This is a genomic window from Altibacter sp. (assembly GCF_019913785.1).
GTDB lineage: Bacteria > Bacteroidota > Bacteroidia > Flavobacteriales > Flavobacteriaceae > Altibacter.
Window position 1 is genome coordinate 1 of sequence record NZ_JAIOHK010000021.1, and the last position, 57671, is coordinate 57671.

General features: G+C 39.5%; 52 protein-coding genes and 1 other RNA gene (1 of these 53 running past the window's edge). 22 read left to right on the top strand and 31 right to left on the bottom strand.

The genetic code is table 11. From position 1 onward, the window contains the following. Window positions 1-16: 16 nt before the first annotated feature. The 6 genes from K8F54_RS13925 (at window position 17) to K8F54_RS02600 (ending at window position 5139) form a co-directional block, all read left to right on the top strand. On the top strand, window positions 17-127 hold the full coding sequence (locus tag K8F54_RS13925; RefSeq protein WP_363299139.1) for a T9SS type A sorting domain-containing protein: 111 nt from the start codon (window positions 17-19) through the stop codon (window positions 125-127). 71 nt (window positions 128-198) lie between these two features. Continuing rightward, on the top strand, window positions 199-1200 hold the full coding sequence (locus K8F54_RS02580) for a glycosyltransferase (protein WP_290786596.1): 1002 nt from the start codon (window positions 199-201) through the stop codon (window positions 1198-1200). A 21-nt stretch (window positions 1201-1221) separates the two neighbouring features. After that, the gene (locus K8F54_RS02585) at window positions 1222-2166 is read left to right on the top strand and encodes a YbbR-like domain-containing protein (protein WP_290786598.1); all 945 of its coding nucleotides are present in this window, start codon (window positions 1222-1224) and stop codon (window positions 2164-2166) included. Between the two features lie 26 nt (window positions 2167-2192). Further along, a complete protein-coding gene (gene coaE / locus K8F54_RS02590) occupies window positions 2193-2780 on the top strand; it encodes a dephospho-CoA kinase (protein ID WP_290786600.1) in 588 nt (195 codons plus the stop codon). 73 nt (window positions 2781-2853) lie between these two features. Continuing rightward, window positions 2854-4419 (top strand): HAMP domain-containing sensor histidine kinase, encoded by a 1566-nt coding sequence (locus K8F54_RS02595; protein WP_290786602.1) that lies wholly within the window; start codon window positions 2854-2856, stop codon window positions 4417-4419. A gap of 3 nt (window positions 4420-4422) precedes the next feature. Then, on the top strand, window positions 4423-5139 hold the full coding sequence (locus tag K8F54_RS02600; protein WP_290786604.1) for a response regulator transcription factor: 717 nt from the start codon (window positions 4423-4425) through the stop codon (window positions 5137-5139). 30 nt (window positions 5140-5169) lie between these two features. On the opposite strand, the gene miaA is transcribed toward K8F54_RS02600, so the two are convergent. The 7 genes from miaA to K8F54_RS02635 form a co-directional block, all read right to left on the bottom strand. Next, the gene (gene miaA / locus K8F54_RS02605; RefSeq protein ID WP_290786606.1) at window positions 5170-6084 is read right to left on the bottom strand and encodes a tRNA (adenosine(37)-N6)-dimethylallyltransferase MiaA; all 915 of its coding nucleotides are present in this window, start codon (window positions 6082-6084) and stop codon (window positions 5170-5172) included. Between the two features lie 5 nt (window positions 6085-6089). Next, entirely contained in the window at window positions 6090-6914 is an 825-nt protein-coding gene (locus K8F54_RS02610; protein WP_290786720.1) for an ion transporter, read from the bottom strand. Window positions 6915-7031: 117 nt separating this feature from the next. Continuing rightward, entirely contained in the window at window positions 7032-8426 is a 1395-nt protein-coding gene (locus K8F54_RS02615) for an exonuclease domain-containing protein (RefSeq protein ID WP_290786723.1), read from the bottom strand. 76 nt (window positions 8427-8502) lie between these two features. Beyond that, entirely contained in the window at window positions 8503-9156 is a 654-nt protein-coding gene (locus K8F54_RS02620; protein ID WP_290786607.1) for a YggS family pyridoxal phosphate-dependent enzyme, read from the bottom strand. Window position 9157: 1 nt separating this feature from the next. Next, window positions 9158-10396 carry a DUF1015 domain-containing protein gene (locus tag K8F54_RS02625; protein ID WP_290786609.1) on the bottom strand — a complete coding sequence of 413 codons (1239 nt, stop codon included), beginning with the start codon at window positions 10394-10396 and terminating at the stop codon, window positions 9158-9160. 24 nt (window positions 10397-10420) lie between these two features. Next, window positions 10421-11308: a 3-hydroxybutyryl-CoA dehydrogenase gene (locus K8F54_RS02630; protein ID WP_290786611.1), complete on the bottom strand. Its 888-nt coding sequence runs from the start codon at window positions 11306-11308 to the stop codon at window positions 10421-10423. A gap of 22 nt (window positions 11309-11330) precedes the next feature. Then, window positions 11331-12299 carry a Gfo/Idh/MocA family oxidoreductase gene (locus tag K8F54_RS02635; RefSeq protein ID WP_290786613.1) on the bottom strand — a complete coding sequence of 323 codons (969 nt, stop codon included), beginning with the start codon at window positions 12297-12299 and terminating at the stop codon, window positions 11331-11333. 129 nt (window positions 12300-12428) lie between these two features. On the opposite strand from K8F54_RS02635, the gene K8F54_RS02640 reads away from it, so the two are divergent. After that, window positions 12429-13070, top strand: coding sequence for a protein-L-isoaspartate(D-aspartate) O-methyltransferase (locus tag K8F54_RS02640; protein ID WP_290786616.1), 642 nt, complete (start codon window positions 12429-12431; stop codon window positions 13068-13070). On the opposite strand, the gene K8F54_RS02645 is transcribed toward K8F54_RS02640, so the two are convergent. The 10 genes from K8F54_RS02645 to K8F54_RS02690 form a co-directional block, all read right to left on the bottom strand. Continuing rightward, on the bottom strand, window positions 13071-13334 hold the full coding sequence (locus tag K8F54_RS02645) for a zinc ribbon domain-containing protein (protein ID WP_290786618.1): 264 nt from the start codon (window positions 13332-13334) through the stop codon (window positions 13071-13073). A gap of 112 nt (window positions 13335-13446) precedes the next feature. Further along, complete coding sequence (locus tag K8F54_RS02650; protein WP_290786620.1) at window positions 13447-13956, bottom strand: DinB family protein; 510 nt, start codon at window positions 13954-13956, stop codon at window positions 13447-13449. Further along, window positions 13953-14648 carry a hypothetical protein gene (locus tag K8F54_RS02655; RefSeq protein ID WP_290786622.1) on the bottom strand — a complete coding sequence of 232 codons (696 nt, stop codon included), beginning with the start codon at window positions 14646-14648 and terminating at the stop codon, window positions 13953-13955. The genes K8F54_RS02650 and K8F54_RS02655 overlap by 4 nt, the downstream gene beginning before the upstream one ends. Before the next feature lie 99 nt (window positions 14649-14747). Continuing rightward, a complete protein-coding gene (locus K8F54_RS02660; RefSeq protein ID WP_290786624.1) occupies window positions 14748-15431 on the bottom strand; it encodes a DUF4919 domain-containing protein in 684 nt (227 codons plus the stop codon). Between the two features lie 69 nt (window positions 15432-15500). Next, the gene (locus K8F54_RS02665) at window positions 15501-16076 is read right to left on the bottom strand and encodes a sulfotransferase domain-containing protein (protein ID WP_290786626.1); all 576 of its coding nucleotides are present in this window, start codon (window positions 16074-16076) and stop codon (window positions 15501-15503) included. Window positions 16077-16148: 72 nt separating this feature from the next. Beyond that, window positions 16149-18626, bottom strand: coding sequence for a DUF5686 and carboxypeptidase regulatory-like domain-containing protein (locus tag K8F54_RS02670; RefSeq protein WP_290786629.1), 2478 nt, complete (start codon window positions 18624-18626; stop codon window positions 16149-16151). 95 nt (window positions 18627-18721) lie between these two features. After that, a complete protein-coding gene (gene smpB / locus K8F54_RS02675) occupies window positions 18722-19189 on the bottom strand; it encodes an SsrA-binding protein SmpB (protein WP_290786631.1) in 468 nt (155 codons plus the stop codon). Between the two features lie 22 nt (window positions 19190-19211). Continuing rightward, window positions 19212-20177 carry a peptidoglycan DD-metalloendopeptidase family protein gene (locus K8F54_RS02680; protein ID WP_290786633.1) on the bottom strand — a complete coding sequence of 322 codons (966 nt, stop codon included), beginning with the start codon at window positions 20175-20177 and terminating at the stop codon, window positions 19212-19214. A 110-nt stretch (window positions 20178-20287) separates the two neighbouring features. Further along, window positions 20288-20821, bottom strand: coding sequence for a histidine phosphatase family protein (locus K8F54_RS02685; RefSeq protein ID WP_290786634.1), 534 nt, complete (start codon window positions 20819-20821; stop codon window positions 20288-20290). A gap of 378 nt (window positions 20822-21199) precedes the next feature. Further along, window positions 21200-22867 (bottom strand): redoxin domain-containing protein, encoded by a 1668-nt coding sequence (locus K8F54_RS02690; protein ID WP_290786636.1) that lies wholly within the window; start codon window positions 22865-22867, stop codon window positions 21200-21202. A gap of 178 nt (window positions 22868-23045) precedes the next feature. Between K8F54_RS02690 and K8F54_RS02695 the strand changes: the two genes are divergently transcribed. After that, window positions 23046-24344 carry a T9SS type A sorting domain-containing protein gene (locus tag K8F54_RS02695; RefSeq protein ID WP_290786638.1) on the top strand — a complete coding sequence of 433 codons (1299 nt, stop codon included), beginning with the start codon at window positions 23046-23048 and terminating at the stop codon, window positions 24342-24344. A gap of 95 nt (window positions 24345-24439) precedes the next feature. Here the strand turns inward: K8F54_RS02695 and clpB are convergent, their stop codons facing one another. Both clpB and K8F54_RS02705 read right to left on the bottom strand, forming a co-directional pair. Then, the gene (gene clpB / locus K8F54_RS02700; RefSeq protein ID WP_290786640.1) at window positions 24440-27043 is read right to left on the bottom strand and encodes an ATP-dependent chaperone ClpB; all 2604 of its coding nucleotides are present in this window, start codon (window positions 27041-27043) and stop codon (window positions 24440-24442) included. A 98-nt stretch (window positions 27044-27141) separates the two neighbouring features. Next, on the bottom strand, window positions 27142-29700 hold the full coding sequence (locus tag K8F54_RS02705; protein WP_290786642.1) for an ATP-binding protein: 2559 nt from the start codon (window positions 29698-29700) through the stop codon (window positions 27142-27144). A gap of 142 nt (window positions 29701-29842) precedes the next feature. On the opposite strand from K8F54_RS02705, the gene K8F54_RS02710 reads away from it, so the two are divergent. Next, window positions 29843-31897, top strand: coding sequence for a tail fiber domain-containing protein (locus K8F54_RS02710; RefSeq protein ID WP_290786644.1), 2055 nt, complete (start codon window positions 29843-29845; stop codon window positions 31895-31897). 110 nt (window positions 31898-32007) lie between these two features. Then, complete coding sequence (gene ytxJ / locus K8F54_RS02715) at window positions 32008-32400, top strand: bacillithiol system redox-active protein YtxJ (protein ID WP_290786647.1); 393 nt, start codon at window positions 32008-32010, stop codon at window positions 32398-32400. Window positions 32401-32428: 28 nt separating this feature from the next. On the opposite strand, the gene K8F54_RS02720 is transcribed toward ytxJ, so the two are convergent. Together K8F54_RS02720 and fahA are read right to left on the bottom strand one after the other, a co-directional pair. Next, window positions 32429-33613, bottom strand: coding sequence for a hypothetical protein (locus K8F54_RS02720; RefSeq protein ID WP_290786649.1), 1185 nt, complete (start codon window positions 33611-33613; stop codon window positions 32429-32431). Window positions 33614-33663: 50 nt separating this feature from the next. Next, on the bottom strand, window positions 33664-34944 hold the full coding sequence (gene fahA, locus K8F54_RS02725) for a fumarylacetoacetase (RefSeq protein ID WP_290786651.1): 1281 nt from the start codon (window positions 34942-34944) through the stop codon (window positions 33664-33666). 107 nt (window positions 34945-35051) lie between these two features. Between fahA and glyA the strand changes: the two genes are divergently transcribed. The 5 genes from glyA to K8F54_RS02750 all read left to right on the top strand — a co-directional run bounded on the left by glyA (window position 35052) and on the right by K8F54_RS02750 (window position 39450). Continuing rightward, window positions 35052-36326, top strand: coding sequence for a serine hydroxymethyltransferase (gene glyA, locus K8F54_RS02730; protein ID WP_290786653.1), 1275 nt, complete (start codon window positions 35052-35054; stop codon window positions 36324-36326). 3 nt (window positions 36327-36329) lie between these two features. Continuing rightward, a complete protein-coding gene (locus tag K8F54_RS02735; protein ID WP_290786655.1) occupies window positions 36330-36839 on the top strand; it encodes a GNAT family N-acetyltransferase in 510 nt (169 codons plus the stop codon). 59 nt (window positions 36840-36898) lie between these two features. After that, window positions 36899-38629, top strand: coding sequence for an FG-GAP-like repeat-containing protein (locus K8F54_RS02740; protein ID WP_290786658.1), 1731 nt, complete (start codon window positions 36899-36901; stop codon window positions 38627-38629). Window positions 38630-38660: 31 nt separating this feature from the next. After that, on the top strand, window positions 38661-39197 hold the full coding sequence (locus K8F54_RS02745; protein ID WP_290786660.1) for a nuclear transport factor 2 family protein: 537 nt from the start codon (window positions 38661-38663) through the stop codon (window positions 39195-39197). A gap of 61 nt (window positions 39198-39258) precedes the next feature. Next, window positions 39259-39450 carry a cold-shock protein gene (locus K8F54_RS02750; protein WP_100804256.1) on the top strand — a complete coding sequence of 64 codons (192 nt, stop codon included), beginning with the start codon at window positions 39259-39261 and terminating at the stop codon, window positions 39448-39450. A gap of 72 nt (window positions 39451-39522) precedes the next feature. Here the strand turns inward: K8F54_RS02750 and K8F54_RS02755 are convergent, their stop codons facing one another. The 3 genes from K8F54_RS02755 to K8F54_RS02765 all read right to left on the bottom strand — a co-directional run bounded on the left by K8F54_RS02755 (window position 39523) and on the right by K8F54_RS02765 (window position 43039). After that, window positions 39523-40074, bottom strand: a complete 552-nt coding sequence (locus tag K8F54_RS02755; RefSeq protein ID WP_290786664.1) for a hypothetical protein — start codon at window positions 40072-40074, stop codon at window positions 39523-39525. Window positions 40075-40307: 233 nt separating this feature from the next. Beyond that, window positions 40308-41846: a hypothetical protein gene (locus tag K8F54_RS02760; RefSeq protein ID WP_290786666.1), complete on the bottom strand. Its 1539-nt coding sequence runs from the start codon at window positions 41844-41846 to the stop codon at window positions 40308-40310. Window positions 41847-41983: 137 nt separating this feature from the next. Next, complete coding sequence (locus tag K8F54_RS02765; RefSeq protein WP_290786669.1) at window positions 41984-43039, bottom strand: glutaminyl-peptide cyclotransferase; 1056 nt, start codon at window positions 43037-43039, stop codon at window positions 41984-41986. An 88-nt stretch (window positions 43040-43127) separates the two neighbouring features. On the opposite strand from K8F54_RS02765, the gene ffs reads away from it, so the two are divergent. The 3 genes from ffs to fsa all read left to right on the top strand — a co-directional run bounded on the left by ffs (window position 43128) and on the right by fsa (window position 44904). After that, an RNA gene (gene ffs, locus K8F54_RS02770) (signal recognition particle sRNA small type) lies at window positions 43128-43226 on the top strand. Between the two features lie 95 nt (window positions 43227-43321). Continuing rightward, a complete protein-coding gene (locus K8F54_RS02775) occupies window positions 43322-44131 on the top strand; it encodes an SDR family oxidoreductase (RefSeq protein WP_290786671.1) in 810 nt (269 codons plus the stop codon). Between the two features lie 119 nt (window positions 44132-44250). Further along, the gene (fsa, locus tag K8F54_RS02780; RefSeq protein WP_290786673.1) at window positions 44251-44904 is read left to right on the top strand and encodes a fructose-6-phosphate aldolase; all 654 of its coding nucleotides are present in this window, start codon (window positions 44251-44253) and stop codon (window positions 44902-44904) included. 45 nt (window positions 44905-44949) lie between these two features. Here fsa and K8F54_RS02785 read toward each other — a convergent pair whose 3' ends face one another. Then, the gene (locus K8F54_RS02785; RefSeq protein WP_290786675.1) at window positions 44950-46356 is read right to left on the bottom strand and encodes a thioredoxin-like domain-containing protein; all 1407 of its coding nucleotides are present in this window, start codon (window positions 46354-46356) and stop codon (window positions 44950-44952) included. A gap of 152 nt (window positions 46357-46508) precedes the next feature. Between K8F54_RS02785 and K8F54_RS02790 the strand changes: the two genes are divergently transcribed. Then, window positions 46509-48134: an ATP-binding cassette domain-containing protein gene (locus tag K8F54_RS02790; protein WP_290786677.1), complete on the top strand. Its 1626-nt coding sequence runs from the start codon at window positions 46509-46511 to the stop codon at window positions 48132-48134. On the opposite strand, the gene K8F54_RS02795 is transcribed toward K8F54_RS02790, so the two are convergent. Then, complete coding sequence (locus K8F54_RS02795; RefSeq protein ID WP_290786679.1) at window positions 48135-48860, bottom strand: hypothetical protein; 726 nt, start codon at window positions 48858-48860, stop codon at window positions 48135-48137. Window positions 48861-49003: 143 nt separating this feature from the next. On the opposite strand from K8F54_RS02795, the gene K8F54_RS02800 reads away from it, so the two are divergent. Further along, window positions 49004-49573, top strand: coding sequence for a fasciclin domain-containing protein (locus tag K8F54_RS02800; protein ID WP_290786682.1), 570 nt, complete (start codon window positions 49004-49006; stop codon window positions 49571-49573). A 15-nt stretch (window positions 49574-49588) separates the two neighbouring features. On the opposite strand, the gene pheT is transcribed toward K8F54_RS02800, so the two are convergent. After that, the gene (gene pheT, locus K8F54_RS02805) at window positions 49589-52015 is read right to left on the bottom strand and encodes a phenylalanine--tRNA ligase subunit beta (RefSeq protein WP_290786683.1); all 2427 of its coding nucleotides are present in this window, start codon (window positions 52013-52015) and stop codon (window positions 49589-49591) included. A 215-nt stretch (window positions 52016-52230) separates the two neighbouring features. Here pheT and K8F54_RS02810 point away from each other — a divergent pair, with 215 nt between their 5' ends. Beyond that, the gene (locus K8F54_RS02810; protein ID WP_290786685.1) at window positions 52231-53454 is read left to right on the top strand and encodes a TlpA disulfide reductase family protein; all 1224 of its coding nucleotides are present in this window, start codon (window positions 52231-52233) and stop codon (window positions 53452-53454) included. Between the two features lie 9 nt (window positions 53455-53463). Here the strand turns inward: K8F54_RS02810 and K8F54_RS02815 are convergent, their stop codons facing one another. The 4 genes from K8F54_RS02815 to recG all read right to left on the bottom strand — a co-directional run bounded on the left by K8F54_RS02815 (window position 53464) and on the right by recG (window position 57525). Beyond that, the gene (locus K8F54_RS02815; protein WP_290786687.1) at window positions 53464-54123 is read right to left on the bottom strand and encodes an intradiol ring-cleavage dioxygenase; all 660 of its coding nucleotides are present in this window, start codon (window positions 54121-54123) and stop codon (window positions 53464-53466) included. Continuing rightward, window positions 54107-54580, bottom strand: coding sequence for a GNAT family N-acetyltransferase (locus K8F54_RS02820; RefSeq protein ID WP_290786689.1), 474 nt, complete (start codon window positions 54578-54580; stop codon window positions 54107-54109). The genes K8F54_RS02815 and K8F54_RS02820 overlap by 17 nt, the downstream gene beginning before the upstream one ends. A 160-nt stretch (window positions 54581-54740) precedes the next feature. Further along, window positions 54741-55319 carry a phosphatase PAP2 family protein gene (locus K8F54_RS02825; RefSeq protein ID WP_290786691.1) on the bottom strand — a complete coding sequence of 193 codons (579 nt, stop codon included), beginning with the start codon at window positions 55317-55319 and terminating at the stop codon, window positions 54741-54743. Window positions 55320-55419: 100 nt separating this feature from the next. Continuing rightward, window positions 55420-57525: an ATP-dependent DNA helicase RecG gene (gene recG / locus K8F54_RS02830; RefSeq protein ID WP_290786694.1), complete on the bottom strand. Its 2106-nt coding sequence runs from the start codon at window positions 57523-57525 to the stop codon at window positions 55420-55422. A gap of 131 nt (window positions 57526-57656) precedes the next feature. Here recG and K8F54_RS02835 point away from each other — a divergent pair, with 131 nt between their 5' ends. Next, window positions 57657-57671 carry the start of a peptide-N-glycosidase F-related protein gene (locus tag K8F54_RS02835; RefSeq protein ID WP_290786696.1) on the top strand. The gene runs 1374 nt beyond the window's last position, so only the first 15 of its 1389 coding nucleotides appear in the window; the start codon lies at window positions 57657-57659; its stop codon lies beyond the right edge, outside the window.

A 57671-nucleotide genomic window follows, 5' to 3' on the forward strand; every position in this document is an offset into this window, starting at 1 on the left:
AGTAGCAGACCAAACTATTGAAGCTACAAATTCTCAAGTAAATATTTCTCATCTTGCTACAGGAACTTACGTAATGAAAGTTGCTGTTAACGGTCAAGTTGGAACGTATAAACTTGTGAAAGAGTAATTTTTTTCAATCTAATTTTAAAGCCATCCGTCGTTGACGGGTGGCTTTTTTTTTGATTAACTTTGCCCTTTATGAAGCTATACTTTTCTTTTATTATACCGGTCTATGACCGTCCCGAAGAAGTAAAGGAACTACTTGATAGTTTCAGTGCCTTAAATTTTAAACAGCAATTTGAAATCGTTATTGTTGAAGACGGCTCTAACATATCCTCCGCCGATGTTGTTCAAACTTTTGCCAATGAGCTCGAAATTTCATACTATGTGAAAGAGAATACGGGGCCCGGTGATTCCAGAAACTATGGAATGTCCAAGGCGAAGGGAAACTATTTTATTATTCTGGATTCGGACTGTATACTGCCATCGCATTATCTTACAACGGTTCACGATTTTTTAGAGCAGCAGTACTACCATTGCTTTGGTGGGGCAGATGCGGCTCACGAAAGTTTTACAAACCTTCAAAAGGCGATTAACTATGTAATGACTTCTTTTTTGACCACAGGAGGTATACGTGGCAGCGAAAAAAGCATCAGTCGTTTTGAGCCCAGAAGTTTTAATATGGGGATTTCAAAGGAAGCTTTTTTAAAGACTGGTGGTTTTGCTAAAATACATCCTGGAGAAGACCCCGATCTCTCGCAGAGAATGTTAAAGGCAGGGTTTAAAACAACGTTTTTGCCAAATGCATTTGTATATCACAAACGCCGAATTTCTTGGAAGAAGTTCTATACTCAGGTGAGAAAATTTGGTCTTGTGCGACCCATTTTAAATTCTTGGCACCCGGAAGCTTCAAAAATTACTTTTTGGCTGCCCTCGATTTTTGTATGTTTTATTGGTTTCACGATCATTGCTAGCTCTTTATGGCATCCTTTGGCCTTACTTCCTTTATCAATATATCTGCTTCTCATATTTTGTGATGCGAGTGTAAAAAATAAAAGTTTGATAATTGGAGGACTTTCAGTATTTGCAGTATTCGTTCAATTCTTCGGCTATGGCTTGGCTTTTCTTCAATCAAATTTTTACATTAATTTCTTAAAAAGAGACCCCAAAAAGCAATTTCCTAAATTGTTTTTTAAGTAATTTTAACGATATACTCTCTACATGAAAAATAAAAGAAGCAATAAAAACTCCAAGATTAAATCGTTTCTTTTCTTTTTGTTGTTGGCTATCGTTTTTTGGGGACTTACAAAGTTGTCCAGACAATACACTTCAGCAGCAATGGCCAAAATTGAATACGTTCACATTCCTGATGGAATCGAGGTAGATGATAATAATCCTAAGGTAATTTCTTTTGAAATGACGGCCAATGGTTTTGCGTTTTTGATGTATAAACTTACAGAACCTAGCTTGAAAATAGATATTGGTTCTTTTTATACTGAAGGAGATGAAAAAATAACTATTAGAGAGGAACAACTCATATTACTACTTACTGCTGGAATGAAGAAGAATCTTTCAATATCTGCACTTTCGAAAAATGAACTATCCATAACACTTAGTAAAATTGTTTCGAGAACGGTTCCTATAATCGGAAATACAAATTTTACCTTTAAAGAAGGATACGGAACTCGAGATAGTTTGAAACTTCAACCCGATTCGATTCGAGTTTTCGGCCCCTCGTCAATAGTGAATAAAATTAATGCCATCAATACCAAGCTAATCTCGAAGGCAGATATCGAAGATGATATATCTATAACAGTTCCATTGGTACTTCCCGATAACAAAAAAATTTCCCTTGAAGCGAATGAGGTGTTGCTAGAACTGAAGGTAACTGAATTTACACAAATGCAGTTGGCAGTTCCTATAGAGGTCGTGAATGTGCCAAGCGATCTTACTGTTAAGATTATTCCTGAAGTTACCCAGATTTCGTTTATAATTTCAGTCGATGACTTCAATACAATTTCTGCAACCGATTTTAAGCTTATCTGCGACTATAGCGAAAGAGATACTTCGAACAATTCGATGCGCCCCAAACTAATAAGACAACCAAAATACATAAGTAAGGTTGAATTCCTTGATAGAAGTATTGATTTTCTTATCTTTAAGTAATTCTGAACAGATAAAATCGTGATTTTTTGAAAATTGTAGGTCTTACCGGTGGTATTGGAAGTGGAAAAACCACAGTGGCCGGCCTTTTTAAAGAATTGGGAGCCCCGGTCTATATCGCCGATGTAGAAGCAAAAAAGCTGTCAAATTCATCTAAAATCATACGTCGGAAGCTCATTCAACTCCTGGGAGAAAAGGCCTATACGCACGGGGGCCTTAATAGGAAATTTGTGGCAGATAAAATATTCAAGGATCCAATTTTACTCAAAAGTGTAAACGAGATTATTCATCCGAAGGTGGCCCAGCACTTTAAAAGATGGGTTAAAAGACAAAATGCTTCGTATTGTATTAAAGAGGCAGCGATCCTTTTTGAAAATGGCGAGTATATTAATTGTGATCTCAACATATTAGTGGTTGCTCCAAAGGCAGAACGCATTAGAAGAGTAATACAGCGGGATGCGACTACGAAAGAGGCTGTTCTCGAAAGAATGTCGCATCAATGGTCTGATGCAAAAAAACAAAAACTGGCAGATTTTGTTATTAAAAATCAAAACTTGGAATCTACACAAAAACAAGTTCAAAAAATCCACAATACCTTGATAAGAAAAGGAATTTGAACTGCTTGCTTCATTTTGTTAACATTTGGTTAAATGGAAAGCCGCCTAAATGTTAAAATCTTATTTTTGAGGTATGAACAAAAAGCTATTTGCAATTCTAATAGCCTTAATGACGCTATCATTATTGGGTATCATCTTTGTTCAAGGATATTGGATTACCAATGCGTATCAAACTAAGGAAGATCAATTCACTTTTAACGTACGACAATCACTTATTTCTGTTTCAAGCAAGATTCAGATGCGAGAATTGGAAGACTATTATACGGTATATAGTGGCTATGTTGACAGTATCAACGCGCCGGATAATGTAAATTTTAGTGAACTTATCTATACAACCAGTGACAATATAAATAACGAAACCTATATTTTCTCTGATGGAATCTTGGAAGAGGATTATAAACTCTCTTCAAATTTTTTAGATACTGAAGTGGATAGTATACAATTTAAAAAAATCACTAATAAAAAGAGTAAGACTAGATTGGTGCTAGGTATCGACGGTAGCGGAGCACCCGCTAAGAATACGGTCGAATCGTTTAGCAGGCTAAAAGATTATGAGCGGAATCAATTCGATGAAATGTTTAAGAATATTTCAGCTAAAACGCCTATACATAAACGTGTTACCGGTAAAGAACTCGAAGATGAACTAAAAAAGGATCTTGCAGAGCGCGGGGTAACTTCAAAATTTGAATATGCAGTGTATAGTAACAATCTCTCGACGAAGATCAAATCGAGAAATTTTGAATTAAATCCCGATAATACCTATGAAACCCCTTTGTTCGAAAATGAAGAAATGCAAACGAACTATATGTTGCATGTAAACTTTTCGGGAAAGAAGAAGGAAGTACTCAGTTCTATTCTAGGAATGGCAGTCTTGTCATTAGTATTTACCGGGGTAATTATTTTGGCCTATTCAAGTGCATTGTCGCAATTATTTAAACAACGTCAAATTTCACAGATAAAATCCGATTTCATTAATAATATGACTCACGAGTTCAAAACCCCAATTGCCACTATAAACCTAGCGTTGGATGCCCTGAAGAACCCAAAGGTTAAAGACAACCAAGAGTTTTTGACAAGATACTTAGGAATGATACGCGATGAAAATAGAAGAATGCATGCACAGGTAGAGAATGTGTTGCGAATTTCAAAATTAGAGAAGAACGAATTGGATCTGCCTAAGGAACGACTTAAACTGCATGATATTCTCGAAAAATCCATTTCACATGTTAGCCTTATGGTGGAAGATAGAGGAGGGTATATCGCCACCCATTTTGGCGCTCTGAAAACATCGGTTTTAGGAAATGAATCGCACCTTACTAATGTATTGGTAAATATTTTTGACAATGCAATCAAGTACTCAGAAGATAGCCCGAAGATTGACGTGTATACTGAAAATGTAAAGAACAGTGTCATCCTCAAAATACGGGACCAAGGGATGGGTATGAGCAAGGCGGTGCAAAAAAGAATATTTGAAAAATTTTACCGGGAAGCTACCGGAGATATACATAACGTTAAGGGACATGGTCTTGGTTTAGCGTATGTAAAACGAATCCTTGACGATCACGATGCAGAAATATTTGTAGAGAGTGAGAAAGAAAAGGGAAGTACATTTATAATAAAACTACACTTAATATCTTAAATTATGGAAACAGAAAACAAAAAAATTCTTCTCGTAGAAGACGATCCAAATTTTGGCACGGTACTTAAAGATTACCTTGCTATGAATGATTACCAGGTTACCCATGCGAAAAATGGAATGGAGGGCTTTGAAAAATTTAAGAAAGATGATTACGACCTTTGTATTCTTGATGTTATGATGCCGTATAAGGATGGCTTTACTCTTGCTAAGGAAATTAGAGAGAAGAATGAAGACGTCCCAATCATTTTTTTGACGGCGAAAGCCATGAAGGAAGATGTATTAAAAGGTTATAAAGTGGGAGCAGATGATTACCTGAACAAGCCGTTCGACAGTGAGGTGCTGCTTATGAAGATTAAGGCTATTATTCAACGTAAGGCGACCGATTCGATTGCCGACAGTAAACAATTTGAGTTTAACGTTGGAAATTTTCACCTGAATTCGAAACTGCGTTTCCTAACTTTTAAAAAGGAGACCCCTATTAAGCTGTCACCTAAAGAAAATGAGTTACTGCGCCTATTGGCATTGCATAAGAACGATTTGATGCCTCGAGAGTTGGCACTTACCAAAATATGGAGAGATGATAATTATTTTACTTCTCGAAGTATGGATGTGTACATCGCAAAATTGCGTAAGTATTTAGGTAAAGATGACGGAGTAGAGATTGTTAATATCCATGGAGAAGGTTTCCGTTTGGTTGTTAAGGATGAGGTTGACCAATAATTTAAGTGTTGTATAAGTGTAAAAAAAGTCCTATTTATAGGACTTTTTTTCTTTTATGAAGGAAATAATTTCGTTTTCGGTTTCTTGATAATCAAACCAGTGAATCATTTCATTTTTACGAAGCCAGGTAAGTTGTCGTTTTGCAAATCGGCGGGTGTTTTTCTTAATTTCTTCTATAGCCTGCTCCAGTTTTAGCCTCCCTTCAAAAAACTGAAACAATTCCTGATAACCCACAGTTTGCAGAGCGTTTAATGCCTTGTTGGGGTATAAATCCTCAGCCTCTTGAACAAGGCCGTTCGCTATCATTTCATCAACGCGCTTGTTGATGCGTTTATAGATGGTAGCTCTTTCCGCAGTTAAACCAATATACAGTACTTCGAAATTGCGTTGGGTGTTGTTTTTTTTCAGAAAGGAAGAATACGGTTTTCCCGAACTTCGATATACTTCTAAAGCCCTAATTAATCTGTGGGCATTGTGAATATCCACCTTGTCAAAATAGGAGGGATCCACTTGTTCCAATTCCTTTTGTAATGGTTCGATGCCGTGAATTTCGTATTCAGCATTTAATTGTGTCCGTATTTCTGAAGCAATATCAGGAAAGCTGTCCAGACCGTTCACAACAGCGTCGACATACAATCCGGAACCTCCTGCTATTACCACCACTTCATGCTGTTGGAACAATTCTTCAAGTTTTTGTATAGCCTCCCGTTCGAACTCACCAACACTATAGGGTTCGAATATGCTTTTATTCTGAATAAAATGGTGGGGAACCGCAGCGAGCTCTTCAGCAGTAGGCACCGCAGTGCCTATAGTCATCTCCGCAAAGAACTGCCGTGAATCGGCCGAAATAATCTCGGTTGTAAAGGCTTTGGCAATTGCTATTGCTAGCGATGTCTTTCCAATGGCAGTAGGGCCTACCACACAAATAAGTAAGGGTTTTTTCAAATCGGTTAAAATTCATCTTCTGGATCCAACATTTCGCCGCAACGGTGACAGTAATCTGCATCGTCACGATGCTTAAGCGCACCACAACTCCAACACGCATGCGTATTTACATGAACGTAGCTGGGGTCGTCCTGATTCTTCTTTTCCATGGACTTCGCGTATTCGGCACTCACAATTCCTGTTGGCACGGCAATAATGCCGTATCCCATAATCATAATGATAGCAGCTATAAACTGGCCCATTGGTGTCACAGGGGCAATATCACCAAATCCAACGGTGGTAAGTGTGACGATACACCAATAAACACTTGCCGGAATACTCTTAAAACCGCTGGCTTCTCCTTCAATGAGATACATTAAAGTCCCAGCTATGATCGAGATAATGAGCACTGCAAAAAGGAAAATAAAAATCTTTGGTCGACTATCGCGTAGTGCTTTTACTAGCTTATTAGACTCTCCCACATAACGTGTTACCTTTAAAATACGAAATACCCTGAGTAATCGTAACGCCCTAACCGTTAATAAATAATTACTTCCTACAAGAATAAAGGACAAATACAGCGGAATGGTTGATAAAAAATCGATAATGCCGTAAAAACTAAAAATATATTTAGAAGGCTTCTTTATCGTAATAATCCGGGCAATATACTCGAAAGTAAAAAATATAGTAATTACCCATTCACCAATATATAACACCTGATGAAAACGTTCGTCTATGGTCCTAACGCTTTCCAACATGACAAACAATACACTCAATAGAATTAGAATGAGAAGTATCACATCGAATAATTTTCCCAAAGGCGTATCTGCCTCATAGATTATTCGATGCAACTTTCTTTTCCAGTCTCCTTGAAAAAAATGCTTGACTTTTTCCTTAAAAGATTCTTGTTGCTGGTCGTTGGTTTCCAAGTTGTGTTTTTTCAATCTTTTAAAAATAAGGAACTTTCCTTACATAGTTGCCTCTTGGGGCAAGTTTACAATCTTCAACACCTTATTCTTTCTCAAGTAACTCTGAATAATGTGTTGCGCATCTCGGTTATTTGCCATCGGACTTATAATCGATCTTAGTATATCGGGATTATTGATTTGATAGTTCAAGTTAAAAAAACCAAACCCTCTATAAATCCCATTTTCAATTAATATAACCGAACGTTCATCCACTTCTCGTCCTTTGTCTATAATGAGCATATGATTGTTTTCGTAGCTGTTCTTTTCTAAGAACCGCAATACCCTTCCATTGTATTCTTCAATCGCTTCCTTGCCAATACATGCTCCATAGCATTCTTTAACTCCAAAGGCAAAACAACTTTGCTGTGTTTGATGTAGACCCGTAAGTTTCTGGCATAGCTGAAATTCTTCAGTGATCTTGTACACGGCAGATTTAGCTTGCTGATAGTTGGTAAAGGTGGTAATTGCATTTTTTCGGCCATCTGCCTTTTCAATACGAAGATTCAGATACCCTATCTCATCGGTAAAGGAAGAAAGTTGATAGCTAAACAAAGTTTTGCGCAACGCTCGGTTGAATACTGGTTTATTCTGCTTTATTTCTTCACTTTCCTTCAGCTGAGCAATTAGATCATTACCGGTTTCTTCGTAGGTGACCGCCGCTACCTCTAACTGAATTTTTTTCGATTTTCGATTATCATTTGTAAAATGCTGTACCAGTCGCTTTTTTATATTTTTACTCTTCCCAATATAAATCACCGTACCATCCTTTTTATGCATATAATAGACTCCGGTAGTGGGTGGCGCAGTTTCAATAATATCCAATAACTTGGGTTCCAATTGACGTTTTGGATCTTTCCGAACCGAAGTTTGAATAATTTCTTTTGAAGTGTCTTTCGCCAATAGCATTTTAAACAACGAAACGGTGGCCTTAGCATCTCCCTGTGCTCGGTGGCGGTCGCTTATGGGAATTCCAAGTGAGCGCACCAATTTCCCTAAACTATAGGAGGGTAAATCGGGCAATAATTTCTTAGATAGCTCGACCGTACAAAGGGTATCCAATTCGAAGGGATAGCCTAAGCGATCAAATTCGGTAGTGAGAATTCGATTGTCAAATTGTGCATTGTGTGCTACTAGGATACAGTCTTGCGTTATTTCTATAATTCGCTTGGCCACTTCGTAGAATTTAGGAGCGTTCCGAAGCATTTCGGTGGAAATACCTGTTAGGTTAACGACAAACGGTTGGATCTTTCTTTCGGGATTGACTAAACTGCAAAACTGATCTACAATTTTATGTCCGTCAAATCGGTAAATGGCAATCTCTGTAATTCCTTCTTCATTATATTTCCCTCCGGTAGTTTCTATGTCTAAGATTGCGTACATTAATTTTTTTAGTATTCTTAATCGATTTTTGTAAGATATGGGTGTCAACGCTCGATTTCAATTCGAACTATGCAAAAGCAGTTGGTCTAACCTAATAATTTCGCTCCCCAAAAATAGCACTTCCCACTCGGATCATGGTACTGCCATTTGCAATGGCCAACATATAATCACCACTCATTCCCATGGACAAGGTAGTAAATTGATAGGTATTTTTATGAGCGTCAAAAAACTTTTTTAGTTTCTGAAATTCATGGGTAAGTTGTTTGGTGTCTTCGGTAAAGGTCGCCATTCCCATAAGCCCGGTAATTTTGACATGATGAAGTTCTTCCACTTCTGAAGCATTCAATAATGTCAAGGCTTCAGCTTCGGACATTCCAAACTTGCTGTCCTCTTCGGCAATTTTAACCTGAAGCAAACAATTTATCACTCGAGTGTTTTTTTCAGCTTCCTTGTTTATCTCTTTCAGCAGCTTTAAGGAATCCACTGCGTGAATTAAAGAGACAAATGGTGCCATGTATTTCACTTTGTTTCGTTGGACATGACCAATCATATGCCATTCAACATCTTCGGGCATTTCCTGCCACTTGGATTCCATTTCCTGAATTTTATTCTCGCCAAATATACGCTGTCCCGCGTGATACGCCTCCATCAAAGCAGGTATGGGTTTTGTTTTAGAAACGGCTACCAAGGTAACATCCTTCGGTATCGTGTTTAGTAAGCTTTTTAAATTTTCTGAAATGCTCATACTAGAATTCGTAGATTGTGACTCCGCTTCGGAGTTTGGGTTCAATATACGTACTTTTGGGAGGCATTTTTAAGCCCTCATTGGCAATTTGCTTCAACTCGTCAATATGCGTTGGAACCAATCCGAATCCCACCTTAAATTCGCCTTTATCCACAAGGGTCTTCACGTGTACTAGGTCGTTTTTCCCATGTGAATATTCAATACGGTAGTCATTTCGAAGGTCTTCAATACCCAGAATGGGTTTCAGAACCGTTTCAAATAAAATTTGCGTGTCTAAAGCATCCAGGGCATTGTTAATTTGATAATTGTTTTTCCGAAGGTATAAGGAGTAGAACTGTCCATCCAGATACATGCTAAAATGATGCTTTTTGGAGGGTTTGTAATATTCTTCCCCACGGTTCTCAATACGAAAGATGGCATCGAGGGCAATCAAAAACTCTTCCTTCGAAAGGCCATTGAGATCTTTTATAATTCGGTTGAATTCATAGATCTTTAGATCACTTTCCGGTATGAGAAAACTCATAAAATAGTTATAGGCCTCTTTTCCTGTATGGTTTTTGTTTTCAGATGTAAGCACTTCCGATAGCAGATAAGAAGAGGAGGACCTATGATGACCATCTGCAATGTAGAGGGTATCCATTTCAGCAAAAATATCAGCGACTTGCCGGACCATAGTAGGATCGTCTATATTCCACAAATAGTGGGTATCGCGATATGTAGTAGTGAATTCATATTCGGCTCTATCCTTCATGACTGTTTCAATAATGGTGGCGAGCGCATCATGATCGGGATAGGTAATAAGTACCGGTTCGGCATTAAACCCAACTGTTTTTAAATAATTTACAAAAATGGTTTCTTTGAATTCTAAAGTGTTTTCGTGTTTTTTAATGACATCGGTCTTATAATCTTCAGTACTGGCAGCGGCAACAATTCCGTTGAACACGAGCCCTTCACGATTTACGATCTTGTAAATGTAAAAGGAAGGCTTTTCGTCTTGTATAAAAATGCCTTCTTCTTTAAATTCCTGATAACGGTTTTTAACTAGGTTATAACGTTCTTCTCCAGCGATCTCTTTTTGGTATTTATATCCCGGATTGATAATGTGTAAAAACGAAAACGGATTATCCCTAAGACGTGATTCCACCTGCGCTGGCGAATAGCTGTCATAGGAGCGTGCGGCTAGTAAACTAACTTTATCTCTTGTTGGACGAACAGCTCTAAACGGAATTATTTTTGCCATGGGGATTTCGTGTTCACAGATTACTTATTTAAACATATCTGCAACTTTTTCGGCACGTCTACTCTCAGAATAATCATAAAAGCCTTCACCGCTCTTAATTCCAAATTTTCCGGCCATTACCATGTTTACCAACAACGGACAAGGAGCATATTTTGGGTTTTTAAAACCGTCGTACATCACTTTTAAAATAGAAAGGCATACATCCAAACCAATAAAATCGGCCAGTTGCAAAGGCCCCATGGGATGTGCCATTCCTAATTTCATCACGGTATCGATTTCCTGTACGCCGGCGACCCCATTATATAAGGTTTCAATCGCCTCGTTGATCATGGGCATTAAGATACGGTTGGCCACAAAGCCGGGATAATCGTTTACTTCTACAGGCACTTTGTTAAGTTTTTCCGAAAGGCTTTTTACCGTATTATAGGTTTCGGCACTCGTACTGTACCCCTTGATGATTTCTACCAGTTTCATGATCGGCACCGGATTCATAAAATGCATCCCAATCACCATTTGTGGTCTTGAAGTAGCCGCTCCAATTTGTGTAATGGAAATAGACGAGGTATTACTCGCCAAAATCGTATCATCCGGACAGAATTTATCAAGATCCTTGAATATTTTCAGTTTTAGATCTAGGTTTTCTGTAGCCGCTTCAACAACCAAACTGGCATATTCCACACCTTCCTCAAGATTGGTATAGGTAGAGATATTTTTTAGCGTACGTTGTTTATCGGCCTCCGTGATGGATTCCTTGGCGACCATACGGTCTAGGTTTTTGGTAATGGTGGCCAACCCTTTGTCTAATGAGGCTTGGGAGACGTCAATCAATTGTACTTTATAGTCAAACTGAGCAAACGTGTGGGCAATTCCGTTTCCCATGGTCCCTGCTCCAATAACAGCTACATTCTTCATGTTTTAGTTCTGATTTATAAAATTATATCTTTTTAAAATTTTCGATAATCTGCATGGCTACGCGCAAGGCTTCCGTTCCTTGTGTTAACGATACAATGGGGGTAGTATTATTATTTATGGCATCGGCGAATGCTTCCAACTCGTCTAAAATTGCATTGTTCGATTCAACCTCAGGATTGTCGAAATAAATCTGTTTTTTCACGCCCTCGGCATTGGTGAGTATCATGGCAAAATCGTCCGGTTGTTCGGGAGCGTCCTTCATTTTCACCACTTCACATTTTTTCTCTAAAAAGTCAACTGAAATGTATGCGTCTCGTTGAAAGAAACGTGCTTTTCGCATCTTTTTCAGCGAAATACGACTTGCGGTTAGATTGGCCACACAGCCGTTTTCAAATTCGATACGGGCGTTGGCGATATCCGGCGTTTCACTAATGACTGAAACACCACTTGCATTAATATGCTTCACTTTGCTATTCACGACACTCAAAATAGCGTCGATGTCATGTATCATCAAATCTAGAACCACCGAAACATCGGTTCCACGGGGATTGAATTCGGCTAGGCGATGAGCCTCGATAAACATTGGGTTATCGATCATGTGGTTTACGGCCATAAAGGCCGGATTAAAGCGCTCTACATGGCCTACTTGCCCCCGTACCCCTTTGGTTTTGGCCAGATCGCGAATAATATTGGCTTCTGCTACCGTATGGGTAATGGGTTTTTCGATAAATAAATGCTTACCGGCTTTAATCACTTTTTCCGCACATTCGAAATGATGGATGGTAGGAGTGACCACATCGACCATATCACAGGCAGCGATAAGCGCATCCATAGACGGAAAGCTTTTATAACCGAGTTCGGCTTCAATTTTTGCAGCAGCTTCCGCATCAGCGTCGAAAAAACCGACCAATTCGTATTTTGAGGATTGATGTAGTAACTTGAGATGTATTTTTCCGAGGTGACCGGCCCCCAGAACTCCTGCTTTTAGCATGGGCGTTAGTTTTCCACAAATGTAAGGGATTCCGCAGAAATTAGGAAGCTTAGGAACCGATTTACATTTTTCGGAATTTTTAAAATTTTGGCGTTTGATTATTGCTACATTCTTTCCATCTTTGTGACTATGAATGATACCTTTACCCATAAGGGCATGCGGAAGCGATTGGTGGACACTCTTAAGAAGAAGGGTATTGCCGATAAAGCAGTGTTACAGGCCATAAATACAATTCCAAGACACCTGTTTATGGACTCAGGCTTTGTGGATCACGCCTATGTAGATAAGGCATTTCCCATCGCTGCCGATCAGACCATTTCACAACCCTATACCGTCGCGCGCCAAACCGAGCTACTAGAAGTGGAAAAGGGCGATAAAATTTTGGAAATAGGAACAGGTAGTGGGTATCAAACTGCTGTTTTACTGGAGCTGGGCGCGATTGTGTATTCAATTGAACGTCAAAATGAATTGTTTAAAAAAACGAAGTTGTTTCTCCCAAAATTAGGTTACAGAGCTAAAAAGCTCATTTTTGGTGATGGTTATATTGGTTTTGAAGCTGCCGCACCCTATGATGGTATTCTCGTTACAGCAGGGGCTCCCTTTGTTCCGAAACCCTTGTTGTCGCAATTAAAAATAGGTGGGCGATTGGTTATTCCTGTTGGAGATGATGTTCAGATTATGACAGTGTTTACTAGAACCTCCGAAACAGAATTTGAAAAGGAGGAGTATGGAGAATACCGATTTGTACCACTTTTAGGTGATAAGGAATAACTATTTATTTTTCCAGCGTTCTAATCTTGGAATACCTGTAGCAAAAATCCTGGCCAAGAATCCGGGGAATCCTTGTTCTTTCATTTTTTCAATACAGAAAGCTTTCATCTCGGTAGCCGAAAAATCAGGTTGTGTAAATGCTCCATTCACATAGCAATAACTACAGTACAACGAACTTTTTGTACCATCTTTATTTGTACCTCCCTTTTCAGGATCCTTGCTAAATGGCATCCCACAACTTTGACAATTTTTGTAGGTCTTCATATACATTTCAATTTTAGTACACTAAATAAAATTACAGTTTTCTGTCTGAAAAAGATATGATCAATGTCAGCACTTTTCAAATAGGTCCGTTTTAGAGCGAATTTATAAAAGATTACCAAATCCCGGCATAGTCTAAGGCTTCCTCGGTCTGCGCATCAAGGTATTCGTATTTGAGTCGGATAATTTGTCGCAGATGCAAATAATCATGCGCTACCCAATTAGCTAGCAAGCGGATCGCCGGGACAGCGCCAACTTTAGGATGTAAATAGGGAGTGTCCCAATTTGATTTCTTTAACTTATCCAACCACCTAATAGAAGCTTCTCGCTCTGCTAAAAACTTTATAAGCATAGAATTATAATCTTGCTTTATATATGCACGTTCCGCTACCCATGCAGGTGGGTCGATCTTAGGCCACTCTTTAGAGGCGTCTTCAAGGGTACTTTGGATTCTCGCTCGAAAATCTTCACGCTCTTCGTCGTATAAATGACAAACAACTTCAAGTAAGCACCATTTTTCATGGGTAGGTTTCCACAAGTACTCTTTTTCAGGAATGCCCTGTAACAGTGATTCGAAAACCGTTTTGTTTCTTTTCAATTCTTGTATATGTGGTGATATCTTCATTCAGATTTTAATTTTAACAAAACGAAACCCAATACAACCAACCAGATCATACTGGAAGGAGCAGCAAGCGATAGTATTTTTAGGAAAGGCAGAAAAACACCAAAGAAACACAAGAACAACAAACAACCATTTAAAATTGCCCAATAATACAGCCATTTTGGAATTAGATTTTCGTGCTTCAACACAAAGGCCATAAAGGAATGTCCCACTATAATTACGAAAAAGGGACCTATAAAATTATTAATCACTTCCCACTGATAAACACTTAAGGCACTATAGAGTTCCAAGGTATTTTCTGCAGCCGAATTAGACGTCAGGATAATGTGATTCATAAGACTTAGGTGGTGTACTATTGCTGCCACCACAACAGGAACGCCTATTAAATATCCAGCCAAGGATATATTCTTTTGCCAACAAGATGGTGTGCTAAGGCGATTCAGCGAAATACCCACAAGCAACATAGAGGAGAATCCTAAAATAGGCAATATGGCAATACAACGCGACAATTCTGGACTCGCCCGAACATTTTCCATCCAGGATAGAATGGAGCCCCCATTGAGTGCATCGTGAATAAAAAGAATTCCTTTAAGTTCAGAGGTAATAGCAAAAGTAAGAATGCAAAGTCCTGCAAAAATTGCAGCGAAACCACTCATTCGAATAGTCCCCTTGCGAGACGGATATACGCTTTCCATAATTCAAAAGTAATAGTTAGTAAATACTAACTTAAAGATAATGAATTAGTTGAAAATATTTGTTGAATTTTTAAAAAGTGAAATTTTAAAATAAACGGGTTATTCTTTGAGCATTTTCGACATTGAATCGAGACATGGACTCACATCGAAGTAGAAGCCTTCAATCCCGTATTCATTTTCTCCTAAGGTCAAATAATCATAGTGCTCTATCAAACTTTGTGAACCACCAAATTCGAAGCCCAAAATATTGAGCAGATCATATTCGTGAGCTGTAAAGATCACATAAAAGGAAGTCTCCTTGGTCATTCCATCACCCGAACTCATTAAGGCATCAATCACCGAGGTCATCTGGATGACCTTCGCTTCGAACAAGGCCTGTTCTCCATTTTTTTCAAGGGCATATAGCTGATAATTCAAAGTTCGAATGTCAAACGGATTTTCGGCTAAAACGGCATCGCCAAAGGCGATGATTTTATCGAGTTCGGCTTTGCTGTGCGCTTTAAGCTGAAGTACATCCCGTATACTATCTGAATAGCTGGAGTGACTGTACGGAGAATACTCGGATTGGAAGGAATAGCCGTAGTATAAACTTCTTTTTTCTTCTAAAGTCAAAGTAGAATCTGCATTTTTAAATCGATTCATAAGTGATTCATAAAAAAGATTTGATTTTTTATCTTTGATTTTCTTTTCAATTTTTTTGTAATCCGGTTTCTCAAATTCCCAGGACTGAGCAGATACAACGACACTAAAAAACAACAAAAAGAAAACAATGCTAAGTCTCATAACCTATAATTTATTCTTTAGAAAAAGGATATTTCATAAAGTGTAACGCTATTCGTGCTTTAATATTCTTTAGAAGGAATAATTAAAATACGCAATATCCTTGGCGCATTTCTCAGCAACTAACGCCTTGCTCTTTTCGGTATAATAGTCTTGATAATTTTTTTTGGCGGTGTTATTAAGCACCGGAATTTCAAACAAAGGCAATTGCAATTCATCAAAAAGGGTTTTTACCGAAGCCTCAAAATCCTCGAAAGGATAAAGCAAGAGTTCCTCTTGCGAGCGATAGGGTGAGGTAAGATACTCTAACTGATTATAATGAAAGCTACCTTCCGCAAGGGCAATGGCCTCGTCAGTTTCTACAAACTGCTCTAGTTTTTTACGTTCAGTTTCCAAATCCTGTGGATTCCATTTATGGAAGAGTGCATACCATGAAAGCAATCTGTCCCAAGGGTTGCGCACAATAGATATTACACGGTAGTCAGGGTATTTTTGCAGTAATTCAACTTCCTCTGAAAGCACATTGCCATGTTGGGATACACAGTGAAGTTTGTTGCCAATCTCGTGCCGCAACAAATTAACAAGTGTTGTACCACCGGTTCTATGAATATGGATAAAAATAAATTTTTGGTGGTGCGAATAGAACATGCAGGCTTTTAATTCAAAAGTTTAAATGTAATAAGATTTTTCAATACGCAGGTTACACTATGCTGCCAACCATCAATCAAATAACCCCAAGAACTTCAGTCCGAAGATAAACGCGCCATCACTGCCACCATTATAATACGAACGCACATAATCCAAACGCAACAAACGGTATTTTCCAAAACCAAGATTGTCTATACCCACAGAAAACTCGGTATAGGGTTTATTGTTTTCAATACTTAGCAAATGTGCTCCGGCGACCAAATTAAAATTAAGTTGGTTGATTCCCGGAATTTTCCCCAAGATCCAACCTCTAAAATCGTGTTCTAGATGTCCTTCAAAATATGACTTATTTGTACTTAAGGCATAATAGGGCAAAAGATTAAAGACGCTGGTGTAGTTGGGCGATGTACCAATTCGTGTCTGATTTCCATTGAAATGCTTATAATCCACAAATGAAATACCATCTCCGTTAAGAAAGGTACCCCCATTGAAACGATAGGTTAAATCCCCCTTATTACCCACTTTAACGGTTTGGAACAAACTACCGCTTAACTGACTGTAATCGTATCCTGCTTCGGAAGCACCCATGCCATTTTCAAATGAAATGGAAAGCGCCGGATATTTATTATTTCCCAGATTGAATTTACCGTCGGGGTAGGTCATGTATTTTTGTCCGAAGGTAATATGCGCCGTCAGTTGGGATTTTACGAGTTCGTGTTTTATGATTCCCGCATTGTTAAAATTGGTTGGATCTACAGGATTGTTGGATGTATACCTTGTCTTTTCTGAAGGAAGCGTCACATAATCGGTGGTATTGAAAAGTGGTTTACGCTGTTCGTAACCTACAGTAGCCGTTACCCGGAGACCGTTAAACAGCTCCTGACCATAGCCGAAGCGACCGTAATTAAGTTCATAGACCTTCATATAATTTCGCTCAAAGAAAAGTGATGCCACACTATTGATAAGAGGCAGAATAGGTTCGGAACTATTGAATTGAACCACTTCGCTTCCTCCTGAGAGGGCTATGCGCAACCGACTTGTTCTATTGAAATTCTTTACAATACCTCCATGAAATCGCAGTCGGTCTTCCGAAATGCCGTATCTGGCCTTCGCAAAGATATTGAGCCATCGAGTGCGATTTTCATCGTAGCTCTTTGAAAAATTAAGGCCTATGCCGCCATTCCATCCTTGTACCGTATTGAAATTAATACCCGGAAAAATTCCTTCATACGTGAGGTCCCATTTTTTATAACTGTTTTCGAAGGAATAACCGGTGATAGGATCTAATATCCTGAATTTGTTGTTCTTTCGATCTATGGAATCTAAATAGGTTTTCGACTTTCGAAGTGTTTGAATACTGTCTTTTTTGATGTAATCATTCAATTCTTCATCGGTGAGTGGCACAGGGCGCGTACCTTTCCAAAACAGGCTGTCTTTTTTATTGGCTTCGGGTTCAAATTTTAACACCTCGTTCGTAAAGGATTTTTTATCGAAATCGGGATTGAAATCGTAATTGCTATAGACCGCTATAAACCGGCCGTCGCCATTAAATCCAAAAAAGCCGAAACCGAAATCAATGGTTTGAGAGATCTTGACCCAAAAGGTATTTGTGGTATCGAATTTAAAATTCTGTTTGAAGATCAATTCAGAAATAAAAGGTACTTGAATGGCTTGGCCTGTTGTAGTAAGGTCCACTCCGTATAGCTGCCAATCATCTTCCACTATATAAATGGTTCCTTTCCACACCCTGTCATTTGGGCGTTTTGGGGTGACGATGATTTTGTTGATGAGCTTACTGCCCTCATAAAATACACCGTCCAATTTGTATTTATAATAACTGAAGGCATTGTTGGCAATAGGAGAAACAAGCGATGCATTCAAGCTAATGGTGTTTTCGTAAAATGAAAAATTAGCATCTTGGGCGCTGTTAAAACTGAAGCCATTGTCATTGCCGCTTACTTTGCTGGCGATGATCTTTTCCTTGAAATCGTCCGGTTTTTGGTAGGCAATTTCACTAATGGTTTCGCTTAAATAGATAATACCCGTGCGTGTAGAATCCAACTGTCCGTCAAAATCACCCACTTCCTGACCCATAAACTTTTCCGGGATGCTATCGACGCGCCAAATGCCACGGGAGTAGAAGTCGGCTTTGAATTCAGAAATCTTTTCGAGGTTGATCTTTCGTCTGTCTATTGTTTCGCGAATGATTCGGTAGGCGGGATCTTCTTTGGAAGAGATAACCACTTCGGATAAACTGGTGGATTCTTCCCGCATAGTAACATTCAGCAGTAAGGGTTTTCCGGAAGCAATTTTAATTTCTTTAACAATAGTAGTAAAACCTAAAAACTGAAAGATGACTTTATAGTTACCTGTTGTAACATCGAGTTTATAATTTCCATCATCGTTGGTTGTTGTTCCGGAGTAGCTATTTTCAAGGTAGATATTTACGAAAGGAAGGGGTTCTCCTTGGGTGTTGGTTACCTTACCAATGAGTTGCGATTTACCAAGAAAGGGGAATATTAGTAAAAGAAAAAATAAATAATACTTCATACAACGGTTGTGTCTATTCAAAAAGACGAAGATATTTTTAAAAAGGTTGTCTGTTTAATATAAATTTAGGAAAAAAGGGAAAATAGAGTAGATACTTAATTATTAAACGCCTTCTTGATTCTACTTAGATCTCTTTTGGTATCCCGCTCTTTCATGGTTTCTCGTTTGTCGTATTGTTTTTTACCTCTGGCCAGTGCAATTCGAAGTTTGGCTAAGCCCTTTTCATTTGTAAACAATAATAAGGGGACGATAGTTAAACCCGAGTTCTTTACTTCTTTTTCCAGCTTTTTTAATTCGTTTCGGTTAAGCAGCAATTTTCGGGCTTTTTTTGGATCGTGATTAAAATGCGTCGCATGGGAATATTCCTGTACCGTCATATTAATGACAAACAACTCACCTTTGCTATTAAATTCGCAAAAACTTTCAGCAATAGAGGCTTTACCTTCTCGAATGGCTTTGATCTCGGTTCCAGCCAATACAATGCCCGCCGTATAAGTATCGAGCAACTCGTATTCGAATTTGGCTTTTTTATTCTTTATTTTGACGTCTTTTTGAAGTGCCATAGGAGCGCAAAAATAGTAATAATTATTCTTGGGGCGGTGCGATCCTGTCTAAACGTACAGGAGAATAATCGGTTTGTAGTTCTCCCTTTACCAAAACCGCTTCAAAATAACATTTTACTCCCACCGAAGTCATATGATTGGGGCCATCCTGAATATGTATGTGCAAGTGTGGTTCGGTCGAATTACCCGAATTGCCACAATTACCAAGATACTGTCCCTTTTTTACCAATTGCCCTTCTTTCACTTTGAGGGTCTCTTTTTCAAAATGGGCGTAGACAATGTATTCGTCATTAGCGGTTTTTAACGTAATACTGTTTCCAAGTGCCTGAGCAGGATTCATTTCTCCGGGCTTGTTGTCTTCTACCCCCGTTATTACCTGGACCACTTCCGCATCACATACAGCGTATAAAGGTTGTCCAAAGGCGTAGTAGTCTTCATTTCGAGTGCCACTGCGATCATAGGAGCGACCATTTTTTCCGATAATTAAGAAGTCGAAGGCATTTTTTTGTGTCTTAGAGATTACATGATAATTCTGTGCTTTGGAGTCGCCACCCCAAACGGTAAACCACTCTCCTTTGAATGGAAGTCCCAAGGCCGTACTATTTCGATCAAGTTTTGCTACTATATTTTCTTCTTCAGCAGGTAAAAATCGCAGGCCATTCAACCTTAGGTTTTCGTCAAGGGATAGTGATATGTTCTGTTTTCCATTTTCAAACTGTGCCTCATAGACTTCAGTAGCACCTTCTGTTTTGAGATATTTGTAGGATAAAATACTACCTAAATTTGAATGAAATGTTTTTACGATTGCCGACACATTTTCAAATCCCAATTTGGTTTGCATATTGTCGTCCATCATTTCAAATACCGCCTGCTCATCTTGTGCGTTGAAGTAGGTTTTAAAATCTTCGAGCGCTTGTTGATAGGTTGCTAACTGCGAGTAACACGTGATTGTAAAAAGAAAGATCGCGATGGTTTGAATGGTTCTCATATAGGTGTGTAAATTGAATACAACAAATTAGTTATCGCATTGTGCATTTTGTTACTAACGAAAACTTGAAACTTAAATTGAGTCGAACCTGAAAGCGATGCTAAAATTCGTTAATCAAGAGTTAAGATTTGGGACTTTTTAATTCCCTCAGTGAGTGTAACCACATAGACACTGCTGTTGTCGTTATCATCCATATCGGTATATTTTTCTTCTCCAATAATGGCATTGACGAATTGTGGAGTAGTATTGCTATGTCCCGCGACCAAGACTGTTTTTCCTTCGGTTAATTGTTGAAATTCTTCCGAATACATTTCACTTGGATCATAGGTTTGAACTTCAAGATTTTTATCTGTCGCTACGAATTGAACAGTTTGTCGAGTTCGGTTATAGTTGGTGGAGAAGATCAGATCCAAATCCACATTTTTAAAAAAAGTCGCGTAGTTTTTAGCTCTTTCTAAGCCTATTTCAGTAAGTTTAGGATCACTGTTGTTAGGATCGCTGCGATCTTTTTCGGCATGACGAATCAAATAATAGGTCGTGATGGATGTTTCGACGGCTGTCATCTCGGCACGCTGTTTTTTATCCACTGAATCACAAGAGCTGGAAAAAAAAGAAATGGTCAATAAAATGAAAAGGTATCGCACAGTATTTGATTTTGAAAATTAAATATACAAAATCCAAAACCAATGCATGTTCGTTTTCGTATATCTGTATAATGAACGTTTTTTGAACGTGAGGTTTAAGAAGCTTATAGCAAGTATGCTGTGAAAAGGAAGAATCCCTCTCTACCAATCTTTATAGGGACAGGAGGGATTCTGATTATAGGTTTTGAAGAATAGTCGTTACCGAATAGGATACAGCGACTATGGTGATACATGCAATGTAAATTCCCAATACCCGGTTGTATCTTTTTTGAGTTTGTGTTTTCATGATATTTGTTTATTGGTGTACATAAAGAAGACGAGTGAAGTCACTTTTTTGTTACACCTAGAACAAAAAATAATTTTGTAACGCCTTAAAAACTAATCGTCTAAGGTGTAGTTGAAGAATCCTATAAGCATCTCATCGGTACTCTGAATCCCAAATCTTACTTCTTTTTCAGGATCGGGGTTGAAGGGATTTTGATAGGTATTGTCATAAATGCCTTCGACAATAATCTTCGAACCTTTTGGTATGGATTTAGGTACTTTTAATTGATACAATCGCTGCCAGTTGAAACTGAAATCGGGTACCGAAACAATAGTTTCTTTGGTGCCATCGGGATATTGCACCGAAAATGTGATGCTCTTTCCGCGATAGTGCATGTGTGGCACGACATAGTGAAGTTTTATATCGCGCTGTATAGAATCTACCACGCTAAGTCTTATGTTTTTTCCGAAAGGGGGAATTGCGAATTCGGTATTGGAAGGTGCTAATGAATAGAATTCTTTTTCGGGGGGTGTTTCGTGATAATACAATCCAATTTTTGTTTGGTCACTCTCTTCCTTACCAGTCGTGGTATAGTGAATTTGCAAGGTGAGCTCTGTATTCTTCGGAATAAAAACCCCGGAGCCTTCCGGAAAAAAGGTTGCCTGAACTCCGCCACCACCTAAGGCTATGAAATTATCGGTCCATTTCCGAATCTCCCGTCCGGTAATGGGACTAATTTGATTCCTTTCCGTATTCGTAACTACAATGTGATGCACCACTTTGCTATTTCCGGGTTGAATTTCTATACCGCGTAACCATTTATCTTCTGTATTGTTCAACCTCGCTTTTTGATAGCGATATGATATCACGCCCGTAGCCGGTAGTTTTTCTTCGCTTAGGGTAACTATTTCATCCGGTGGTCCTTTTTGCCAGACTTTTGTCAAAGGTGTAATGGCGGTAAGGATATCTTCCCCAGTCCCTCGTTTTAAGCCATTATCGATCCATGCTACAATCTTTCGCGCATTGGAATCTTCCAAAGCCAATGAATGCTCGAATTCTCCTATATACGGATCGGCTTTCCATGGCGGCATTCGTTTGCTGAGCAATACTTGTTTCATCATGGAGGACCAACCCACAATCTTGTCGTAGTCGGTCATTGCCCAAGGAGCTATTCCTCCCACGATATGACATTTTACACATTTTTGATGAAGGATAGGGGCGATGTCTTGTGTATAGCTTAGGCTGTCTTCCGAATTGATTTTCGACAAGCGCGTAACGGTACAGCCTCGAGTCATTTGTTGCTGGTGTTTTAGCGGCTTTTTGTCTAAAATAGCCTCCAACGCATCTTTCAAATAGGTTGCGGTCGCAACATTTTTTTGGGCCTCATAATCCATTCGATTGTCGATTGGACCCCTAAATAAAATTTCACGAGTGGTAGGGTGGAGGACAATCGCTTCAGCCGTCATAGTTATATTCAAAGCATCTGCCATTAATTGAGCCGAATCGTCCAACACCGGAACTTGAAATTTATAGTTGAACGCTTCTTGCTGAATACTATCCCGATGATCTTGAATATTGCTGTTCAGCATAAAGAAAGCGAATCCTTTTGAGGTATATTCCGAAACGATTTTGTTAAAATCGGGCAGCGCACTTCTAACAATCGGGCAACCATTCCCTTGGACCCATAGCACTATAGCTTTGCTATCATTATAATAAGAGAGTCGGTGAAAGCCCCCGGTTTCATCGTACAAGGCATAATCATTGGTTCGGCTATCCGCCATAGGCTTAGGTTTGTTGGTACAACCAATCCATGTCAAAAAAACCGCACCAAAGAAAACGACTCTGAACACAATGAAACTTTTTACAAAAAAAACTAAAAACTACAGTATATGAGTAGATTATATCAAAAAATTGCAAAGTATTTAATAACTTAGAAGTATTAATATTAAATAGATAGCTATGAAAATAAATTACGTTACTTCAATAAAGCAAGGGTTCTTTATTTGTTTCCTTTTTTTGGGAACACTGGCAGTTGCCCAATCTAATCAGGAAAACGCTGGATGTGTAGACCCTGTTATCACAGACACATCGGGTCCCGGCACAATTTGCGAAGGTGAAACAGCCTCGCTAACCGCTACCCATAATGGTGATAATGTAAACTGGTTTGATGCTGCCAGTGGTGGTAATCTAGTTGGGACAGGATCGCCATTTGTCACAGATCCGTTAAGTTCTACTACATCCTTTTGGGCTGAAGCCTTCGTTGGAGCTTCCGGAACACCACAAACAGGGGGAGCACGTGTGGCCCCAACCAATACAACGGCGTCGGCCGTGGTAAATGTTACCAGTCCATGGGGATTGGCATTTGACGCCACAGAAGATTTTACGATCAACTCGGTAGATGTTTACTTGGCTTCGTCCAGCCCCGGAGATATTGTAATGCAGTTAAAAGACAACGGACTTAACATCATGGAACAGCTTACTGTTTCGGCTCCTGCCGGGAACTCGACCACTCCCGTTCAGTTTACGGTAAATTTAGATTTCTTCGTTCCTGCGGGAACCGATTATAATCTGGTGGCGGAAAGCAGCCCGGTAATGGTGAGAGAATTTTCCAGTGGACATCCCGGATTTCCATATCCAATAGGAACATCGGGTAGTGTATTTGGAGGTACCATAAATGATAATGATACCAATGCCACGGTATATTACTTTTTTTATAACTGGACCTTCACACCCGGTGTGGTTTGTACATCAGATAGAGTAGAAGAAGTAGTAACCGTTACACCGGCACCCGCAATGCCCACAGGGGATAGTGCTCAGAACTTTACAGCTGGTCAAACGCTGGCCGACTTGGATGTAACGGGGCAGAATCTAACTTGGTATTCAGATGCCGGTGGTACGAATGTCATTCCAGATTCCACACCGTTGGTCGATGGGACTACCTATTATGTTAGTCAGACCGTGGGTGGTTGTGAGAGTGAATTGTTAGCAATTACTGTTACTGAAATTTTAGGAGTTGAAGATGAATCTCTAGAAGGTCTTCGGTATTATCCGAATCCGGTGGGTGACGTATTGACCCTGTCGAATAATCAAAATCTGAAGCGTATATCTATTATGAATATGTTAGGTCAAGAAGTGCTTTCGAAAATAGTTGATGATTCATCTATTGCAATTGACCTTTCCAATTTTACCAGTGGTTCCTATTTCTTGCAAGTAGAAACCGAATTTGGATCAAAAGTCATTAAGCTGGTGAAAGAATAAAAGTTTCAAATAAAAAAACCACCTGTTGCACATGCAACAGGTGGTTTTCAACTAACCAACCAATCATGAATGCGTTTTTAAAAGGAACGCTAACCTTATTTTTTCACCAAATCTCCTTGGTTTCGGAAAACAAGGGTGTCGTTAAAACTATCCAATAGAATGATACTATCTGTTGTAACATTTCCCGAAAGTATTTCCTTCGATAAGGCGTTCAATACTTCTTTCTGGATCACTCGTTTTACCGGGCGGGCACCGTATTGTGGATCGAATCCTCTTTCTGAAAGATAGGCAATGGCCTCATCGGTAGCATCCAAGGTGATTTGTTGTTTCTGTAACATCTTTGTTACACCTTTTAGTTGTAGACCAACGATGTCTTTGATATTCGACTTTGTTAATGGTGTAAACATTATGATATCATCAATTCGATTAAGGAACTCGGGACGCACTGTTTGTCGCAATAATGCAAGCACCTCTATTTTGGCAGCTTCCATCGCTGTATCAATGTCCTTCACGGCTTCAAATCGTTCCTGAATTATATCACTCCCCATATTGCTGGTCATAATGATGATGGTATTCTTAAAATCGGCTACCCGCCCTTTATTGTCGGTCAAACGACCTTCATCCAATACCTGTAGTAAAATATTGAACGTATCGGGATGTGCCTTTTCAATTTCATCAAGCAATACCACAGAATACGGCTTTCTACGTACGGCTTCAGTAAGTTGTCCACCTTCATCATAGCCCACATATCCCGGAGGAGCGCCTATCAACCTACTTACACTGTGGCGTTCCTGATATTCGCTCATATCGATCCGAGTCATGGCATTTTCATCATCAAACAAGTATTCGGCCAGCGCTTTGGCCAATTCGGTTTTACCAACTCCGGTAGTTCCTAAGAAGAGGAAGGAGCCAATAGGACGCTTGTCATCTTGTAGACCGGCTCTACTTCGGCGAATAGCATCACTCACGGCTACAATCGCTTCTTCCTGTCCTACCACTCTTTTGTGCAATTGTGTTTCTAGTTTCAGCAATTTCTCCCGATCACTCTGGAGCATTTTCATCACCGGAATTCCGGTCCATTTTGCAACTACCTCTGCAATATCTTCGTTGGTAACTTCTTCCTTAATCAGAGAACTACCACTTTGATTTTCTGCTAACTGGGTTTCCAATTTCGAAAGCTTTTCCTGCGCATCTTTTATTTTTCCATATCGAAGTTCTGCCACCTTTCCGAAGTCACCTTCGCGCTCGGCACGTTCTGCCTCCAGCCTGTAGTTTTCAATTTCAGTTTTTAACTGTTGAATGGAATCCACGACTACTTTTTCACTTTTCCACTTTGCATTCAGCTCATTGCGCTCTTCTTTTAAATTGGCAAGGTCTGATCGAAGTGTTTTTAGTTTTGTTTCGTCCTTTTCTCGCTTAATAGCTTCAATTTCAATCTCTAGCTGCATGATCTTTCTGTCAAGAACATCCAACTCCTCAGGTTTGCTATTGATCTCCATACGCAGTTTTGAAGCAGCCTCATCCATTAAATCGATTGCCTTATCGGGTAAAAACCGATTGGTAATATAGCGTTGAGAAAGCTCGACTGCGGCGATAATAGCTTCATCTTTGATACGTACTTTGTGATGTGTTTCGTATTTTTCTTTAATCCCACGTAAGATGGAGATAGCACTTTCGGTATCGGGTTCATCTACCATTACCTTTTGAAAACGACGCTCTAAGGCCTTGTCTTTTTCAAAGTATTTTTGATATTCATCCAGGGTAGTTGCTCCAATGGCACGAAGTTCACCTCTTGCCAAGGCAGGTTTTAGAATATTGGCGGCATCCATGGCCCCTTGACCACCACCTGCGCCAACCAATGTATGGATTTCGTCTATAAACAAGACAATATCACCCTCACTTGAGGTAACTTCCTTGATAACCGCTTTAAGCCGCTCTTCAAACTCACCCTTGTATTTGGCACCTGCAATTAAGGCACCCATATCCAGCGAGTATACTTCCTTCGATTTTAGATTTTCAGGTATATCACCATCCACAATACGATGGGCTAACCCTTCGGCAATAGCGGTTTTCCCTGTTCCGGGTTCTCCCACCAGCATGGGGTTGTTTTTCGTACGACGGGTAAGAATCTGTAAAATTCGCCGAATTTCTTCATCTCGACCAATTACGGGATCCAATTTTCCATCTCTGGCCAATTGGTTGAGGTTACGGGCATATTTATTCAATGCGTTGTAGGTTTCTTCGGCACTTTGTGAAGTAACCGAATCGCCTTTGCGCAATTCGGCAATGGCACTTTTTAGACCTTTTTCAGTGACCCCTTGATCTTTCAAGGTTTGTGCAATGCTACTTTTTGAATTAAATATCGCTAACAACAAATGCTCGATAGAAACATATTCATCGTTCATTTTTTTGGCAATGATACTTGCCTCGTTTACCGTTTTTCCGACATCACGAGAAAGTACGATATCTCCTCCCGTAACTTTTGGGAAGCTCTCCAATTGCTTATCCAGAATTTGCTGAACCAGTCCTAAGTTTACGTTCAGTTTTTTTAGAATAAAAGGAACCACATTTTCATCAACTTCAAAAATGGCTTTTAATAGGTGTTCATTTTCAATTTGTTGATGTCCAAAACTTTGCGCAAGCAGCTGTGCTTGCTGAATGGCTTCTTGTGATTTTATAGTAAAATTATTAAAATTCATAGCTGTTTACTTTTGAAAGGGTTATTTCAAAATGTACGCCATGATTAGATTAGGACAAATTGACGGCTTTAAAACGTTTAATTCGGACAAAAAGGCAGTTATGAAAGCAATTCCGAGGGAGCAATTCCAAAGCGTTCCTTAAACTTTTTATTGAAATAGGGAGAAGAAAGAATACCCACATCGTAGCGAACTTCGCTAAGCGTAAAGAATGTTCTTTGTTGCAATAATTGATAGGCTTTTTGAAGTCGAATTTCCAGTATAAACTGTACCGGTGTCATTCCTGTATACTGTTTTAAAATACGTGTGAGTTGACGCTGGCTATAATTTACACCTGCAGCGAGACTGTCTATTTTAAAATCTTCATTGCTTAGGTTTTCAATCACAATAGCTTCTATGGTTTTTAGCAGTTTTTGATCGGAACTTTCATTGTCGTTTACCAAGTCTTTATTTTGTAATTCCCAAGCCTCCCTAGCTCTTTTGTTATTTAGTAAATTTTCAATGCGCGCGGAAAGTTCATTTTTGTTGAAGGGTTTGATGATGTAATCGTCAATTCCTAGTTTAAAGCCTCGGATTTTATCTTCTTCCAGAGTTTTTGCTGAAATAAGAATAAAAGGTATGTTTTTATACTTGGCATCTTCGTTTAATTTTTTTCGCAATTCGAAACCGTCCACTTTGGGCATCATTATATCTGAAGTAATTAAATCGAAGGATTCCTGTTTTATTTTTTGTATGGCCTCTTCGCCGTCAAAAGCAAGGGTGCAATGGTGTTTTTCGGATAGGATTTCCTTTAAATAAGAAGCCATCTGTGGATTGTCTTCTACAATTAATATATTTGATTTTATTACAGATTTTGCTACTTTTTTAGGTGCTTCCGAAGGAGTGATTCCTTTTGGAGGTAATACCTTTTGTGGAATAGCTTCCGAAGCTATTTGAGGAGCAGGAAGGGTAAATATGAATGTACTTCCTTTTCCATAATCGCTTGTAACTGTAAGAGTGCCGTCCATTATTTGCGCAAGTTCTCTTGAAAGTGAAAGTCCAATACCCACTCCGCCCACCGCTTCGGCATTTTGTGATTGGTAAAAGCGTTCAAATATTTTTTCGGTTTCATCATAATGAATTCCCTCTCCTTGATCGGTTACTTGTAAAATAAGGATTTCATTTTCAAGCTCACAGTGTACTTTTATTTCTTTTTTTGAAGGGGAGTATTTAATCGCATTGGAAATAAGGTTATTGATGATTTTCTCGTTTTTTTCTAAATCTATTGACGTATAATAATTTTTGGGAATTTCAGAATGATATACCAGTGAAATCTCCTTCATCTGGGCTAATGAGCCAAATGAAAGTGCAATACGTTTTAAAGTTTCATCTAGAAGAACTATTGTTTTGTTAAGGGTAATTTTGTTTTTCTCAAACTTGAGAAGTTCCAGTATTTCATTGGCATCGCTCGTGACCTTTTTGCTGTTTTCTAATGCAATGGAAATGTTCATTTTTGCTTTTTCCGTATGATCAAAATTTTCCAACGCAAGGTTTAAATTACCCGAAATTAGCGTTAATGGGGTGCGAATTTCGTGTGCGATATTACCTAAGAATTTACTTCGTAAATCGTTGATTTCTTGCTCTTTTTGGAGTTCAGTTTCAACCAAAAGTTTTTTTCTTTTCTGCTTGTTAGTTAACCACATAAAGATCCCTAAAGCCAGTAATAATAATGCAATAGCAGAAAAAATATAGAGGTTACGCGTGTTGTTTTGTTTGGCAATAATGAGTTGCTGCTCAGCGATGGCTCTGTCTTTTTGTTCGGTTTTATATTTGGCCTCAGCTTCGGTAAAACCCGAAAGTAATTTCTTCTCTAAATAGGCCTTTGTACTATCTCCATACTGTCGGTAATATATTGAAGCCTCTTCAAAATTTTTAACAAGCTCATTTTTTTCTGCAAGGTTTCTGGATGAAACTAAAAACTGTGCCTGATCTTTTAGTTTAATCGCTAAAAGATGTGATTTTTTATAATATGCTAAGGCCTTGTCAATTTGCCCTCCTTTTACGAACACATTGGCTATATTATTAAAAACAGAAGAAAGGTATTGCTCATCGGTGGTTTCATTAAAAATATTTTCGGCTAACTTACAGTAATTAAAGGCTTTTTCAGGTAAATTGAGTTCTACTAATGCATTGCATTTATGCATATAACTTTCAGCTAAATCTTCTTGATCTTTTGTAAGTAATGAATAATGGATACATTGATCCGCTAAAGAATCAAGTGTTTTTTCTTTCCCTTTAACATCATATAAACAATAATATTTAAGAGAATACCCTCTGAAAATTAATTTGTTATCTCCTGTCCTTAAAGCAGATGAAATAGTAGAGTCTGCATATTTTAAACTTAATAAATCTTCTTCAAATAGATACATTCTAGATAAGCTATAGTAATTCTTGGTATACCAAATGTCTATAGTATCTTTTACGAACTCCTTTTTTTGTTCTAGAAAATTGAGTAATGCATAATGAAGCGTAGCGGCCTTTTTATATTCTCCGAGGTTAATATGGTTTTGTGCTTCTTTAAATTTATTTACATAATTGGTAAATGTGATATCCTGCCCAATGCAATTATGAGAAAGTAATACCAAAAAAAAGGGCAAAAGCCATTTGATGAAATACTTCATTTTATATGAGTCTTATCAAATTTACTAAAAAAAAGACCTCAATATGTGGTTTGGCAAATTTGAGCCAGCGATTGGCAAATTTGAGAAAGGGTTTGATTATTAGGCACTTTAATTTTGGTATAATCATTTTAAAGGGCACATTATGAAAACTTTACAGTATGTTATACTTGCATTAATTTTATGCGGAATAACACATGCACAGGTAGGAATAGGGACAGTTACTCCCAACGCACAACTTGATATTGTTTCCACCAATCAAGCAACACCGGCAAACACCGATGGTATTTTAATCCCTAAAATAGATGAGTTCCCCTCAACGGCACCTAATGCAGCACAAGATGGTATGATGGTCTTTGTAACGGGTTTGGGTTCACCTTCAAAAGGGTTTTATTATTGGAACAATTCTACGTCTAGTTGGGTTTCCTTAACTGACATCGGAGTTCAAAAAATTAATGATTTAAGCGACGGAAAGTCGGATAATGATGGTAGTAATGACGGATCTTCTATTTTTTTGGGTGTAAATTCAGGAACAAATGACGATGAGACAGATAACAGAAATGTAGGGGTTGGATACCAATCTCTTTATTCAAATGTGGGTGGAGGGTATAATCTTGCTATGGGATATAGAGCTATGCGAACGAATGTTTCAGGGAGTTGGAACACTGCTGTGGGATATGAAACATTACACTTAAACCAAATAGGAACCGATAATACTGCTTTAGGCTATCAAGCCCTTTATAATAATATCGATGGCAATTATAACACAGCATTGGGAGAATGGGCGCTTTATTTTAATTCTAGTGGAAGCAATAATACAGCCGTTGGTTATGGTGGATTGCGCAATAATACTATTGGTAATGGTAATACTGCATTTGGTTATGCCTCTTCTTGGAACAATACATCGGGTAATGCTAATGTCTCTTTTGGTTTTTATTCATTATTTGCAAATACGATCGGGTCTTGGAACACTGCCATTGGGAGTGAAACTTTACGAAGCAATACTATTGGAGGGAATAATTGTGCCATAGGGTATCGAGCCATGTATAGTAACACATCGGGTAATGGTAATGTAGTCTATGGTAATTTAGCGATGTATTCTAATATAGGGGGTGTAGATAATACTGCCATGGGATTTAACGCTATGTATACTAATGCGGCGGGTTCGCAAAACACTGCAATTGGTAAAGATGCATTATATAAAAATAATGGTTCATTTAATACGGCTATTGGATATACGGCATTAAACAATAACACAACAGGTTTCCGAAATACCGCGATAGGCGCTACAGCTATGTATCAAAATGTATCGGGAATTTATAATACGGCAATAGGCAGTAGGTCATTAACTGGTAATACCGATGGAGACTTTAATACTGCTATTGGGGCTGAAGCAATGGTAGTCAATACTACAGGGAATTACAATACCGCCGGAGGATACCATTCGCTCTACCTTAATCTTACAGGAGAGCGTAATTCTGCTTTTGGGTTTAGATCGCTTCGTGATAATACAAATGGTATTAGAAATACTGGAATTGGCTACGAAGCGCTTAGGAGTAATACCACAGGTATTAACAACACGGCTATTGGAGATAACGCTATGGCGAATATTGTTTCTGGTAATCACAATACTGCCATGGGTTATTTTGCATTTTCTACAGTATCAAATATTGCTAATTCTATGGCATTAGGTTATAATGCACAAGTTAATTCAAGTAATACCATTGTATTAGGAGATAACAATATTTCATCTATTGGAGGATTTGCCAATTGGACAAATATATCAGATGGCAGGTTCAAAACTAATATTAGACAAAATGTAAAAGGAATTGATTTTATCATGAAATTAAGACCGGTAACCTATCAATTAGATGTTGATGCCATTGCAGCTTTTTACAGAACTCCAGACAGTGTAAGGCTAAAGGATACCGAACAGTCAAAGGTATCTGAAATTCAAATAGGATTCATTGCACAAGAGGTTGCCAAAGCAGCTTCTGATCTTCAGTTTGATTTTCATGGTATAGATTTTCCTGAAAACGAAAATGATCATTACGGCTTGCGATACGCAGAGTTTGTACCTGTATTGGTGAAAGCACTACAAGAACAACAAAAAGAAATTGACAACTTAAAAAAAGAGGTTTCAGAATTAAAAAATCTGGAAGCACGAATTCAAATACTAGAATCAAAATTAAATAGGTAATTTTTTCGAGGAGTGCCCTTAAACCTGTCCGATTTTGGGGAATCGGGCAGGTTTTTATCATTTCTTTCAGAAAACTACAGTAAGAAAAATGTACTTTTGAAAAAAAAAGCATGGGATTTTTCGACAAATTTAAATCGCAACACAATACGACCAAGGAAGATGTAAAAAAAGTGCCCTGGCATCGATTGACTTCCTTAGATCAACTTGCAACAATTACTGAAGAATCTAAATCAAAACCGATAGCTATTTTCAAACATTCTACCCGTTGTGGTATCAGCCGTATGGTGTTGCGGCAATTTGAAGGTAGTTATTCTCTTGAAGATGAAAAGATAAAATTGTATTTTTTGGATTTACTGAATCATAGGGATGTTTCCGATGAAGTAGGCTATAAATTTCAGGTGATACATCAAAGTCCGCAGTTACTGATTATAAAAGACGGGAATACGGTGCATCATGCTTCGCATCATAGTATAGATGCTTCTGTTTTAGAAAAATTTGTATAAAAAAAGCTCCCAATGGGGAGCTTTCAATTTAGCGTATTGCGTTATTTTTTAATATATCCTTCAACCTAAGCTTTATATCCTCTCCGGCATCGAACACCATTTGCTCAGCACTTGGAAAATGAACGTAATGATTGTTTATTAGATTCCAGTCATCCGTATCAAGAGCTCGCTTATCACCGCGATACGTGGCAAACACATTTTCGAAGATAAACTCGGTAGCCAATGGATAGCTATTGAGGTCACGTCTGGCAATGAGATCCCTATATACAACGTCTCCACCCACCAGAGCCGATTTGGTCTGTTCGGTCATGAACAGGCGAGCAGAGATTGTTACAAATTTGTCGATCTTGATAGCATTTCCAAGACTGTCCTTGACAATGTCCCCGTTTCGGTCACGTTTGTATTCCCAGCCGTCTTTGATTGTTTTTTTTCTAAGCTCTTCTTTTTCAAAGATGCGTTCAGGGGAAATGGCAATTTCCCTAAAATTTAAGGCAATCCCGAAATTGTAATCAATATTTTGTTGTCGTTCGTTATGGTATTCGGTCCAAAAATCATCTAAACCGTAGGTATTAAAATCTAACAGATCCCGCTCCAAACGATGTGGAATGATCTGTCCGCTTCGGTTATTGAGCGACACAAAAACAAAATCGGTTCCATAAAAGTGGGCGTCGTCTTTTAGTTGCCTTACATCTTTATAATTAGGTTGTAATTCATCTATTTCACAATATACATGATAGGCTGTGCGGTAATCGGCGATGGTATTTCTATTCATATAGCGACCTGCTTCGGCATACAAATACTCTGTAAATGCTTTTTTAGAAGCGATAATGTCTTTTGAATAATCTACCAATTTGAATTTGGCATTTCTACCTAAGGCATTGCTATACAGAGGAAGCAACGGACGTAATAATTTTTGTCTATGTTCAAGATCTGTATACAAATGGTAGATCTCGCGGGTAGTGGCAGGATTCTTTTCCTTTTTCAGAAAAGAAATACGACGATTATCCTCATCGGCTGCCTTACTAAATGCCTCTTCCAATAGGACAATGTGCGCATCATTTTTTTCTGAATTTTTATCCTTCTGAAGTTTTTTTATGGCCAATTCGATCGACCGATCGTAATCTCCCTTAGCCAACAACTTTTGGTTTCTTTTTACACTATTACACGCTACGAGCAATAGTGCCAGACTGAATATGGTAATAGTATGTCTCATAACAAATCTATTTTGGTTATGATAGGAGAATTACAATTGTGATGCCAAACTTAAAAAGGGTGCGCCGGAAGTACTTTCCCGCTGCATTCACCAAAGCCAATTCGCACCTTCTCATTTTGGCAATAGCCACGAAGAATGACCGTATCATTATCGTTGATGAATTTACGCTCAGAGCCGTCATTTAGTTTGATTGGGTTTTTGCCTTTCCAGGTCAATTCCAACATCGATCCATACGAATCTTTGGTAGGCCCCGAAATAGTGCCACTACCCATCATATCCCCGCTACGAACATTACAACCGTTCACGGTATGATGCGTCAATTGCTGCGCCATCGACCAATACATATATTTAAAATTCGATTTGGATACCATGGTTTCTTCACCACCTTCGGGCATGATGGACGCTTCCAATTTGATATCGTAGTTCTTCTTCTTACCGTGTTTTAAGTAGGGTAGTGGTTCTGGATTTTGAACAGGCCCCTCTACCTTGAAGGCTTCCAATGCATCTAAGGTTACAATCCAAGGAGAAATTGTTGAAGCAAAGCTTTTCCCAAGAAAAGGTCCCAATGGAACATACTCCCATGCCTGAATATCTCGGGCACTCCAATCGTTAAATAAGACCAATCCGAAAATATAGCTTTCGGCTTCGGCTATGGGCACACGTTTCCCTAAATCGTTTGAATCGGTGGTGATAAAGGCCATTTCCAATTCAAAATCCAATAACTTGGTTGGACCAAATCCGGGAATTGCATAGTCGCCTGGTTTGGTTTGCCCGATTGGTCTGCGTATTGGTGTACCTGATGGAATAATAGAAGAACTTCTTCCATGGTATCCAATAGGTATATGCAACCAATTGGGAAGTAAGGCGTTTTCTGGATCGCGAAATAAGGAACCTACATTGAATGCATGTTCCTTACTGGCATAGAAGTCGGTATAGTCACCCACATCCACAGGTAATTGCATTTCAACCTCGTTCATAGTGAATAAGACCTTTTGACGATGTTCCATATTATTTTTAAGGGTCTCATTGCTTTCTAAAAACAAATCGGAAATACGATTTCGGACCAACCGCCAGGTTTTTCTTCCATCGGCAATAAAATCATTTAAACTGTCTTGTAAAAAAATATCGTCGGTGAGATCAATTCCCTTAAAGTATCCCAACTGATGTAAGGCACCCAAATCAATAGCGTAATCGCCAATACGGGTACCAATGGTAATGATATCGTCTCGTGTTAAAAATACGCCGAATGGAATATTTTGAATGGGGAAGTCGGTGTTCGAAGGCGTATCCAGCCACGTTTTTCTCGATGGGTCGTTGGCAGTTAATGGCATAGCAGAATTTTTGTTGTTTGTAAAATGTTAATCAAATATATAATTTCTGAGGAACTAACCACAAGCTTTTACTATTTTTGATTTTTATTAACTTTTTCTGAAAAAATATGCAACGCGACGAACAGATATTTGAATTGATAGAAGCCGAAAAACAACGCCAATTTAACGGATTGGAACTTATCGCTTCCGAAAATTTTGTGAGCGATCAGGTGATGGAAGCAGCCGGATCTGTATTGACCAATAAATACGCCGAAGGCTATCCCGGAAAGCGTTATTACGGCGGTTGTGAGGTGGTAGATGAAGTAGAACAAATAGCCATCGATAGGGCCAAGACACTTTTCGGTGCCGAGTATGCCAACGTGCAACCACATAGCGGTTCGCAGGCAAATACCGCAGTTTTTGCCGCCTGTTTACAACCGGGAGATACCTTTTTGGGATTCGACCTGTCTCATGGAGGTCATTTAACACACGGTTCTCCGGTGAATTTTTCGGGAAAATTATACAATCCCATATTTTATGGAGTTGAAGAAGCCACAGGAATGTTGAATTACGATAAGATTGAAGAAATTGCTGTTCGTGAAAAACCAAAAATGATCTTGGCGGGTGCTTCGGCCTATTCCAGAGAGATCGATTACAAACGCTTCCGCGAGATTGCAGACAAAATAGGCGCCATCCTATTTGCAGATATAGCGCATCCTGCAGGATTGATAGCCAAAGGCATTATTAGTGATCCTATTCCGCATTGTCACGTGGTCACTACCACAACCCATAAAACCTTGCGCGGACCACGCGGGGGAATGATCCTTATGGGAAAAGATTTTGATAATCCTTTCGGAATTACGCTAAAGAATGGTAGTCTTCGAAAGATGTCTTCTCTACTTGACAGTGCAATTTTCCCGGGAAACCAAGGCGGACCTTTAATGCATATCATTGCGGCCAAAGCCATTGCCTTTGGTGAAGCCCTTTCCGATGACTTTTTGCATTATATGATCCAGGTGAAGAAAAATGCGGCGGTCATGGCAAAAGCGTTCATGGACAAAGGCTATAAGGTGATCTCCGGAGGCACCGATAATCATATGATGCTAATCGATCTTCGCAACAAGAATCTAAGTGGTAAAGATGCCGAAGAAGCCTTAGGGAAAGCAGATATTACGGTAAATAAGAATATGGTGCCCTTTGATGATAAATCTCCCTTTGTGACTAGTGGCATTAGGGTAGGGACCGCCGCTGTCACGACTCGGGGATTAGGTGAAAAGGAAATGTTGCAAATTGTGGAAATGATAGATGAGGTGCTGACCAATTATCAGGATGAAGACAAATTAGAAACCATTTCTAAAAAAGTCCACCAAATGATGGCAGATCGGCCTTTGTTTAAAAGGTAGGAGATGAAATCCCTTACAACAGAACGTCTTAGGCTTCGGGCATATACTCTGGAAGACGCTCCTTTCATTCATAAACTTATGAACAGCGAGGGGTGGTTAAAATACATAGGGGATAGAGATATTCACTCTGTCGCCGATGCCGAAGCCTATATTGAAAAACACTATTTGAGTAGCTATGTAACCCATGGATTTGGTGCGTTTATAGTAGAATTAAAAGCGACCGGACAGTCCATTGGATCTTCTGGATTGTATAAACGTGAACAATTTGAACACCCGGATATTGGTTTTGCCTTCCTTCCCGATTACTTTAATATGGGATATGCATACGAGGCAGTTTCGGCTACCATGGACTTCGCACGAAATGACTTAGACTTTGATACCATCTTAGGAATCACCTTACCCAAAAATCACAGCTCGATCAAATTACTTAACAAACTGGGTTTGAAGGAAGTCGATAGGGTGAAAATTAAGGAGGATGACGAAGAATTGTTGCTTTTCTCCACCAAATCCTAATTTTTTCATACATTTATAAGTAGTTGTTTTAAGACAATTTTCCATGTAATTTCTGAAGCATGAAGCAATATTACTTGTTTGTTTTCTTGATCTTCAATAGCTCATCCTCGCTATGGACACAGATTCAGTTTAGTGAACAATCCGCACTTTTGGGCTGTGAAAATTCTTCGTATGGTGTGGGTACTTTGGGAGGAGGTATCTCCTTTTTCGATTTTAATGCAGATGGTTGGGACGATATAACGGTGTCTTCTGAATTTGGAGAACCCATTCGCTTCTTTCAAAATAATCAGGGGTCCTTTGCACAGATCAACCTTAATTTTTCCGATCAATTAGCCGAAACCAAGACGGTACAATGGGTCGATTTCGATAATGATGGCGACTACGACCTGTTTTCGGTGAGTAATACCCATGCCTACCGATTGTATGAGAACGATGGGAATATGCAGTTTTCCGATATTAGCCCTGCTGCCGGCCTTGCTGTGCCCGATTACGATGCCTGGGGTGGTTCTTGGGGTGATTACAATAATGACGGTTGGTTGGATCTTTTTATCAGCTCTCGTGACCTGAATAACAGTGCTATTCACAACCGACTCTATCGCAACAATGGGGATCAAACCTTTACAGATGTCACCGTGAGCGTAGGCATCTCAACCAATGATTATACGACCTTCTGTTCGGTGTTTTTCGATTATAATAATGACGGGTTACAAGATATTTATATGGCAAACGATCGTCCGTGGAATTTGAATATTTTATATGAAAACAATGGGGATGGCACTTTTACCGATGTGAGTGCTGCTTCAGGAGCCAATGTTGGTGTTTCGGCCATGTCCAACACTATAGGTGATTATAATCGAGACGGTTGGTTGGATATCTATATTACCAATACGCCCGAAGGAAATGTTTTTCTGAAAAATAATGGCGATGGCACATTTACCGATGTAGCCCAAACCAACGGAACCTTCATGGAATCGTATGCCTGGGGTGCCGTTTTTATCGATGCCGAAAATGACGCCGATCTAGATTTGTATGTAAGTAGTTTGTTTACCGATGCACAGTCGCAGTATTTGACATCCGCTTTTTATGAAAACAACGGCTCGGGTATGTATACAATTCCAACCAATGCCGGATTCGAGAATGATGTGGGGCGAAGTTATGCCAATGCTATGGGCGATATAACCAATGACGGATATCCCGATATGTGTGTATTGAACTTTCAGCCGGATGATATTTACCTTTGGCACAATCTCAGCCCGCAAACCAATAATTGGATTAAGATCAAATTACAAGGAGATGTGAGTAATCGGCAGGGGATTGGTTCTTGGTTAGAAATTTCGGTCAATGGACAGAAACAGTACAACTATACCTTATGTGGTGAGGGGTATATTGCACAGAATTCGGGTTATGAGTTTTTCGGAATTGGTTCGGCAACTACCATAGATTATATTAAAGTTACTTGGTTAAGCGGCATTGTAGACATTATTAATAACCCGCCCATCAATATTCACGGCACGCTAGTAGAGGGCAGCAATGTCTTGGCTGTTGGTGAGGAGGTTGCTTCGGAAGGGACTGTTATTGTATTTCCGAATCCTACGCAGGGCATCCTTCAGGTACAAATTCCGAGAGAATTACTCCCAACTTCAGTACGAATGACAGATGCACAGGGACGGATTCTTTTTTCAGAAAAATTGGAATCACTTTCAGAAGTATTAGATATTTCGGCCTATTCCAAAGGAGTATATTACCTCATTTTTGAAAATTACGGAGTGAAAAAGGTACTAATTCATTAAAATGAATTTTAAACAGAAAAACAAATTATCTATGGTATATATTCAAAATCTTATAAAACCGAAACTACTATTATTTTGCTGCTGCATTTTGGTGGCATGCAATACGACAACTTCGGAAGAAACCCAGCCGGAGGCGGATCCATTGAGTACTGCCGAAGCTCTCCAAGCCAATAAAGAAGCCTTCACAGCGGTGATGCAAACGCATTTGGATGCGGTATCAAACAGAGACCTTGTACGATTGCAAGAAACAATGTCTCCCAATGGAAATATGCTACTTATATTACCCGGTTCCGAAATAATTGATTCGGTAGATGGTTTTATGGACTATCATAGAGAGTGGTTTGCGATGCCGGACTGGACTTTTGAAACTAAGATTTTAAATACCGAGGTAGGAAAAGACCTGGGTATGGCAATCACAGAAATCGTTTATCGTGAACCCAAACGAGACGGAGTACCATATTTTAACAGAATGATCGTGAGTTATGTACTTCAAAAAATAGACGGGAAGTGGTATGTAATAAAGGATCACGCCAGTTCCGTAGAAAAATCGACCGATAAAAAATCATAAATTCGTGTGTTAATCAATTTATAATACTACCTTCGCAGCTTAATTATTTAATTTTATTATAATGCAAACAGGCACAGTAAAGTTCTTCAACGATTCCAAAGGATTTGGTTTTATCACTGAAGACGACACAAACAAAGAACATTTTGTACACATTTCAGGTTTGATCGATGAGATCCGTGAAGATGACAAAGTAGAATTTGAACTTAAAGAAGGTAAAAAAGGATTAAACGCAGTAAACGTAAGAGTACTATAATATTTCTTTCACTTTTTGAAGTAAAGAGCCCATCGTTAGATGGGCTTTTTTATTGGTTACAAACAAGAAGGATTATGGTTTTACCTGAATGTTTCCTCCTTCTATCTGATAGAGTTCAATTCCATAGTCGATGGTACAATCCAATGGATCCGGATTATTGCCTAATCTGGTAATTTCATCAGGATCAGCATTGTTACCTTCGCCATTATCAATTACTTTAAACCAAATACCCCAACCAACTCCGTCGGGATTATCACTCCAGGAGGTAATAATTCCTGATAATTGAGCGGTATTTCCCATAACTTGAAGGCAGTCAATATCAAATTTAATTTTTAATAAACCACCACCATAAGTCAATACACCATTTCCTTGGATACTTCCATTATTTTTCTCTCTGGCGTGAAAAGAAAAATGTCTTATGGATCCATCGGGATTCGTTAATGTTCCCTGCCCATTTGCCGAGGGGCCACTTCCTCGATTGGATGTTCCGTCGATTTCTATTACCAAATTTTCAGATTCATTGGTTAGTTGCTCTTTTTCGCAACTTGAAAGTATTATCATACATCCACTTGCGATTGCTACAGCCCACAGCCTTAGCCGTGAAATTCTAATTACAGTGCTCATAATATAAAATATTGGTTAATACTCTAATCTAAACCGCAACTATAAAATAGCTACAATGATAAAATGGGGATAAGTCAATAATTAAATGAAAAGGGTTTAATAAAAGAGGAGTTGTAATCTACAATTAAATATACAAATTATTTTCTAATGCACTGATCTTTAGTAGTATAAATTTATAGAATAAAAGAGCCCATCGTTAGATGGGCTTTTTATTATTATATAGCTTGTAAAACCTAATCCTCGACCGGAAAAACAATACTTTCGTAGGCGCCTGCATCCGAAGGGTTTGCTCTGGTAGTTCCATTGAGATCAATGGCGACAGGAGGTGTGGTAGGTGTAATTCCCAGATTTTCGGCACCTGAGGTTCCCATCTCTATATTGAAATTGTTTAAGTTTTTGTTCTGAAATACCGGATCTACATTCCGAAGTATGTTTTCATATAAATTGGTATCGCTGAATAGATAATTGGGGTCATCTTCAAAATCGCCATTTGGATCTTCAAATCGAATCAAGCTATTCGTAAACCTAAAATCGAAATCGGCTCCCGGGATATTGAAAAGACCAAGCTCTCTTTGTTCACTTCCGTAAATAATACAATTGTTGAAACGGGCAAACATATCTACCCCATTGTTCTCATCCAGTACATTGTCCAGCTGAACCGTTGGGAAACTTCTGAAGCTGCCGGTCCAATAATTTGCAAAGGTACAATGATTGAAGGTATAGGTACCACCAATAGAACAGGCCAATGCCGACTGCCCCGCATTGTTAATAACCATATTCTCACCGTAGACGTTTCCACTTCTTGCCAATAATCCTACATTGGCTGTATTATAGATTTGCACATTTTTAAGGGTTAAGGTGCGATCTCCGTCGTTGCTGTCCATTAAGATTCCCACCACATTATTTTTAATAGTGGTGTATTCAAATTCGTTGTTGGTGCTCCCTGCTGTAAGCCAAATGGTGCCCCATTGCCCCGGAATATCGGCAAATCCCGGTTCCAGGCGATCTCCTTCAAAAATGATCTCATTTTCCATGAGTTCAGGATCGTTGCTGGGTAAACCAATCGATTTGATCGATCCGGTATTCGCTACTAAAATACCGCTATTGGCATGGAAGTGCACACGGGCTCCAGGTTGCACGGTGAGTGTTTTACCAACATCCACAGCGGCATAGCCGTAAATAACATAAGGTTTTTCATTGGTAAAGGTCAATTCGGAATCATCCAGAAAGAATCCTTCAATCAAAATATCGTTACCATCGTCGTCCATCCCCAAGTTTAAGGTTTCAAAAATACCATCGCCCAAGTCTGCGGGGAAAAGGAAAACCGCATCCTGAACCAAGGTCACCAATTCAACTTTTTGTTCGTTGGCACCACTGTCAAAAAGAATCTGGTCTGTATATATGAATGCATTATCGGGATTCGGAAAATTAGCTATATCAATGGTTGTTTCAACAAAAATGAAGATACTGTCCTTTGCCAATACCTGTACATTTTCAAACACTTTCCCCGGTACGCCGTCGACGTTCAGTCGATAGTAGGAAGCCTCTCCTTCGCCCAAGCGCAGTGTGGGTATATTGATATCTTCGTCGCTTCGGTTGTAGACTTTTAAATTGTAAGTGCTAGAGCCAATATTTGAAAAAATGGTGTCTAGGTATACCGTATCACTTGAAAACTCAAGGTTTCCTGTACTGGGAACACTTTCAAAATCATTACGGCAAGAACTCCATAAAACGAGGCACGAGAGTAGTGCCAATCCGTATAAATACTTCATTAAAAATAATTTTCAGTAAAAATATAACTTTTTATAAAGCTTATTATTGTTAACCTAAGAAGTTTTCAATAAGAAACAATGGCAGATCGTCCATTACTACCCCAAAACGAGGTTCGATACTACTTCAAAATGGCGCGTTACTTTTCCTTTATTTCTATTTTAAACAGTTTGTCCCAGTTTTTTCCGGTCACATAGATAATGTTGGGTTCTCCCTTATAAGCAATGCCGTTTAGCACATCCAATTTATCGTGTTGTGCCACTTTTTTCTGAAGTCCTTTCATGTCGATTACGCCTTCTACAGCTCCCGAAGCAGGGTTGACAATGGCAATGGCATCCCGCTGATAGACATTGGCATAAATTTTTCCATCCACCCATTCCAGTTCGTTCACATTAGGGATCTTGCTGGTATTTGTATAAATTTCAATAAATCCTTCTTCCGTTAGGGTCTCCGCATTCAACGTCCAAATCTTTTCGGTGCCATCACTTTTATAAATTGCCTTCCCGTCGTTACACAGTCCCCATCCTTCCTTGCTTTTCCCATAGGCAAAGGTACCCGTCTTTTTAAACGAATTGAGGTCGTATATAAATCCTGTGTTTTCACGCCAAGTAAGTTGGAAGATCTTATTGTTTAAAACAGTTAAGCCCTCCCCGAAAAATTGATCTTCTAAGGCAATTTTTTCAAAAACGGCTCCTGTTTTATAATTGGTTTTGCGCAACGAAGAGGAGCGATACTGTCCGGTACTTTCATAAAGGGTGTCGTTCACAAATTCAAGACCCTGGGTATAGGCTTCGATATCGTGTGGATAGGTTTCCAGAATGCTGTAGGTGTATAATTTTGGTGTTTCTGCCGCTACTATGGTTATATTTTTTGTGATGGAATAGGAGGTTCCCTCTGAAGTGATTGCGGCCGTGAGCGAGCGAACACCTAATTTTTGATCTTCCAACTGAACAATGGTTTCCTTATTTCCCGAATTGGAAGCAATTTCGGTGCCATCCAACAAATAGGTAACCGATTCAATTTCCGTATTTTTTTTACTTTTTACAGAAACTACAAAATTTTCGGTGGGGTTGAATGATTTCTTTCCGCTCTTTATTTGGATGGAAAAAAGATCAGCATCACTTTCCGAACCACTTCCGCAGCCGGCAATTAACAGTACTAAAAGCGTCAGGGTGACAAGGTTATAAACTTTCATGGGCCTCTTCAATTTTTTGGCAAGTTATTTATTAAAATCTAGAACTAAAAATTCTTGTATCAACTTACAAATTGCCGTATATTTGCACCGGCAAGTCCTACACAACCAGCTCCTGTTGAATCCCCCAGGGCGGGAACGCAGCAAGGGTATACGGTCGTAGCGGTGTGATGTAGGTAGCTTGCCATTTTTTGTGCGCTATATTCTCGTGCGCAACCGATTTTTGTACTGCAATTTGGAAAAGTAGTACCGTAACCGCATCTTTGTCTCTCGCAAGCAAATACTATGGCTAAAGTTGTTCTAATTACAGGTGGTTCTTCAGGAATTGGAAAGGCAATCGCCGAATTCCTTTCTGAAAAAGGGCTTAGCGTGTATGGCACAAGTCGATCTCCCGAAAAATATACGGCTGTTTGCAATTTTCCGTTGTTAAAAATGGACGTTTTAGACCCTGCATCGATTTCCGAAGCCATTGCTGAAATTATTCAAAAGGAGGGCAGAATAGACGTGGTTATCAATAATGCTGGGGTCGGTATTACGGGCCCTATTGAGGAAACGCCCATGGCCGAAATTAAAAAGGCATTCGATACCAATCTGTACGGCCCGCTCTATGTGATGAAAATGGTGTTGCCACAAATGCGCAAGCAACAAGGCGGACAGATATTGAACATTACCTCGATTGCAGGATATATGGGATTGCCGTATCGCGGGATCTACAGCGCTACCAAGGCGGCGCTCGAAATTACCACCGAAGCATATAGAATGGAAGTGATGCAATTCGGAATTCGAATGACCAATATCGCGCCAGGCGATTTTGCTACCAATATTGCTTCGGGGCGGTATCACGCACCCTTGCTCGATGATTCCCCCTATAAAAAGGCGTATTCAAATACATTGGATATGATGAATGCGCATGTGGAACAGGGCGAGGACCCGAAAGAAATGGCCCGTGCTATCTACAAAATAATTCAGGCAGAGAATCCGCGGATTCATTATAAGGTGGGTGCTTTTCTTCAGAAATTTTCCATTGTCTTAAAAAGAATCCTACCCGACAAGCTCTACGAGCGCATGTTGATGAACCATTATAAGCTGAAATAAAATTCAAGCTTTTACTCGAAAAAATATTTTTAACAGAAAGGTTTCAAAGCCCTTTAATCTTGTGTACTTTTGCAACAACTTATACCGCTAATCCATTACATAACAAACAGTAGATACAGATGAAATTTTTTATTGATACGGCAAATTTAGATCAAATACGCGAAGCCCAGGACCTAGGAGTTTTGGATGGGGTAACTACCAATCCATCGTTGATGGCCAAGGAAGGAATTACTGGACGAAACAACATTCTAAAGCATTATGTGGCTATTTGTAATATAGTGGATGGAGATGTCTCTGCGGAAGTGATTGCAACCGATTTTGAAGGTATGGTAAGAGAGGGCGAAGAGCTGGCCGAATTGCATGAGCAGATCGTAGTTAAAGTGCCTATGATTAAGGAGGGTGTGAAGGCCATTAAATATTTTTCAGATCGCGGAATAAGAACGAATTGCACATTAGTATTCTCTCCGGGGCAGGCATTATTGGCTGCAAAAGCCGGGGCAACCTATGTTTCTCCTTTTATTGGCCGATTGGATGATATTTCGACCGACGGTTTGAACCTAATTGCCGAAATACGATTAATCTACGATAATTATGGATACGACACCCAAATACTTGCGGCTTCGGTACGTCATACCATGCATGTGATAGAATGTGCTAAATTGGGAGCCGATGTAATGACAGGACCATTATCTTCTATTGAAGGCTTATTGAATCACCCACTTACCGATATTGGATTGGCTAAGTTTTTGGCCGATTACAAAAAAGGAAATTAAAGAAAATAAAGTGAATAGTCTAAGCCTTCCGAATGGAGGGCTTTTTTAGTTTAAATAACCAAGTAGTAGCGCTTCCATATTACTTCCAAACAAATTGGTATTCCCCTCTAGGATAATACCGTTTTTATCCAGTATCATAGACTTGTTCATAAAGCTTAGCACAAGCTTATGTTCTGCCTCCTCTATGTTTTCCAGCTGAAACTCGGTGCTGGGGTTGTAGCCCGATTTTCGAACAATATCGCGCCATTTTTTAAAATGCGTATCGGTGTTGATCCCTATAAAATCGTATTCGGGATATTTTTCCTTTAATTCGGCCGCCTTTGCGTGAATATCTCTATAATGTTTAATGGATTGCGACGACCAAAAATAAAGTACAGTAGGCCTCTTGATGGTGCTTTGTAAGTCCTTAACGGTGTTGTCTGTCGATACTAATAAAACGTTCGGTATAAGGTTGCCCGGAGTTAGTTTGATCGTAGCCTCTGCGAGTTTGTTAATTTCTTTATGATGTGACTTATTGGTATTCATTTTCAGAAAAAGCTGCACCATTTGCTGTTCATTTTGTGCATCTTTCCCGTTGATTAGGTAATGACGAATACACGAGCGCAATAAATTATTCTTTAAGGAGTCATTTGTAACCAGGCTGTCGATAATGTTAAATTTTCGCTCACAATGCTGAAAAGAATACTTATTCATATACATACGCTCCTCGTCCTTATATCCCTGATACGCTAAATTATCGAAATACCTGTTCAAGAAACGGTAATACGGATAATAGGAACGAAGGTCTTCACTACCAAAGTCTATTTTATTTCGGTAGTCATAAAAATCATGTGGAAAATTTGCAGGATCACTTCGTTCGCTGTTTGCAGCATTGGCCGAGGTGTACATTTCTTTTTTGGAAAAATAATCGTAGTCGATACAGGCTCTGGCAACTTGCTTGAAACCTTTACTTGGATCGTATTTCGAAACAAACTCTGTATAAAACCTCTCTCGAATATCCTTCAAAGAATCTAATTTACTTTGAAAGACCTCCGGTGGTAGGGCATACCACTTAGGAACCTGCATGGTTTCGCTTTCATTTAGTAGAAACAATTCCATCAAAAAGTTATTCTTATCGGCGCCAATGCCGGTATAGGTGAGCGATTCGTCAAAATCGACTGTATTGACGCGTAACATAAGACTATCGCCGGGTTCTACATAAAACAATTGAAATTCATTGTGCTGAAAAGCGTACAAACCTTCGTGCAGGTCTTGGGTTTCGTACAGGAAGAAGTTACGGCTGTTTAATTTTACGGTATCTATGATGCAGTTATCCTTGTAGAGTACAATGAAATCGGTCTTAGGATTAATCACCTCGCCGCCAATCCATACGGTACCCGTGTCATTAGATTTTCCATTGTTACAGGAAATAATAATGAGCGTTCCAAAAAGAAAAAGCAACTTTCTATACAAGGGACCTAGAATTTTCAACCAACACAAAAATAACCACTGTTTTAGCGCAATTTGTTAATTCCTCGTTAAAAGGAATTTTAAAACGTTAATGTTTCTTCAATACCAGTTTATTAGCTACTTTTGCGCCAAATTTAAAAACGTAATATTAGCGTATGTTATCAGTTTCAAATCTTTCTGTTCAATTTGGTAAGCGGATCTTATTCGATGAGGTAAACACCCAGTTCGTGAAAGGTAATTGCTACGGAATTATAGGCGCAAACGGTGCCGGGAAATCCACTTTTTTGAAGATTATTTCAGGGAAACAGGATCCAACATCCGGACATGTTCATTTAGAACCGGGCAAACGAATGTCTGTTTTAGAACAAAATCACAATGCGTACGATGAATATATGGTGTTAGAAACAGTGGTGCGTGGTAACAAGGAGTTGTATGCTATTAAGACCGAAATCGATAAACTTTACGAAGATTATACCGATGCCAATGCCGAAAAAATTGGTGAATTGCAGGTTCGCTTTGAAGAGATGAACGGTTGGAATGCCGATAGTGATGCAGCGGCCTTATTATCCAATTTGGGAATAGGAGAGGCCCATCATTACAGTTTGATGAGCGATTTGGACGGAAAGCAAAAAGTACGAGTACTGTTAGCACAGGCCTTGTTCGGCAACCCGGATGTGTTGGTTATGGATGAGCCTACCAACGATCTGGACTACGAAACCATTACATGGCTTGAGAACTTTCTGGCCAACTACGATAACTGTGTAATCGTAGTATCTCACGACCGTCACTTCTTGGATGCGGTATGTACGCATATAAGCGATATTGACTTCAGTAAAATAAATCACTACAGTGGAAACTATACCTTTTGGTATGAAAGTAGTCAGTTAGCCGCACGTCAACGCGCACAGCAAAACAAAAAAGCAGAGGAAAAGAAAAAGGAATTGGAAGAGTTTATCAGACGGTTTTCAGCGAATGTGGCCAAATCGAAACAGGCGACCAGCAGAAAAAAAATGATCGAGAAGCTAAACGTTTCCGATATTAAACCCTCCAGCAGACGGTATCCCGCCATTATTTTTGAACGAGAGCGCGAAGCAGGAGATCAAATTCTAAATATTTCAAACCTTGCCGCGACCAGTGATGGGGAAACCTTATTCAGAAATGTAGACATCAACCTTACAAAGGGTGATAAAGTGGTGGTATATTCGAAGGATTCTCGCGCTACCACTGCTTTTTATGAAATTATAAACGACAAGATTAAAGCAGATTCGGGTACGTATCAATGGGGTGTTACTACCAATCAGAGTTATTTGCCCTTGGATAATCATCATTTCTTCGAAAACAATATGACCTTGGTCGATTGGTTGCGCCAATGGGCAAAGACCGAAGAAGAACGAGAGGAAGTATATATCCGTGGCTTCCTTGGAAAAATGTTGTTTAGTGGGGAAGAAGCGCTTAAAAAATGCAATGTGCTTTCCGGAGGCGAAAAAGTGCGTTGTATGTTAAGCCGAATGATGATGATGCGCGCCAACGTGGTTATGTTAGACGAACCAACCAACCACTTGGATTTGGAGTCGATTACTGCATTTAACAATTCGCTTAAGAATTTTAAAGGAACGGTGCTATTGACCACGCACGATCATGAGTTTGCGCAAACAGTTGCCAATCGGGTGATTGAGATTACGCCAGGCGGGGTAATTGATCGATATATGACTTTTGACGAGTATATGAATGATAAAAAGCTCAAAGAGCTTCGTGATAAAATGTATGCTGTAGCAGTGTAATTAACCGTTGTAATACCGACTATCCCAAATAGCCCCATTAAAGTTTTTTCCTTTGGCAAACCCATAAAAAAGGACAATTCCCCCTACTGCCTTGAACATAAAAAGAAAGAGCAATACATATTCCTGAGTTGCAGGGGTATGGGTAAATAATTTCATCGGTGCGAGTATTGTGAGAACCAAACTTATAAGAAATACTGTAAACACTAAGTTTTCGAAACTCTTATACGGCCACATCAGGATTTTCCTAAACGGATGTAGATCGTTCCCCCATTTATGAATCAGATAAAAATAATCATTTCCCAATGGAGCAAATAAGACCGGATCGTCTGCATTCTCCAGTTTGAGTAGTTTGGCAGGTGCCATTATTTTAAAACCCTGCAAGGTAGTGTTGTGCTGCTTTTGGAGGTGTCGAATTTTTGAAATAGCTTCGGAAGGGAATTCACCTTTAAAAAAATGAGCATCCAAAAACCGCAAGCGGTATTCGACACATAATTTTTTGATGTCCTGAAGGTGGAAGATGCTTTCAGTTGAAAGCAAATTGAGGTTCATGGTATTCGCATCTTCTTCGTTTGAAGGCGGCGTTCCCTGGAGCGTTTGTTTAATTTGTAGTCGTTCGACCTTATTTTTTTCAAGGACCTGTTCCAACTCCTGAAGCAATATTGCGTCCGATACACGTCGCTTACGCACTTTTACAAGTTGCGACTCGATATTTGTTTTAGAAATCATAGCGTAGATTGTAAACTAAAAGTACATACTAGTTTTCTCCAAAACAAGATTTTAACTTTTTTTTGAATCCTATTTTAAATAATTGGGGACTATATGCGTTGTGGTAGTGTAATTGTTTATTTTTATCGCTAAAGATTTATAGTATGAGATATGCTGCTACATTCAGCTTGATTTTTGTTCTCTTTTTTAGTACTACATTATTGAGTCAGAAATATTTGAATTCAGACAATGTGCTGGTAGAAACCGAATGGAATGGAGTGATGTTTGGATCGGACAAGACACTTATGGAAAATTTAGCACAGGCCTCTACCTTCACTGAAACCGGCGTTATTTTAAAGATGTATTCAGAAAAACTCTTTAAGGAAGGCGAAATGTATACCGTTTTTGTCGCGGAGGATACTTCCTATAAATCGCTTCCGGAAGAGACGTATAAATCGCTATTTGAAACCGGCCATCGATTGGAACGCTTCTTTACCTTCTATGTAGTTCCGGGGCGTTTGGATAGTTATTCTTTAAAAAAGGCCATCGAAAAGAATGGAGGTGCTATTCGTGTAAAAACACTAAACGGAGAGGATTTGGGCGTAAAGGAAATTGATGGAGCGTTGGTGCTATTCGATTCAGATCAAAATATAGCCACCATTACAGCCGCCAACTTTTATCACAACCAAGGCTTTTTCCACATAGTAGACGGCCTTGTTTTTCCTTCGGAATAAGTGTAGTGTCTAAGATTACCGCAGACTGGCTCCGAAATCTTTTTCAAAACGATCTTGCAACTTCTTCATGATCTTGTCAACCTGCTTGTCGGTTAGCGTTTTCTTTTCGTCCTGAATAGTAAAGCTAAGCGCATAGGATTTTTTGCCTTTTGGCAAGTTTTTCCCCATATATACATCGAAGAGTGTAACCTCTTTTAATAAATCCTTTTCGGTTTTCATCGCGGCTTCTTTCAGTCCCTCGAAACTTACTGAATCATCCAATAGCAGGGCAAAATCCCTTGTTACATATGGAAATTTAGGTATGGAAGCCATCACAAGATTTCCTCTTGGGATTTCTTCTAAAACAGCGTCCCAGTTAAAATCGGCATACAGTGTTTCTCCGTCTACTCCAAAGTGCTTGCCGATCTTTTTCTTAACAACACCAAATGCAACCAAAGTCTTATTGTTCTTCTCCAGCTGTAGTCCTTCCGAAAAGATATCGTTATTAAGCCCTTTCTCAAAAAACCCCGAAATTCCCAACCGGTCTAAGATCGCCGTGACAACTCCTTTTGTATAAAAGAAATCACTTTTTTGCGTATTTCCGGCCCAACTGTCATCTTCCTTATTCCCCGAAATGATCACGGTCAAATGCTTGTTTTCTGTATAACCACTACCATAGGCGTGATAGGTTTTTCCAAATTCGAACAATTTAACATTGTGTGTCCTTCTATTGTTATTATACGCCAAGGCTTCTAGGCCACCAAACAACATAGATTGCCGTAGCACGGAAAGTTCCTGACTCAATGGGTTTAACATGGTCACATTGTGTGCTTCGTTTAAATGTTCACTGAGGGAAATGTATTTGGGAGATGTTAACGAATTATTCAACATTTCATGAAATCCGAGAGACATTAATTGTCCGGCAGTCTTATTCTGAATTTTATGATCTTCCACCTTTTCAGTGGTAGCTATAGATGCGTGAAGTTTTTCGGTAAAGTTTATTTTATTGTAACCGTACACCCGAAGGATTTCTTCAATGACATCTGCTTCGCGCGTCACATCGTTTCGGTAGGCAGGAATGGTCATTCCAATGCCGCTTTCGGTGACGTTATTCACCTTGATATCTAAAGAGGTAAGGATGCTTTTTATGGTTTCCTTCGGAATTTCTTCACCGATAAGATTGGTGGCATTTTCAAACGAAAGCACCACCTGATGATCCATTATTTTCTTCGGATAAATATCGGTAATGTCACTAGTGATCTCACCGCCGGCAATTTCAGTGATCAAAATCGCTGCACGCATTAAGGCGTATTCGGTTATATTTGGATCAATTCCACGTTCAAAGCGAAATGAAGCATCGGTATTCAGGCCATGACGCTTTGCCGTTTTCCGAATACTAATAGGGTTAAAATAGGCACTCTCCAGAAAGATAGACGTAGTAGCTTCGGTCACACCGCTATTTATTCCGCCAAACACTCCGGCGATACAGATAGGCCCTTCAGCATCACAGATCATTAGATCTTCTGCATGCAATTCCCTTTCAACTTCATCCAACGAAGTGAATTTAGTTCCGGAAGCTAAGGTTTTCACCTGAATTTCATTTCCTGAAATTTTTGCCGCATCAAAGGCGTGCAGGGGTTGCCCTAATTCGTGCAACACATAATTGGTTGTATCTACTACATTATTGATTGGAGAAAGTCCAATAGCCTTTAATCTATTCTGAAGCCAGGTAGGGGATTCGGTCACAATTAGCCCGCTAATTGTCAAGCCGCAATATCTGGGAGCCAGTTCACTATCCACCTTTTTAATGTCAATTTTCAAAGTGCGGTTATCCACATGAAAACTACTGGTGGAAGGCGTAATGAGTTCTATTGCCACATCCTGTTGCAGCAGCCCTGCGCGAAGATCTCTGGCGACACCCCAATGACTCATTGCGTCTGCTCGGTTTGGAGTAAGACCAATTTCGAAAACATAGTCGTTCTCCACTTCAAAAATTTCGTGGGCGGGTGTACCGGGTTTCAGCTTTTTGTCCAATACCATAATTCCCTCATGACTTTGTCCTAGTCCCAGTTCATCTTCTGCACAGATCATTCCTTCGCTTACTTGTCCGCGAATTTTACCCTTTTTAATTTGCCACGGCTTACCTTCGGCATCGTATAGTGTGGTCCCGATAGTCGCAACGGGTACCTTCTGACCTTTGGCCACATTGGGGGCTCCACAGACAATTTGAACCGGTTCACCATCGCCAAGATCCACCTTTGTTACTTTCAACCGATCTGCATTTGGATGTTGGTCGCATGCCACCACATGTCCAACTACAATCCCTTCTAAGCCTCCGGGTACGGAACAAAATTTTTCAATGCCTTCAATTTCCAATCCAAGATCGGTCAACAGTTCACCGGTCTTTTCCGCATCCCAGTCAATTTTTACAAATTGTTTCAGCCAGTTGTATGAAATCTTCATTCGGGTTGTAATTTAAGGCACAAAGATAAAATAATGCGCCTAGCATTCAAACAATGCTGTATAATTCGTTCCGAATTAGGCGCTCTTTTATAAGGCAATTCAAGGGAAGAACGAATTTTTGATTCTGAGTGATAAATTACACATCCAAAATAATGATGGTTTCTGGAAGTACCATCCTTTTTTCTTATATTTTTAGCAATCCTAAAGTCGAAAACATGAGTCATTTTAAGCGAGCATTTTTTGTTTTATCTATTATAAGCATCCTCCTAACTTCCTGCAGTGAGTCCGCAAAAGCTCCTAGAATAGGGGAATGGCATGTAATTCTTGATTTGGGAGCCGGGAAAGAACTTCCATTTACAATGGAGTATAGGGCGAATGACCAAATTGTGTTTTTTAACGCAGATGAAGCGATCGAAATGTCGGATGTAGTGCGGACCGGAGATTCCATTTTAATTTTGCATCCGGTTTTTGAAGGGGTGTTTAAAGGAATTTATACCGAAGAAACCATCACAGGCGATTTTATAAAGCCAAGCTTGGACCGAATAGTTCCGTTTCGAATGAATTTTGGCACTGCTGAACGTTTCGAAACCAATGCATCACCGGCGCAGGATGTTTCCGGAAATTGGGAGACTGTCTTTAGTCCCAATACTGTGGAAGACCGTTATATCGCAAAAGGAATATTTAAACAAAAAGAATCGAGGGTTACCGGCACCTTTCGTACGACCACCGGAGACTATCGCTATTTAGATGGGGTAGTAGACGGAGATTCTTTAAAACTCTCTACCTTCGATGGAGCACATGCCTTTTTATTTGAAGCTAGGGTTTCGGATAGTACTATGACAGGTGTTTTTTACAGTGGCAATCATTGGAAAGAGCCATTTGAAGCCAAACGAAATGAACACTATGAATTACCGAAAGCCGATTCGCTCACCTTTTTAAAGGAAGGGTATGAAAGGATCGCATTTAGCTTCCCCGACACCGATGGGAATATGGTTTCGCTAACTGATAATGTATTTAAGGATAAGGTCGTAATCGTACAGATTATGGGGACCTGGTGTCCCAATTGTCTGGATGAGAGTAAATATTACACCGCATTCTACAACGCCAATATGGAAAAAGATATAGCGATCGTCGCATTGGCCTTTGAATATGCCAAGACCGAAGAAAAAGCGATCGAAGCAATAAATAAGTTAAGAAAAGCACTAGATATTCCCTATCCAATCTTGTTGGCACAAATAGGAGGGGGCAGCAAAGTCAAGGCCAATGAGAAACTACCTATGCTCAATCATGTACTCTCATACCCAACTACGATATTTATTGACAAAAAGGGGAAGGTGCGAAAGATTCATACCGGATTTAACGGGCCAGCCACAGGAGAAAAATACACCGAATTTGTTAATGAGTTTGAAAGCTTTGTCACTGAATTGGAAGCTGAATAAAGGAGCGCATTATTGATAATTAGGAATGTTTTTCCCTAAAATTATATCCCGTTGGGCGGTGAGGATATTGTTTTCCACTTTCAATTTTACCAAGCCCGAGCCACATCTGTCCCTAAGGCTGTTTCGTTTATCAGCTGTGAGTAAGGGGTCATCATCGAACACTATGTCCGAGATGTAGTATTCGTTCCTTGTGGGTTCTTTTACGGTCATATGGATGTGTTCCGGTTCATCTCTATTGGGGTAAGAGGCAGGTCTAAAGGTATAAAAGGTATATTTTCCATCAAGGTCTGTTTTAATCCAACCACGGATAAACCCATGGCGTGTACCCCAGCCAGTTTCATTGCCCTTTTGCTCATAGATCCCTTCCCGGTTAGTGTGATAAATATACACTATGACATCTTTGGCCGGTGTTTTTCCGTCGCGCTCGAAAATTGTTCCGGTAATTTTTAATTTTGGCTCATTTTCTGAAAAAGCAGGGAGCGTGTCAATCGTTGATAATACTTTATCACCATACTCAAAAATAGCTTCACAACCTTCGCAGGGTCCGCCAACACCAGTTTTAATATTAGTTTGCTTATCCGATTGTGAATTACAGGCGGCAAAAACCAGTAAAATTGTTGTGGCGCTAACAAGTTGCTTTATGCGTATGGAATCAATTAACATTTTCATGGGTTTGTTTAAGTTTCTTTTCAAAGCATAAACTGTTTTCAACGCCTTTATATTGCCCGTAATTTGAAATGAGTTTAAAACCGCTCTTGGTGTATAAGGCAATTGCTTCCGGTTGTTTTTTCCCGGTTTCAAGGATACAACGATCATATAATAACTCGGTAGCCCAATGTTCTAATTCGTTTAAAATCATAGTTGCAATACCTTTACCTCTGCTGACGGGCAGCGTATACATGCGCTTTACTTCCATGGAGTATGGGTCAAACTCCTTGATGGCGCCACATCCCAGAGGTGTTTCATTTTCATAGGCAATTATAACGTGTTTGATAGCATCGATCTTATTGAATTGATGATAGAAGTCATGTTCTTCCCCATCGCGAATTGCCAGATCGGCATCCAGCAAAGCGACCAGTTTTATAAAATCTGGATTTTCAGAGCTGGTGCGAACTGTTTTAATCATTTGCTTCGGCCTTCCTTTTGAAAGTAAATTATATTGTTGTCAAAGTTTATCACCTCTAGTGTCAGGGTACCATAAAGTTACAGAAATTTTGATCAATGTAGGTTCGTTAACTAGGGTTCAATATATACTATTGAGCACGAAATTAGGAGTTGAGGGGCAGCTAAAACTGCAAGTTGACACTCAGTAAATAGACATTGTCAGCCGAAACGAAACTTATTTGAACACCTTTCTTTTGGTACTTGGTGGTATACAAATAACTACTTCCAATACCAATAACAGCACCGCCTACAACGTCCCAAAAATCGTGATAGCCATCGGGGCCTTCCATTCTGCTTACACCCACAATACTGGCTAAAGTATAGGCAATCCATCCGTATTTCCATCCGTATCGCTTCTGGATGAAGGCCGCACCCGAAAATGCCGAAGAGGTGTGTCCGCTTGGAAAGGAGTCATATCTGTTTCGCCCCTCGGGTCTTTTACTTTTTATAAGATGCTTCAAAGTGTAAGTAATTGCCATAGTTGTGCCGTACGAAAGCGCAAGCTGCTTGGTGCCTTCATAATCCTTTTCCAAAATTGAAACAATACCCGCCGTAATAGGAATTCCAATTTGAAGGACATCCCCGGTGCCTTCCAGGGCATATTCCCATTCTTCGTGGGTTCCATCAAGACTAACTTGTGCATTGATTGTAGGGGTGAGAAAGAGAACTAGCAGAAATAAGCGAATTAAATGGTTCTTCATACGATGGTTAGTTGTCACCTTATTCGAGGTGAATTACTCCTTGCGTCATCTTCCACTGTGTTAAATAGAACGGAAAAAAATAGAAATCCGTATGGATTTCTTACGATATGTAATTCCATATATTCTTGTATTTGGCAAGTTGTACAAAGGTTTTTTTAATCGGAAGGTTTTCAGGTAGCGACAAAGAAGGATCGCCTTTTAATACCTGAAAGGCATAACTTCGCGCTATCTTTAAAATTTCCGAATCCTTAACAATGTCTGCAATCCGTAGATTTAGTACACCACTTTGCTGCGTTCCCATTAGATCTCCCGGACCTCGTAGCCTGAGGTCTACTTCAGCTATCTCAAAGCCATCTCCCGTACGAACCATGGTTTCCAGGCGTGTTTTGGCATCGGCTGAAAGTTTGTGGCTTGTCATTAAGATGCAATAGCTTTGCTCAGCTCCTCTCCCTACGCGGCCCCTTAGCTGATGTAATTGAGACAATCCGAAACGTTCCGCACTTTCAATCACCATCACACTGGCGTTGGGCACATCAACACCTACTTCAATAACGGTAGTAGCTACCATGATTTGTGTTTGGCCTTTGACAAAACGTTCCATTTCAATTTCCTTGTCGGCCGGTTTCATTTTTCCATGCACGATGGAGACCTGATACTTCGGAAGTGGAAATTCACGAACAATGCTTTCATAGCCATCCATGAGATCTTTATAATCCAGGGCTTCACTTTCCTGAATTAATGGGTATACCATATAGACCTGTCTACCCTTCGAAATTTCATCTCGTACAAACCGAAAAACCTTCAGCCTATTCGCGTCAAAACGATGCACTGTTTTTATGTCTTTCCGGCCGGGTGGAAGTTCGTCAATAACACTAATATCGAGATCGCCATATACACTCATGGCAAGGGTGCGGGGGATAGGGGTGGCGGTCATCACCAAGACGTGCGGAGGGTATTCATTTTTATGCCATAATTTACTGCGTTGTGCCACGCCAAAACGATGCTGTTCATCGATAATAGCAAGCCCTAAATTTTTAAATTTAACCTTGTCTTCCAGTAGGGCGTGGGTGCCAATGAGCATGTCTAATGCACCATTTTCAAGTTTTTCGTGAATTTCCTTTCTTTTTGAAGTTTTAGTTGAACCAGTGAGTATTTCTATACTGGTATTCAAATTGTTACATAATTCAAGTAAACCATTGTAGTGCTGGACTGACAAAATTTCAGTCGGCGCCATTAAGCAGGCTTGAAAACCGTTGTCAAGTGCTATTAACATTGACATTAACGCCACTATGGTCTTCCCCGAACCTACATCTCCTTGTAAGAGTCGGTTCATCTGGGCATTGCTCCCCAGGTCGTTCCTAATTTCTTTGATGACACGCTTCTGAGCATCGGTTAATTCGAAGGGTAAATGTTCGTTGTAAAAGGTGTTGAAAAGCGGTCCGACTTTTTCAAAAGGATATCCTTTAATTTTCGCTTTATGAAGTAAATTTTTTCGAATTAATTGCAGTTGGATATAGAACAATTCTTCAAATTTTAATCGGTATTGAGCGCGTGCTAAAAGCGATTGACTTTTCGGAAAATGTATGTTGAAAAGCGCCTCGTTTTTTGGGAGCAATTTGAGCTGTTCCAAAAGGGGTTTTGAGAGACTTTCGGCAAAGCCATTTTTTGCTTCCAAAAACAGCTGTTGCATGAGTCCGTTGACCACTCGATTTGTAATGCCACTGTTTGATAATTTTTCGGTGGAAGGATACACCGGCTGCATGGCAGATCGTATACTTTTTTCATGCGCTTCCAGCAATTCCATTTCGGGGTGAGGCATCGAAAAAGCGCCATTGAACCAGTTACATTTTCCGAAGATAACATAAGGTACATTAATCTTCAGGTTTTCCTTGATCCACTTATGTCCACGGAACCATACCAACTCCATTGTACCTGTTTCATCTACAAATGTTGCCACCAGTCGTTTGCCACGCTGTTGCTGCACAGTTTTTATATGCGTAATCTTACCAATGATCTGTACTTCGGCATTTGTCTGCTGTAGTTGAGCAATTTTATAATACTGCGTCCGGTCCAGATACCGATTCGGGAAAAGATTCAATAAATCCTGAAATGTATGAATACCCAGCTCCATTTTGAGCAGATTGGCGCGATTGGGGCCAACACCCTTTAAATATTCAATTGGCGTTTGCAGGAAATTGGTATTCATAAAACGAATTTAACAAATCCCTCTAACCTGAAGAATGTATCTTTATATAATTCCTTGTATTGATACATAATTAGCATGAAAATGTGGGTATTTTTTGGTATTTTCGACCACTCAAATAAACTCAATTTACAATGAAGGTAATTTTC

Bases quoted from the DNA above. Each gene is read 5' to 3' on its own strand.
- glyA (WP_290786653.1), top strand. From the start codon at position 35,052: ATGCAACGCGACGAACAGATATTTGAATTGATAGAAGCCGAAAAACAA.
- K8F54_RS02795 (WP_290786679.1), bottom strand. From the start codon at position 48,860: ATGATTTCTAAAACAAATATCGAGTCGCAACTTGTAAAAGTGCGTAAG.
- K8F54_RS02800 (WP_290786682.1), top strand. From the start codon at position 49,004: ATGAGATATGCTGCTACATTCAGCTTGATTTTTGTTCTCTTTTTTAGT.
- K8F54_RS02630 (WP_290786611.1), bottom strand. From the start codon at position 11,308: ATGAAGAATGTAGCTGTTATTGGAGCAGGGACCATGGGAAACGGAATT.
- K8F54_RS02620 (WP_290786607.1), bottom strand. From the start codon at position 9,156: ATGAGCATTTCAGAAAATTTAAAAAGCTTACTAAACACGATACCGAAG.
- K8F54_RS02820 (WP_290786689.1), bottom strand. From the start codon at position 54,580: ATGATTAAAACAGTTCGCACCAGCTCTGAAAATCCAGATTTTATAAAA.
- K8F54_RS02735 (WP_290786655.1), top strand. From the start codon at position 36,330: ATGAAATCCCTTACAACAGAACGTCTTAGGCTTCGGGCATATACTCTG.
- K8F54_RS02595 (WP_290786602.1), top strand. From the start codon at position 2,854: ATGAACAAAAAGCTATTTGCAATTCTAATAGCCTTAATGACGCTATCA.
- K8F54_RS02790 (WP_290786677.1), top strand. From the start codon at position 46,509: ATGTTATCAGTTTCAAATCTTTCTGTTCAATTTGGTAAGCGGATCTTA.
- K8F54_RS02585 (WP_290786598.1), top strand. From the start codon at position 1,222: ATGAAAAATAAAAGAAGCAATAAAAACTCCAAGATTAAATCGTTTCTT.
- K8F54_RS02750 (WP_100804256.1), top strand. From the start codon at position 39,259: ATGCAAACAGGCACAGTAAAGTTCTTCAACGATTCCAAAGGATTTGGT.
- K8F54_RS02640 (WP_290786616.1), top strand. From the start codon at position 12,429: ATGAATGATACCTTTACCCATAAGGGCATGCGGAAGCGATTGGTGGAC.
- K8F54_RS02670 (WP_290786629.1), bottom strand. From the start codon at position 18,626: ATGAAGTATTATTTATTTTTTCTTTTACTAATATTCCCCTTTCTTGGT.
- clpB (WP_290786640.1), bottom strand. From the start codon at position 27,043: ATGAATTTTAATAATTTTACTATAAAATCACAAGAAGCCATTCAGCAA.
- K8F54_RS02650 (WP_290786620.1), bottom strand. From the start codon at position 13,956: ATGAAGATATCACCACATATACAAGAATTGAAAAGAAACAAAACGGTT.
- fahA (WP_290786651.1), bottom strand. From the start codon at position 34,944: ATGCCATTAACTGCCAACGACCCATCGAGAAAAACGTGGCTGGATACG.
- smpB (WP_290786631.1), bottom strand. From the start codon at position 19,189: ATGGCACTTCAAAAAGACGTCAAAATAAAGAATAAAAAAGCCAAATTC.
- K8F54_RS02710 (WP_290786644.1), top strand. From the start codon at position 29,843: ATGAAAACTTTACAGTATGTTATACTTGCATTAATTTTATGCGGAATA.
- K8F54_RS02765 (WP_290786669.1), bottom strand. From the start codon at position 43,039: ATGAAAGTTTATAACCTTGTCACCCTGACGCTTTTAGTACTGTTAATT.
- pheT (WP_290786683.1), bottom strand. From the start codon at position 52,015: ATGAAGATTTCATACAACTGGCTGAAACAATTTGTAAAAATTGACTGG.
- K8F54_RS02635 (WP_290786613.1), bottom strand. From the start codon at position 12,299: ATGCTAAAAGCAGGAGTTCTGGGGGCCGGTCACCTCGGAAAAATACAT.
- K8F54_RS02775 (WP_290786671.1), top strand. From the start codon at position 43,322: ATGGCTAAAGTTGTTCTAATTACAGGTGGTTCTTCAGGAATTGGAAAG.
- K8F54_RS02600 (WP_290786604.1), top strand. From the start codon at position 4,423: ATGGAAACAGAAAACAAAAAAATTCTTCTCGTAGAAGACGATCCAAAT.
- K8F54_RS02680 (WP_290786633.1), bottom strand. From the start codon at position 20,177: ATGAGAACCATTCAAACCATCGCGATCTTTCTTTTTACAATCACGTGT.
- K8F54_RS02810 (WP_290786685.1), top strand. From the start codon at position 52,231: ATGAGTCATTTTAAGCGAGCATTTTTTGTTTTATCTATTATAAGCATC.
- K8F54_RS02755 (WP_290786664.1), bottom strand. From the start codon at position 40,074: ATGAGCACTGTAATTAGAATTTCACGGCTAAGGCTGTGGGCTGTAGCA.
- recG (WP_290786694.1), bottom strand. From the start codon at position 57,525: ATGAATACCAATTTCCTGCAAACGCCAATTGAATATTTAAAGGGTGTT.
- fsa (WP_290786673.1), top strand. From the start codon at position 44,251: ATGAAATTTTTTATTGATACGGCAAATTTAGATCAAATACGCGAAGCC.
- K8F54_RS02645 (WP_290786618.1), bottom strand. From the start codon at position 13,334: ATGAAGACCTACAAAAATTGTCAAAGTTGTGGGATGCCATTTAGCAAG.
- K8F54_RS02690 (WP_290786636.1), bottom strand. From the start codon at position 22,867: ATGGCGGATAGCCGAACCAATGATTATGCCTTGTACGATGAAACCGGG.
- K8F54_RS02815 (WP_290786687.1), bottom strand. From the start codon at position 54,123: ATGAAAATGTTAATTGATTCCATACGCATAAAGCAACTTGTTAGCGCC.
- K8F54_RS02660 (WP_290786624.1), bottom strand. From the start codon at position 15,431: ATGAGACTTAGCATTGTTTTCTTTTTGTTGTTTTTTAGTGTCGTTGTA.
- K8F54_RS02760 (WP_290786666.1), bottom strand. From the start codon at position 41,846: ATGAAGTATTTATACGGATTGGCACTACTCTCGTGCCTCGTTTTATGG.
- K8F54_RS02625 (WP_290786609.1), bottom strand. From the start codon at position 10,396: ATGGCAAAAATAATTCCGTTTAGAGCTGTTCGTCCAACAAGAGATAAA.
- K8F54_RS02745 (WP_290786660.1), top strand. From the start codon at position 38,661: ATGGTATATATTCAAAATCTTATAAAACCGAAACTACTATTATTTTGC.
- K8F54_RS02580 (WP_290786596.1), top strand. From the start codon at position 199: ATGAAGCTATACTTTTCTTTTATTATACCGGTCTATGACCGTCCCGAA.
- K8F54_RS02665 (WP_290786626.1), bottom strand. From the start codon at position 16,076: ATGTTCTATTCGCACCACCAAAAATTTATTTTTATCCATATTCATAGA.
- K8F54_RS02695 (WP_290786638.1), top strand. From the start codon at position 23,046: ATGAAAATAAATTACGTTACTTCAATAAAGCAAGGGTTCTTTATTTGT.
- K8F54_RS02720 (WP_290786649.1), bottom strand. From the start codon at position 33,613: ATGAGACATACTATTACCATATTCAGTCTGGCACTATTGCTCGTAGCG.
- ytxJ (WP_290786647.1), top strand. From the start codon at position 32,008: ATGGGATTTTTCGACAAATTTAAATCGCAACACAATACGACCAAGGAA.
- K8F54_RS02705 (WP_290786642.1), bottom strand. From the start codon at position 29,700: ATGAAGTATTTCATCAAATGGCTTTTGCCCTTTTTTTTGGTATTACTT.
- K8F54_RS02740 (WP_290786658.1), top strand. From the start codon at position 36,899: ATGAAGCAATATTACTTGTTTGTTTTCTTGATCTTCAATAGCTCATCC.
- K8F54_RS02825 (WP_290786691.1), bottom strand. From the start codon at position 55,319: ATGAAGAACCATTTAATTCGCTTATTTCTGCTAGTTCTCTTTCTCACC.
- K8F54_RS02655 (WP_290786622.1), bottom strand. From the start codon at position 14,648: ATGGAAAGCGTATATCCGTCTCGCAAGGGGACTATTCGAATGAGTGGT.